Origin of the sequence: Antarctobacter sp., assembly GCF_965277915.1 — a bacterium.
Lineage (GTDB): Bacteria > Pseudomonadota > Alphaproteobacteria > Rhodobacterales > Rhodobacteraceae > Antarctobacter.
This window is the reverse complement of record NZ_OZ255849.1, coordinates 4816218-4857500: the sequence shown is the minus strand read 5'-3', so window position 1 is coordinate 4857500 and position 41283 is coordinate 4816218. Positions and strand designations below refer to the sequence as shown.

The following is a 41283-nucleotide window of genomic DNA, read 5'->3' as shown; positions in this document are numbered from 1 at the left end:
TGATGTCCTCGAAGGCATTGGGCTCCAGCGCGTCCTGCGCCAGGGCCGCGGACGGCATGCCCCCCAGCAGTGCGCCACCACCCGCTGCCGCGCCGGCGCCAAGACCCAGCCCCGCCAGCACGCGACGACGGTTCATGAAGATCGGTTCCGGCGTGACGTCGGAACGGCTAAGCTTGTTTGTCCAGCGGTTGGCCATGTGTCCTCCAAGGGTGCTCTGTTGAACTGAAGATAGGCGATGCACGCTTTTGCCCAAACAAACGATCTCTCACGTTGGCGTCACGCGGATGTAACACGCCAAGCACTGGTGACAGGCGTCAGGCCTCCAGCTCCCCACCAATCCGGCAGATCTCCTCGACCAGAAGATCGAGGTCGGCGCGCCGTGTGCGGTGATTGCAGATCGCCACCCGCAGGCAATGACGCCCGGCGACGGTGGTATCGGAAAGGGCGGCGATGCCCGTCTCCTGCATCCGCAACATGATCTCCGTGTTCAGCTCGCGAAGGCTCGCATCAGCAAGTCCCGGCGCCTTGTACCGGAAACAGACGATGTTGATCGTCACCGGCGCCATCAGTTCGAGGTGCGGCACCTCTTCTATCCGGGCGGCGAGATAGGCCGCCTGCGCGATGTTCTGATCGATCAGGCGGCCGAACTTCTCGACCCCATGCTCCTTGAGCGTCAGCCAGACCTTTAGGGCGCGAAAGCCGCGCGAGGTCTGAAGATTGTAGTCATGCAGGTATTCCGTCGCCGCGATACCTCGGGGCTTTTCCTCCAGGTATTCGGGGTGCACGGCAAAGGTCTGGCGATGACGGTCGGCATCCCGGATCAGCGCACAGCCCGCCTCGAAGGGCACATGCAGCCATTTATGCGGGTCAAGCGCCAACGAGTCCGCCGTCTCCAGCCCGCGCACCAAGTCCCGGTTGCCAGGCGCAATCGCGATCAGCGCCCCGATGCAGCCGTCGACATGGAACCACAGCCCTTCGTCGTCACACAGCGCGCGGATGGCCGGCAGGTCGTCGATGGCGCCCGTGTTGACCGACCCGGCGGTGGCGATGACGCAGGCCGGGCGATACCCCTTGGCGCGGTCCTCGGCGATCAGTTCGCGCAGCGCCCCCATGTCCATCCGCAGGTTGCGATCCGACGGCACCCGCCGCAGCGCCCGATTGCCCAGGCCCAGCAGTTCCACCGCCTTCTGGTGACAACTGTGCAACTGGTCGGACCCGTAAAAGCGCAGCGGCTGGGCAATTGCCGCGATTCCCTCTTCTCGGACATCCACACCCGCCATCGCATTGCGCGCCGCCGTCAGCCCGATGATATTGGCCATCGATCCGCCGCTGACCAGCGTGCCGCTGGCGGTCTCGGGAAAACCCATCATCTGTTTCAGCCAGTCCACGACCTGCAGGTCCATCAGGGCGGCGGCATTGTTGCCGCCGCCAAGGTTGGAGCCGTCGATCGCAGAGAGGAACTCTGCCAGCGCGCCGCTGAAACTGCCCGATCCCATGTACCACATCCAGAACCGCGGATGGATGTTGCCCATCGGGTAAGGCAACAGGTTCTCCTGCACTTCCCCGTAAATGTCGGCCAGCGGTTGCGGGTCGACCGGCAGGGGCGCGGCATAACTCTGGCGCACCTCCTCCGGCATCTCGGCCCAGAGAGGCCGGTCGCGCACGTCGCGGACATGGGCAAGTGCGTCATCCACGATCCGATGCGCCACGTCCCACAGAACATTCCAATCCGCGGGATCAAGCCCCTCTTCGGCCTGTTCGAAATGCTGGTCGTCCATGTCTCCCCCCCAAGGATGAAAAGGCTTAGGTCAAAAAATCACGCTGGAACCGTCCGCAGCATATCACAGACAGCCCTATCGCGGGCAGACGGGAGGAGAGCCGCCCGCGCTTGCGATCACGGCGCCCTTGCGTCCACCTGCATCCGGCGAATGGCCTCTTCGAACATGCGGTTCCCGGCGGCGCCATCGTCGCCCAGCCGGACCGAGGGGTAGATCTCGTTCATCTGCACGGACGAGCCGTCATCCTTGACCACCCGCACATGCCGACGCCGCATCTGGCGCGGCTCGCCCACGCCGACGGAATGGGCGATGGTCTCGATCTCCTTGATGACCGCCTTGGCATAGGCCGCGACGCGCTTGTCCTTCTCGGAGACCACCAGCCCCTTTTGCAAAGAGGGGATGTGAGTAGTGATCCCAGTCGGGCAGGTGTTCTTGTTGCACTTCAGCGCCTGGATACAGCCCAGCGAGAACATGAACCCCCGCGCCGAGGTCACGAAATCCGCGCCCAGGCAGATGGCCCAGGCCACGTCGCCGGGATTGACCAGCTTGCCGCTGGCCACGATCCGGATGCGGTCGTGCAGCCCGGCCAGGTCGCGCAGATCCACCATGCGGATCAGCGCCTCGCGCAGGGGCAGGCCCACGAGGTCGATCAACGGCAGCGGCGCCGCGCCGGTGCCGCCCTCGCCCCCGTCGACGGTGATGAAATCGGGCGCGTGTTCCTCGCCGCGTTCCTTGATTTTCTTGAAGAAGGCAAACCACGGGTCGGCCGACCCCATGCAGGTCTTGAATCCGACCGGCTTGCCCGTGACCTCGCGGATGTGGGCGATCAGGTCCAGCAGCCCGTCGAAATCATCCACCTCGCGGTGACGGTTGGGCGATATCGCGTCCTTGCCCATAGGCACGCCGCGAATGGCGGCGACTTCTTCGTCGATCTTGGCCGCCGGCAGGATGCCACCCTTGCCCGGCTTGGCGCCCTGGCTCAGCTTGATCTCGAACATCCTGACGTTCGGATTGGCGGCAACTTCCTTCAGCTTGGCATCGCTCAGGTTGCCGTCCTGGTCGCGCACGCCGAACTTGGCGGTGCCGATCTGGTAGACGATGTCGCAACCGCCCTCCAGGTGATAGGGCGACATCCCCCCTTCGCCGGTGTTCAGCCAGACCCCGGCCTGCTTGGCCCCCCGGCTGAGCGCCTGCACCGCCGGTTTCGAGATCGCGCCGTAGGACATGCCCGAGATATTGTAGATCGAGGGCGCCAGGTAGGGTTCCCGGCAATAGGGCCCGATCATCATCGGCTCGGTCGAGGCATATTGATCGTCCAGCGGCGGAAAGACCGCGTTCATGAAGATCGGTGTCCCCGGCACGTTCAGATTCCGGGTCGAGCCAAAGGCGACGGTGTTCCCCTTGCTGGAACTGGCATTGTAGATCCAGTTGCGTTGCGCGCGGTTGAATGGCATCTCCTCGCGGTCCATCGCGAAGAAATACTGGCGAAAGAATTCTCCCAGCTCGGTGAACAGGGCGCGGAACCGCCCGATCACCGGGTAGTTGCGACGGATCGCGTCCCCGGTCTGCGTCTTGTCGATGACATACATCACGATGACAAGCGCCACGCCCACGCCGATCATGAAGACGAAGAAAAGCGCCAGATATTGCAGCGCGGCCATCGCGTATTCCATATTCTACCCCCTGAATGTGTTGATCTGTCTCAAGGTCATGCTGTTTTTCAATCGATACTCTGCCACCATCACAGACGAATGGCAGCCCGTCTGCGTAATTCGTGAAAGGGAGAGAGCATGAGACACTTCATCAGCGCCGCCGCGCTCGCACTCGTGGCGAGCGGAGCGATGGCACAGGGCATCATCAGCTACGACACCGACCAGAGTTTCGACGATGTCGTCTTTGGTCTGGAAAACGCGATCCTCGACGAAGGCTTGGTGATCGACGCGGTCAGTCACACCGGCGCCATGCTGGAGCGGACCAAGGCGGACGTGGGATCGGACGTCACCATCTTTACCAACGCGGACATCTTCAGCTTTTGCTCGGCCAAGATCAGCCGCGAGGTGATGGAGGCGGACCCGATGAACGTGGTCTTCTGCCCTTACGACATCTTCGTCATCGTCCGACCGGAGACCCCGGACACCACGACAATCGGTTTCCGCGAATTTCCCGAAGGCGAAATGAAAAAGGTCGAGGCCCTGCTCGACGGCATCGCCCGGTCGGCCATCGGTCTGGACTGAGCGCCCCCCGATCCGACCCGTACATCCATCAGGATACAGGCAGTGGGAAACGGACCGTCGCGCTGGCGCCGTTTCCTGCATTTTCGGCCGGATCACCGGAAAAATCGCCGCCCCAATTCACAAAGATGTAATTGGAAACGCGCCGTGCCTCTGGCTTAGGTGCCGACCCGCGGTCGTCAAGCCGCGCGCACAGAAATTCCGCCTCATCCAGTACGCCATTCCTCCCGTAGACCTTTTCGATGTGACGGACACATCGCAACTGCGAAACCAATGGAGGATTTCCATGATCCGTAGAACGTTCCTTGCCGCCACGACCGCTCTCGCCTTTGCCGCTCCGGCCTTTGCCGGCGGCCATTCGATGGACATCGTCGATACCGCCAAAGAGGCAGGCAGCTTTGAAACCCTGCTGGCGGCAGCCACTGCGGCGGGCCTTGTCGACACGCTCAAGGGTGACGGCCCCCTGACCGTGTTCGCCCCGACCGACGCAGCCTTTGCCGCCCTGCCCGAAGGCACGGTCGAGGATCTGCTGAAGCCCGAAAACAAGGATCAGCTGACCGCGATCCTCACCTACCACGTTGTGGCGGGCAAGGTCATGTCGACCGATCTCAGCGATGACATGATGGCGAAAACCGTCGAAGGATCGGAAATCACAATCGACCTCGACGATGGCGTGATGGTCAACGATGCCAGTGTCGTGACCGCCGACATCGAGGCCTCGAACGGCGTTATCCACGTCATCGACAAGGTGATCATGCCGGGCATGTAAGGCCCGCTCGACACGGATCTAACAGGCCCGCGCCCTCGCGCGGGCCTGTTTTTTTGCCAGCTTCGTTTCAGACACATCTTCCAAAGCCACGCTTGAATGCCCCGGGCATCGCCCTCTGCGGCACAACTCCAATCGCTGCCGGGCAGAGGTCCGCGCGCCAAATCACTCTGGCGGGCGTTGCGACACGGTCTTTAGATCGGCCCACATACGCGGATACACTTGCGCCAAATACACCTTGGGTAGAAATGATTTGATCAAGCTCACCTTATAAGGCAGGCTTTCGGTTTGCCACCCTTCCGATCAGACCAATCCATTGACCAGGATCACTTATGCCCATGTTTGCAGAACCCACCGTGCGCGCGTCCATCAGCACGATGGTTGCCTCCGTCGAAAACGGTGTGGACCGAGAAACCTATACCATCCAGAAACTGAAGGCCGGGTTCGACGCCCTGGGCGATCCTGGGCTAACTGTCGTCGATGCCGAAGGGGCCTATGTCGACGCTTCGGACGTTCCGCTCAGCTATGAGCATCCGGTGCTGTCGCAATCCGATGACACGATGCTTAAACTGCGCGTTCGCTGCGCCATAGACGAGTTGAATGCCGAGTCGCCCATGCTCCCCGGCGAAACCCTGGTTCACGAACGCTTTGCCTTTCTGTCCGAACCCTGGGAGGTGTTTCCGCCGGGAACGGTGTTCGTCGACCGGCAAACCTCGATGGCCCGCCTGCTATACATCTTTCGCAACGTCGTCGTGGACGCGCAAACCGGCGCCTTGCGCTTTGACAGCGCGGCGGCGGCAGAGCCGGTCGATGATCAACTGGGCCTGATCGAGCCCCCCGTGATGGTTCTGGCCGCGGCCTCTCTGCCGCACAGCATCGCCGTGGACGTGGCCAAGAAACTGGCCGACCAGATGGCCAAGGACGCGCTCAAGGCGATCAGCGGCAACCTGACCCAGATGGCAGGCGGCGTCATCGCAGGGGCGATTGCCGGCGCGATCATCGACACCATTCTCGGGGCGCTGTTCCCGGACGACAAGAAATCGACCCTCGACGCCTATTTCGAGGGCATGCAAAAACTGATGCAACAAGAGCTGAAGCAGCAGACCATCGACGAAATCGCGGGCACCTTCGTTGCCCTGCGCAACGAGTTGAACAACGTCTACGCGCCGGCCCGCCTGCAATCGGACCTTCGGGTCCAGCAGGACCGCAAGAACCTCTTCGATTACCATCTGCACGACTACTCCAACACCTTCTTCATCGGTACGAACGGAATGCTGGGGACGCTGATGGATGAAAAATATCAATTGGCCTGTTTCCCGGTCTTCCTGCTTGGAGCGGGGATGCACCTGTCGATCCTGCAGGAGATCGCCAATGTCGATCCCACCAACAGGGATGAGAATTTCAATCCGCTGAAGTCGAGCTATGGCGTCCCCAAGACAGGCTCGGTCGCGAAATATGCCAAGCAATACGCGGACCACGCCGATGCCGTCTGGGAAAAGATCCGCGAAAAGCGGAAGAGCCGCGTGGTCTATGGCGCAGAGCATCACGTCGTATTCCGCCATCACTACTTTATCGGGTATTACGCCGATGAGGCGGTCGACCCCGACAAGCATCTGAACCGGATCAAGTACGAATACACCAACGACAAGGATGGCAAGTACATCCCCGTGCCCGGCAGCAGCAAGGCGGACGTGATGAAAGCGATGGCGGCCTACCAGGAACAGGTGCTGGCGGAACTGGAAAAAAGCCTGCCCGACCGCAAGAAGGTCGTCGACGGGTGGCGCAAGCTCATCGACAACCCGCTCAACATGGAAACGTCCTGACGGCGCGCCCTTCCGATTTCGGTACCAGGCGCCGCGAGGGCTGGTGAACCGGGCTGTGTCACCAGCCCCACGAAACGATGGCCGGGCCGTTCACGCGCGGACACGAAAAAGGCGGGGGAGACCCCGCCTTTCCGCATCCGTGCCGCAAAGGGTCAGTGGACGACGGCATCGTCCGGCTTGGGCCGGTTCGTGGCGCCGACCCGGTCGCCGATGATCAGGCCATCGGCCCCGGCAGAGACGACCACCACGTCACCGTCCGCCACGTCGCCCGCCAGCAGCATCTCGGCCAGCGGATCCTGCAGCGCCCGCTGGATCACCCGCTTGAGCGGGCGCGCACCGAACACCGGATCATAGCCTTCGTCCGCCAGCCATGTCCGCGCGTCATCGTCCAGTTCCAGCCGGATCTTGCGCGCCGCCAGCCGTTTCAGCAGGCGGGACAGCTGGATGTCCACGATCCCCGACATGTCCTCGCGCTTGAGGCGGTCAAAGATGATGGTCTCATCGAGGCGGTTCAGGAACTCGGGCCGGAAATGGGCGCGCACAGCGTCCATCACGTCGCGCCGGGCCTGGCTGGAATCCGCGCCTTCGGGCAACTGCGATAGCGCCTGGCTGCCCAGGTTCGAGGTCAGCACGATCAACGTCTGCTTGAAGTCCACGGTCCGGCCCTGGCCATCGGTCAGCACACCATCGTCCAGCACCTGAAGCAGCACGTTGAACACGTCCGGATGCGCCTTTTCGACCTCGTCGAACAGCACCACCTGGTAGGGCCGCCGCCGCACGGCTTCGGTCAGGACACCGCCTTCGTCGTAGCCGACATAGCCCGGAGGCGCACCGATCAGGCGGGCCACGGCATGTTTCTCCATGAACTCGGACATGTCGATGCGGACCATCGCGCTGTCGTCGTCAAAGAGGAAATCCGCCACCGCCTTGGTCAGCTCGGTCTTGCCAACGCCGGTCGGGCCAAGGAACAGGAAGGACCCCAGCGGCCGGTTCTCGTCGTTCAGACCCGCGCGCGCCCGACGGACGGCATTGGCCACCGCCGTAACCGCCTGCGACTGGCCGACAACCCGCTTGTGCAGCTCGCCCTCCATCCGAAGCAGCTTTTCGCGGTCACCCTCCAGCATTTTCGAGGTAGGAATACCCGTCCAGCGTTCGACAACACTGGCGATATGTTCGGGCAGGACCGCTTCCTCGACCATGACATCGTCTTCGGCGCCTTCCGCCTCGTTCAGCTTGCGCTCGATCTCGGGGATGCGCCCGTACTGCAGTTCACCGGCGCGGGCAAAGTTGCCGTCGCGCTTTGCGGTCTCCAGTTCCACGCGCAGGTGGTCCAGCTCCTCCTTGAGGTTGCGGGCCGAGGCCAGCTTGTCACGCTCCGCCTGCCAGCGCGAGGTCATCTCGGCCGATTGCTGTTGCAGTTCGGACAAGTCCTTTTCCAGCTTGGCCAGCCGGTCCTTGGAAGCCTGGTCGTCTTCCAGCCGCAGCGCCTCGACCTCGATCTGCTTTTGCAGGATGTCACGGTCCAGAGCGTCCAGCTCCTCGGGTTTGCTATCCACCTCCATCCGCAGGCGGCTGGCGGCCTCGTCCATCAGGTCGATGGCCTTGTCCGGCAGGAAACGGTCGGTGATATAGCGATGCGACAGCGTCGCCGAGGTCACAAGCGCCGAGTCCGAGATCCGCACGCCGTGGTGCAACTCGTACTTTTCCTTGATGCCGCGCAGGATCGACACCGTGTCCTCGACCGTCGGTTCCTCGACCATGACCGGCTGGAACCGCCGCGCAAGGGCCGCGTCCTTCTCGACGTGCTTGCGGTACTCGTCCAGCGTGGTGGCACCGACACAGTGCAGTTCACCCCGCGCCAGCGCCGGTTTCAGCAGGTTCGAGGCATCCATCGCCCCGTCCGCCTTGCCCGCACCGACCAGCGTGTGCATCTCGTCGATGAACAGCACGATTTCACCCGCTGCCGACGTCACTTCGGACAGGATGCTCTTCAACCGCTCCTCGAACTCGCCGCGATACTTCGCCCCGGCAATCAGCGCCCCCATGTCCAGCGCCAGCAGGCGCTTGTTCTTAAGGCTTTCCGGAACGTCACCGTTCACGATCCGCAGGGCCAGGCCCTCGGCGATCGCGGTCTTGCCGACGCCCGGTTCACCGATCAGGACCGGGTTGTTCTTGGTCCGGCGGGACAGCACCTGCATCGTGCGCCGGATCTCGTCGTCGCGGCCGATGATCGGGTCAATCTTGCCTTCACGGGCGCGCTCGGTCAGGTCCAGCGTGTATTTCTTCAATGCCTCATAGCTGTCCTCGGCGTTCGCGGTATCCGCCGTGCGCCCCTTGCGCACGTCGTTGATCGCCTCGTTCAGCTTTTGCGGCGTGACCTTGCCGGCCTCCAGCGCCTCTTTCGCGGGGCTGCGGACCATCGCCAGCGCGGTCAGCATCCGCTCGACAGGCACGTAGCTGTCACCGGCCTTGCTCGCCAGTTTCTCGGCCTCGTCCAGCACCTTGCCGGTGGCCGAATCCAGGTAGACCTGCCCGGCATCGCCCGAAACCTTGGGAATCTTGGCCAGCTTGGTGTCCAGCACCTGCACCACGCGTGCGGGCTCACCGCCAGAGGCGGCGATCAAGTTCGACGCCATCCCCTCTTCGTCGTCCAGCAGGGCCTTGAGCAGGTGTTCCGGGGCCAGCTTCTGGTGGCTTTCCCGCATCGCAACTGTCTGCGCGGCCTGAATGAATCCGCGCGCACGTTCCGTGAACTTCTCCAAGTTCATATCTGTCTCCTTCCATCAAGCGCCCCTTGAATTGCGTCGCGCCTGGCCATGCAGCACGCGGGCGTTTCGGGGCCTCGCTTCCAAGATGGTCGCGGCTCACGATCTGTTCAAGTGAGCGACGTTGCAAAAAAGCAACGCGCGCCACCTTGACCTTGTGTGCAAGGGCTTTCATGTGATCCCGAACCCCAGAGCAGGAGCCCGCCCCATGTCCGATGACCGCCTGATCGTCGCCCTTGATGTCCCGAACGTGATCGAAGGGCTCGACCTTGTCGACCGCCTCGGCGATGCGGTCTCTTTCTACAAGATCGGGCTGGGGATGCTCACCGGCGGCGGGATGGCGCTGGCCAACGAGCTGAAGGGGGAGCACGGCAAGCGCATCTTCCTCGACCTCAAGCTGTTCGACATCGGCGCCACGATCGAGGCCGCGGTGCGTGGCGTGGCCCAGTTCGACCTGGACTTCCTGACCGTCCACGGCGACCCGAACGTGGTGCGCGCCGCCAAGGAGGGGGCGGCAGGGTCGAACACGAAGATCCTGGCCGTCACGATCCTGACCTCGCTCGACCGCAGTGACCTGGACGCTGCCATGATCGCCGAGGGGTCGATCCCCGATCTGGTGCAGACCCGCGCCGGCCGCGCGTTCGAGGCCGGGGCCGACGGCATCATCTGCTCTCCGAACGAGGCGGCGCTGGTCCGCGCCCTGCCCCAGTCCGAGGGCCGTCTGATCGTGACGCCGGGTGTGCGGCCCGCAGGCGCGGATGTCGGCGATCAGAAACGCATCGCAACTCCGGCGCAGGCCATCCACGACGGCGCCGACCATATCGTTGTCGGCCGCCCGATCCACCGCGCGCCCGATCCCCGCGCCGCGGCTCAGGCGATCCTGTCGGAAATGGCGTCACCGCAGGCACAACGCGCGAACTGATACTGCGCGCGGCATCGCGGAGCGCCGGCAAGACACGGCAACAGGTTGACGCGGGACTTGTGCCGGGAACGCGCAGCGCGCGCACCACGTGACAACGCATGGGCAGAAAAGGCGTTCCCGCGCCTTTCGGACACCGGCAAACCGGCGCGCAAACCCCGACAAACCGGCGAAAATCCGCGAAAAATACCCTGCACCGGGGGTATTCCTGACCTGTCGGCCAGATGAAACCCGGCGATCCTCTCCCTACCTCTTTCCAAAGGCCGGAAAAACCGGGCCAGACAAAAGGTCATGAGGTTAGGAGACCGAAATGAGCACGTGGACCCCCCGCATCGACCAGGTGCGTTACAACGCCGCCGAACAATGCTTCGAGGCCCTGGTCACCGTCGTCACCCCGCAAGGCCTTCTGCGCGTCGCCAGCCAATACGCGGCGCCCGTCACCACCGATTTCGAAGAGGCCGCGCGTGGCCTCTGGATGCGCGCGCGCCTGTCGCTGGGCACGCCCGAACGGCTGCACCTGCGCCTGCCGGCCGTCGAGATGCCAACCGCCGCCTGATCTGCCCCCATCCCTCGGGTTCGGCTCTTTACACGCCTGTATGAGCCGCACCGCCGCGCCCCTTGTCCCTCGGGTGCGGCGGCGTCCTGCCGGGGCCCGCGTCAGTTTGCGGGTCCCGGCCTTTTTTCCAGGTATACCCTCAGGATATCGCGGAAGTGCGGAATCACCTCGTCGGAGTCGATGAAATCCGCCGGCGGCATCACCAGCCATTCCTCGCCCTCGTCGCCAAAGACCACGTCATCGACGATACCCTTGGGCAGATGCGCCGCGAAGAACCAGTTCACCTTGCCCGCGTCGTCGCGCAGATGCGCCTTGTGCAGATCGGTTTCCGCCAGCGTCAGCCCCAGTTCCTCCTGCGTTTCGCGCAGGACGCAGGCCTCGGGGGTTTCCGCCCCGTCGCGTTCGCCGCCGGGAAAATCCAGGTAGCCGGGCCAGGGAATTGACGGCTTTCGATCACGCCGCAAAACGATCAGCTCCGCCCCTGCAAAGAGCATCAGCTTGGCGCCCGCGAACTGTTGTCTCGGATCACTCATGGCGCCCCTTTCTGCCGCGCATTATACTGGGGCCATGCCCAGTCTGTGCCGCGATTGCCTGACCCAGTTCGAAACCGGCCCCCGCTGCCCGGCCTGCGGGCGGCCGCGGGTGATCTCGCATTCCGAACTATGGGATCTCTCCATTGCCCACATGGACTGTGATGCCTTTTATGCAAGCGTAGAAAAGCGCGACAACCCGGAACTGGCCGACAAACCGGTTATTATCGGCGGAGGGCGCCGAGGAGTCGTCTCGACCGCCTGTTATGTCGCCAGAATCCGGGGCGTGCGCTCGGCCATGCCTATGTTCAAGGCGCTGGACCTCTGCCCCGATGCGGTTGTCGTCAAGCCGCGCATGTCCGTCTACGCCGAGGTGTCGAAACAGATTCGCGCCATGATGGAAGAACTGACCCCGGCAATCGAACCGCTGTCGCTGGACGAGGCGTTTCTTGACCTCACCGGCACCGCGCGCCTGCACGGCGCCCCGCCCGCCGTCATGCTGGCACGGCTGGTGGGCCGGATGAAATCCGAACTGGGCGTGACCGGCTCCATCGGCCTCTCCCACAACAAGTTCCTGGCCAAGATCGCCAGCGACCTCGACAAGCCGCGCGGGTTCGCGGTGATCGGCAAGGGCGAGACGCAGGAATTCCTGCGCCGCAAGCCGATCCGCCTGATCTGGGGCGTCGGACAGGCCACGCAGGGCGCGCTGGAAAAGGCCGGGATCCGCACCTTCGAGGACCTGCTGCGCTGGGAACAGCGCGACCTGACGGCGCGCTTCGGATCGATGGGCGAGAGGCTCTGGCACCTGGCGAGGGGCGAGGACAAGCGCCGCGTGACGCGCAACGCACCGGTGAAATCCATCTCGAACGAGACCACCTTCAACGAGGATACCGCCGATGCGGATATCCTCGACGGGCATCTCTGGCGGATGGCGGAAAAGGTCTCTGACCGGGCCAAGGCCAAGGGCGTGGCGGGCCGGGTGGTGACGCTGAAACTGCGCCGCTCGGATTTCCGGATCGTGACGCGCCGCACCGCCCTGCCCGGCGCCACGCAAATCGCCGACCGGATCTATCGCACCGCGCGCGGGCTGTTCGACCAGATGCCGCCCGGACAGCCCTACCGGCTGATAGGGGCAGGCATTTCCGACCTGGTGCCAGAGGCGCAGGCCGACGTGTCCGGCGATCTCCTGGACCCGCAGGCCGAAACCCGCGCCAAGGCCGAACGTGCCACGGATGCGATCCGCGCCCGGTTCGGCGACGGGGCCATCCTAAAGGGGCGCGCGCTCAGATAGCGCGCGCCCCGGCAACGCCTGGCCTCACGCCCCGCGCCGCAACAGGTCGTCTTCCTCACCGGTGGCATCATAGCCAAAGGCCTCCAGTCCCGCTTCCAGGTTGTCGGCCAGGTGCGGCGTGCCGATCAGGTAGTCCGCCGTCGGCGTCGTCGCCTCGGCCTGCGCGGTGCCATAGGCCTCGTCCCAGTCCTCGGCGTCGAATGCGCCCCGGCCGATCCACATGACCGCAACCAGCGCAGCCTGTTCCTCTTCGTCCATCCGGTCGATCAAACCGCGCAACTCGCCCTCGGCGCGGCTCAGCTCGCGCGCCATGACGATGACCGCGGCCACCTTCCTTGGGCTGATGTTCTGCATTTCGCGTCTCCTTCTGCGTCTTCGACAAGAGATGACGCGAAAAGAGGAGTCAAACCTTGATCTTACGCAAACAGCCGATAGTACAGCCAGTCCGGCAGGAAACGGCTGCCCCGGAACAGCCAGGAAAACCCGCGCGGAAAGGCCCGCTGAAAGCCGCTTCCCGACATGTGACGGAAACAGATTTCCGCCGCCTTCTCCGGGTCCATGATGAAGGGCATGGCAAAATCGTTCTTGTCGGTCAGCCGGGTGCGGATATAGCCCGGCACAAGCAGCTGCACCTGCACCCCGGTCTTGCGCAGGTCGGCATAGAGCGATTGCGCCAGAACCAAGACCCCCGCCTTGGACGAGACATAGGCCGCCGCCCCCGGCAACCCGCGATAGCCCGACAGCGACCCGGTCAGCACGAAATGCCCCCGGTCGCGCGCCACGAATCGCGGCACCACCACGCCCGCCAGGCGCATTGCCCCGGTGAAATTCACATCCGCCATCGTGTTGGCCCTTGCCGCGTCCCAGTCCTGCGCCCCGAAGGGCCAGTAGGCGCCCGCCACCTGGATCACCCCGTCGATCTCTCCGATCCGCTCTGCAACAGCCTCCAGCGCCTCGGCATCGGTCACGTCGACCGGTTCCACCTGCGCCCGTGACGGCAACTCATCCGCCAGCGCCTGCAGGCTGTCCGTGCTGCGCGCGCTCAGGATCAGCTCCACTCCGGCCTTGCTGAGCCGCCGCGCCAGGGCCGCGCCCAGCCCTTCACTGGCGCCCACCAGCCAATACCGCTTGCCCTTCCAGTCTCTCACGCGACCTCCTTTGGCCGCATGGTGGCGACCAGCTCGGCGACGGTGAAGCCGAACTTGCAAAACTGTGACCGGTTCACGATGGTCCCATTCGGCGCCAGGTACATCCAGTCGACCGTGTCCAGAACGTGGCCGCCCGCGTCCTCGGGCAGCCGGATCCGATAGCGCAACCGCACCGATGGGCCGCTCTGCTGGCCTTCGCCTTCTCCGACAAGGTCCGGCGCGGTGGCACGGATGCGCCCGTCGTTGCCAAGCCTCAGCTTCCATTGCCGGTGTTGCTCGGCGCCGGATTCATACCGGAAATGTTCGTCCATGACGCCCTCGTTTCCGTCCCAGCGGGCCTCGAATTCTCCGACGAAACGAGAGGTGACGCGGCCCGTCGGCCCATAGATGACGCCTTCGCAAATCAGCGGGCCGTTCAAATGGGTGCGCACGTCGAACGGCGCGCCGCGGTCATTCGCATAGTCCGCCGGTTTCTGTGCCAGAAAGCCGAACATCCGCTGCCGTAGCAGGGCAAGCGCCAGGACAATCGCGGCGCCCAGAAGGGTGTAAAGCAGTGCAGTCATCACGATGCCTTTCTGATGGCCTCGGGCGCGGGGCCGCCGCTCACCCCGCGCGCGGGCGGCTCGGGGTGGGTGCGATAGCGCGCGCCCTTCCACCACAGTTTCAGGGCCTGCCAGTGGATCAGCGCCAGAACCCGGCGCGCCCCGAACGGCCGCCGCAGGGCCGACCGCAGGATGGCGCGGTCCGTCAGCGGTGCACGCGGCCCGCAAAGCGTGGCGATCACCCCGCCCTTGTCATGGCTGAAGTCGATCCAGACACCGACGCGATCCGCGCGGATGTCGAAACGAAAGGTGTAGCCCCCGGCGATGGGCTGGAACGGCGAGACATGGAAGAGTTTCTGCGCCTTGATCCGGTCATGGGGCGTGATCGGCGCACCGTCGGCATGGGCGCAAAGATAGGAATGCCGGTCGCCAAAGGTATTCGTGACCTCGGCAATCACCGCGCACAAGGCGTCCCGGTCGTAGGCCAGCCAGAAGGAAACCGGGTTGAACACATGGCCCAGCAGCCGCGGCTGCGCCAGCAACATCAGCGGCCCGTCAAAGGTGATCCCATGCGCATCCAGCACCTCGCGCGCCCAGGCCGCGCCGCGCCCCTTTCCCGGTGCGCCGCCGTGATCCCGGTCCTGCACCGTGGTCAGATTGCCCCGGTTGCGCGAAAACAGGCGCGGGCCTTGCACCTCGGTCTCCGCATCCAGCAGGACATAGTCCACCGAATAGCGGAACGCATTGGCCACATCGCCCTTGCGCCCGTGGTAGGAATGGCCCCGGATCAGGTCGACGGTGCTCATGCCACCTCCTTGACCGGTCCCCGGGCGAGGATGGCGTCTGCCACGTCCGCTGCGCTGGCCAGTCCGTCCTCGTGAAAGCCGTTCTTCATCCAGGCCCCGCAGAACCATGTCCCGCTTTCGCCGTTCATCGCCGCGATCTCGCGCTGAGCCTGCAACGCACCAAGGTCATAGACCGGGTGCCGCAAGGTGACCTCGTCATGAATCAGCTCCTCCCGGATCGCACGGGTGGAATTCAGCGTCACGAACAGCGGATCGTCCTGCGGGATGGGTTGCAGACAGTTCATCCAATAGGTCAGGTCGATGCAGTTCATCTCTTTCCGGGGCGCCTCGGTATAGTTCCAGGACGACCAGCAGGCCCGGCGGCGCGGCATCAGGGAGGCATCGGAATGCAGCACCACCCGGTTCGGTTGATAGGCGATCCTTTCCAGCGCCGCCCGTTCCGCCGGACGCGCATCCGACAAAAGCCGCAGCGTGTCGTCCGAATGGGTGGCAAAAACCACCTCGTCAAAGCTCTCCCATTCGCCGCCCTCAAGCCGGACCTCGACCCCGGCGGCAGTCCGCCGGACACCGCCTACGCGCGCGCCCAGCCGCAGGTCCACCCCCTGGCGCATCAGCGCGGCGCCCAGCCGCCGGACATATTCCACCGATCCGCCCTGCACCGTGTACCACTGGTGCTGGCCGGTGTGGCTCAACAAGGCGTGGTTCTCGAAGAACCGGATCAGCGCATAGGCCGGGAAATCCAGGATCTTGTCGGTGGGCGTCGACCAGATCGCCCCGGACAGGGGCAACAGATAGTAGTCGCGGAACCAGTCGCCTGTCCCCATGTTCTCCAGGAAATCGCCAAGCGAGACGGCAGGATCCCGCGCCGCGTCCAGCGCCCGCGAGTTGAACTTCATGATGTCCCGGATCATCGCCAGGAACCGTGGGTTCAGCGCGTTCCGCTTCTGGGCAAAGACGGCCCGCAGGTCGCGCAACCCGTATTCCATTACCCCGCCACGCAGGCTGGCCGAAAAGCTCATGTCCGACTTTGCCACCGGCACATCCAACCGATCGAACAGCGAGGTCAGCAGCGGGTAATTGGCATAGTTGAACACGATGAACCCGGTATCGACAGGCTGCGTCCCGTCCTTGCCGGCCAGCTGGGTCCGCGCATGACCACCCAGGCGCGGCTCTGCCTCGATCAGGGTGACACGGTGCTGTTCGCCCAGCATGTGCGCGGCCCCCATGCCCGAGATCCCGCCACCGATCACGGCGATCCTGCGTGCGGCGCTGCTGCTGGCTTCAAATGGCATGGTCTGTCCTGATCCTTGGCTTGCTGGTCTTTCCAACCTCTTACGGCCCGAGACGCCACGCGGATGAAAAAAGCCCGGAAAACTTTTTTTTCGCATCCGGTGATCCGATCCCGTCCCCCCTGCGTAATCCGATTATGTTTGGCGCGACTGAACCTCTCGACACCCGCGACGCTACGCCCATTGCGGCCCCGGCGATCAATGGGCATGTCAGGGGGGATGACCGTGACAAGGCCAAACCCGTGAGCGCAGGAACCGCAGACGACAGTGGCCCGGATTGGGCCGCGGTGCTGATCCGTATCCGAGACCACCGCGACGAGGCATCCTTCGTCGCGCTGTTCCGGCACTTCGCTCCCCGGGTAAAGGCCTTTCTGATGCGCTCGGGCGCCGATGCCGCGCAGGCAGAGGAATGCGTCCAGGACGTCATGGCCACCGTCTGGCAGAAGGCGGCACAATTCGATCCGGCGCGCGCCTCGGCCGCGACATGGATCTTTACCATCGCGCGGAACCGTCGGATCGACGCCCTGCGCAAACAGAAACGACCCGAGCCCGAGGATCTGCCCTGGGGCCCCGAGGCAGAGCCGGACCAGGAAGACCGGCTGGGCCTGCAACAGGAAACGGAACACCTGGGAGAGGCGCTCGCCTCTCTTCCCGCGAAACAGCGGGAGCTGATCGAAAAGGCCTATTTCGGCGATCTCACCCACAGCGAGATCGCCGAGGCCACCGGGCTGCCGCTCGGCACGATCAAATCCCGCATCAGATTGGCGCTTCAGCGCCTCAGACACGCCATGGACAGGAAGTGATGCTTCGATGACGACGATCCGACACCACCTGACCGACGACCTCATCATGGGCTATTCCGCGGGCACGCTGCCCGAGGCCGTCAATCTCATCATCGCCACCCATGTTTCGCTCTGCGACGATTGCCGCGCGGCGGTCGAGGCGCATGACGCCCTCGGCGGCGCCGTTCTGGACACGACAGAGGCAGAGACGCTGGACGACGGCTGCCTCGACGCCACGCTGGCGATGATCCGGGCAATGGACGCCCCCGCGCCGCGTGACATCAAGGTGCCGCAGGACCCGGTCGCCCCGGCGCCGCTGCTGGATTACATCGGCGGTTCGCTGGACGCGGTGAAATGGCGTCCCGTCGGCATGGGTGTCAAACAGGCGATCCTGAAAACCTCGCCGGATGCCACGGCACGGCTGCTCTACATTCCCGCGGGCACGGCCATGCCCGATCATGGCCACCGCGGGTTGGAACTGACGCTGGTCCTGCAAGGTGCCTTCCAGGACGATGAGGGTTATTTCGCCCGTGGCGACATCGAGATCGCCGACGCGGACCTGCAGCATACGCCGGTCGCGGACATCTCGCAGGATTGCATCTGCCTTGCCGTCACCGACGCGCCGCTGCGGCTCAAGGGCCTCGCGCGGCTGGCACAACCCTTCCTGAACATCTGAGGCTGGCTTCCGCGCCGCCGCCCGCCTAGGCTCGGCCCCGGAAAAGGGGGCCGGGTCATGACGCATATCACCGCCGAAGTGGATCTGGACGCCGAAGGTCGGCAGGCGGGTTACCTGCGCGTGCCGCATTCCACCCATGACAGCGCCTATGGCTGGATCGGCGTACCGATCGTCTGCCTCTCCAATGGCCCCGGCCCGACACTGCTTCTGACCGGCGGCACTCACGGCGACGAATACGAAGGCCAACTCGCCATCACCCGGCTCGCACGAGAGCTTGACCCGGCCCGCATCCGGGGCCGGCTGATCCTGCTCCCGGCCCTGAACGCGCCCGCCGCCGAGGCCGGACGCCGCTGTTCCCCCGTTGACGATGGCAACCTCAACCGCAGCTTCCCCGGAAATCCCTCCGGCACCCCGACCGACATGATCGCCCACTACGTCGAAGAGGTCCTGATCCCCCGGTCGGATGTCCTGATCGACCTGCATTCGGGCGGCACCTCGCTGCTCTATCCGCCGACGGTGCTGCGTGGCCCCGGAGCGGATGACCGCGAGGCCGCGCTGCTGGCCCGCCTGCAAACCGGCTTCGACCTGCCCTACGCCTGGGTCTTCGCCTCCAGCCCCGGCCGCCACTCGACCGGGCGCACCGCGATGGCAGGTGCGAACCGCAAGGGCGTGATCTCGATGATGGCGGAACTCGGCGGTGGCGGCACCCTGGACCCACAGGTCCTGGCCATGACAGAACGCGGGCTGCAGCGCATCCTGCATGCGCTGGACATGCTGCCCGACTACAGTCCCGACGCCCCCCGGGGCACCAGAGAGGTTCAGGCTCGCGGCTCGGTCTATGCCTATGACGCGGGCCTCTTCGAACCTTTCAAGCAGATCGCCGATCCGGTCGCCGCGGGCGAACCCATCGGACAGATCCATGACCCCCTGAAACCCTTGGCCGCACCGGTCGAGGTCGCATCGCCTTTCGCCGGTTTCCTGCTCGCCAAACGCGTTCCGGGCCGGGTCAGTCGCGGCGACGCGGTTGCCCAGATCGCCAGCGATGCCTGATGCCGCGCGGCGCTCGGCCCGCCCCAAGGGTCGGCGGGCGGGCGTCTTTGCGGCGTAGCCGCAAACAGTCCCGTCCCGGCGACCGCACACGAAAAAGGGCGGCTCGCGCCGCCCCTTCCCAACAGCCCTCTCAGGCGTTCATTTCTTGCGCTTCTTCGGCGGCATCAGGTCGGTGATCGTGCCCTCGAACATCTCGGCGGCAAAGTTCACCGTCTCCGACAATGTCGGGTGCGGGTGGATCGTGTGGCCAAGGTCCACCGCGTCCGCGCCCATCTCGATGGCCAGCGCCGCCTCCGAGATCAGGTCGCCCGCGTTGGTGCCCACGATGCAGGCGCCGATCACCCGGTCGTCCTCGGGATCGAACAACAGCTTGGTCACGCCCTCGCTGCGCCCGTTGGACAGCGACTTGCCCGAGGCCGCCCAGGGGAACACGCCCTTCTCGTACTTGACGCCCTTCGCCTTGGCTTCGGTTTCGGTCAGCCCGCACCAGGCCACTTCGGGATCGGTATAGGCCACGCTCGGGATCAGCTTGGCATCGAAATGCCGCTTTTCCCCGGCACAGACCTCGGCGGCCACCTTGCCCTCGTGCACCGCCTTGTGCGCCAGCATCGGCTGGCCCACCACGTCACCGATGGCAAAGATATGGTTCACGCCGGTCCGCTGCTGGCTGTCCACGGCGATGAAACCACGGTCATCCACCGCGACACCGGCCTTCTCGGCGTCGATCAGCTTGCCGTTCGGCTTGCGCCCCACGGCCACCAGCACCTTGTCGAAGGTATCGGAAAAGCTCTCGCCCTTGTCGTCCTCGAAGGTCACCTTCAGCCCGGCATCCGACGCCTCGACCGCCGTCACCTTGGTCTTGAGGAAGATGTTTTCATACCGGCCCTTGATGCGGGTCATCAGCGGCTTGACGATGTCCTTGTCGGCGCCCGGAATGATCTGGTCCATCAGTTCGACGACCGTGATCTTGGACCCCAGCGCATCATAGACACAGGCCATCTCCAGCCCGATGATGCCGCCGCCCAGCACCAGCATCCGTTCGGGAATGTCCTTCAGCTCCAGCGCACCGGTGCTGTCGATCACACGCGGATCGTCATGCGGGATGAAAGGCAGATCCACGGGTTCCGACCCGGCGGCGATGATGCACTGGTCAAAGGAGACGGTCTTGACCCCGTCGTCGCCCTGCACCTCGATCATGTTCGGCCCGGTGAACTTGCCATAGCCGCGCACGACCTGCACCTTGCGCCCCTTCGACAGGCCGTCCAGCCCACCGGTCAGCTGGCCGACGACCCCGTCCTTGAAGCCGCGCAGCGCATCCAGGTCGATCTCCGGCTTGGAGAATTTGATCCCGTGAGACCCCATCTCCTCGGCCTCGGTGATGACCTTGGCGACGTGCAACAGCGCCTTGGACGGAATGCAGCCGACGTTCAGGCAGACACCGCCCAGCGTCGGGTTGCGCTCGATCATGACCACCTTCTTGCCCAGGTCGGCGGCACGGAAGGCCGCCGAATAGCCGCCGGGGCCGGAACCCAGCACGACAACCTCGGCATGCACATCGCCGGGGCCGCTGGCGCTGCCGGTGGCGGCCACGGATTTCGGCGCCTCGGCGGCGGGTGCCTCGTCCTTCGGCGCCTCTTCCTTGGCATCCGCCCCTTCCAGCACAAGGATCACCGAGCCTTCGCCGACCTTGTCGCCTTCGGACACCTTGATCTCCACGACCTTGCCCGCGGCGGGCGAGGGCACTTCCATCGTGGCCTTGTCGCTTTCCAGTTCGATCAGCGGGTCTTCCTCGCTGACGGTGTCGCCCACGCTGACCAGGATCGCAACGACGGGCACCTCGGAGAAATCACCGATATCGGGTACTTTGACTTCCATCGTTTTCACCTCACCACATCAACTTGCGCATGTCGCCCAAGAGCGTCTTGAGCGTCACGACAAAGCGTGCGGCCAAGGCACCGTCGACGGCACGGTGATCATAGGACAGCGACAGCGGCTGCATCAGGCGCGGCACGAATTCCTCGCCGTTCCAGACCGGCTGCATCTTGGACCGGGTCAGGCCCAGGATCGCCACCTCGGGCGCGTTCACGATGGGCGTGAACGAGGTCCCGCCGATCCCGCCCAGCGACGAGATGGTGAAGGTGGCGCCCTGCATGTCCTTGGACTTCAGGTTGCCCTCGCGCGCGGCCTTGGACAGTTCCATCAGTTCCTTGGAAATATCGACCAGCCCCTTGCGGTCGGCGTCCTTGATCACCGGCACCATCAGCCCGTTCGGCGTGTCCGCCGCGAAACCGATGTTGTAGAAGTCCTTCTTGATCAGCTTGTCGCCGTCCGGATGGATGGACGAGTTGAACTCCCAGTGCTTTTTCAGCGCCGAAACGCTGGCCTTGATGACAAAGGACAGCAGGGTCACGCGATAGCCGTCTTCCTTGGCCATCGTGTCCATTTCCTTGCGGTACTTGTCCAGATCGGTGATGTCCGCCTCGTCGTTGTGGGTGACATGCGGGATGTTCAGCCAGGACCGGTGCAGCGCGGGGCCGGAGATCTTCTTGATCCGGCTCATCTCCACCTCTTCCACGGGCCCGAACTTGGAGAAGTCCACCGCCGGGATCGGCGGGATGCCCATGCCGCCGGACACGGCGCCGCCACCGGCTGCCGCCGGGACCGTCTGTGCCTTCAGCGCCTTTTCCACGTCCTCGCGCAGGATGCGGCCCTTGCGGCCCGATCCGTTCACCTTGTTCAGGTCCACCTCGACCCGGCGGGCATAGGCCCGGACCGACGGCGAGGCATGCACCTTGGAGAACCCGGCATCCGTCTTCGGCGCGGGCGCAGGCGCCGCCGCCGGGGCAGAGGCCGCCTTGGGCTCCTCGGCTTTCGGGGCCTCGGCCTTGGGCTCTTCCTTGGCCGCCGGGGCGCCTTCGCCCTCGACGATCAGGATCACCGCGCCCTCGGACACCTTGTCCCCCTCCGAAACCTTGATCTCCTTCACCACGCCCGCGGCAGAGGACGGCACTTCCATCGTTGCCTTGTCGGACTCCAGTTCGACGATCGGGTCTTCTTCGGCAATCGTGTCGCCCACGCTCACCAGGACGGTCACCACCGGCACATCGCTGAAATCGCCGATATCCGGCACTTTTACTTCTACGGTCATATTTCCTGTCTCCTCGTGCGCCGTATCAGACCAGACGCGGGTTCGGCTTGCCGCCGTCGATGTCGTATTTCTTCAGCGCTGCCTCCAGATCCTTGTCCGAAACAGCCCCCTCGCGCCAAAGGTCCACCATTGCCGCCGCGGCGATGTGGTTGGCATCCACCTCAAAGAAGCGCCGCAGGTTCACGCGGCTGTCCGAGCGGCCGAAACCGTCCGTGCCCAGCACCGTGTAGCGCCCCGGCACACAGGCCCGGATCTGCTCGGCGTAGTTCTTCATGTAGTCGGTGGCGGCGATGGTCGGCCCGGTGATGTTCGCCAGCGTCTGCGCCGCAAAGGACGTCTTCTGCTCGGCAAAGGGATTCAGCCGGTTGTGCCGCGCCACGTCCTGGCAATCGCGCGCCAGTTCGTTGAACGAGGTGGCCGACCAGATGTCACTGGTCACTCCGAAATCTTCCTGCAGCATGTCGGCGGCCTTGATCGCCTGCACCAGGATCGTGCCCGAGCCCATCAGGTTGACGTGCTTCTTGGCCGGGTTGGCCGTCTTGCGGAAGCGGTACAGCCCCTTGATGATGCCCTCTTCGGCGCCCATTGGCATGTCGGGGTGCTTGTAGTTCTCGTTCATCAGGGTGAGGTAGAAGAACACGTCCTCCTGATCGACGAACATCCGCTGCAACCCGTGCTGCACGATCACCGCGACCTCGTAGCTGAAGGTCGGGTCATAGCTGATGCAGTTCGGGATCGTGCCGGCCAGGATATGGCTGTGGCCATCCTCGTGCTGCAGACCCTCGCCGTTCAGCGTGGTCCGCCCGGCGGTGCCGCCCAGCATGAAGCCACGCGCGCGGCTGTCGCCTGCCGCCCAGGCCAGGTCGCCGATCCGCTGGAACCCGAACATCGAGTAGTAGATGTAAAACGGGATCATCGGCACGCCGTGGTTGCTGTACGCGGTCGCAGCCGCGATCCAGTCCGCCATGGCGCCGGCCTCGTTGATGCCTTCCTGCAGCACCTGACCGTTTTCCGATTCCTTGTAATAGGACATCTGTTCACGGTCTTCGGGCGTGTATTGCTGGCCCTTCGGGTTGTAGATGCCCACCGACCGGAACAGGCCTTCCATGCCGAAGGTCCGGCTTTCGTCCGGAACGATCGGCACCACCTGCTTGCCCACCTGCTTGTCACGCAGCAGCGTGGTCAGGATGCGGACAAAGGCCATGGTGGTGGAAATCTCGCGATCGCCGGTCGATTCCAGCTGGCCCTTGAACTTGTCCAGTCCCGGGATTTCCAGCTTGGGCGCCTCGGTGGACCGCTTGGGGAAAGCCCCGCCCAGTTCCTTGCGCCGCTCGGCCAGGTAGGCCTTCTGCGCGTTGTTCAGGCTGACAAAGGGGATGTCCTTTTCCAGCTCTTCATCCGTGACCGGGATCTTGAACCGGTCGCGCATGGCCTTGAGCTGGTCCAGCTGCATCTTCTTCTGCTGGTGAGTGGTGTTCTGCCCCTCACCGGCGGTGCCCATGCCGTAACCCTTGACGGTCTTGACCAACAGGACGGTGGGCTGGCCCTCGGCCTCGGTGGCGCGCTTGAAGGCGTTGTAGACCTTTTTCGGATCGTGACCGCCGCGGCGCAGGGCCCAGATCTGGTCGTCGGTCCAGTCCTTCACCAGTTCCGCGGTCTCCGGGTACTTGCCGAAGAAATGCTCGCGGATATAGGCGCCGTCCTTCGATTTGAAGGTCTGGTAGTCGCCGTCGATGGTTTCATCCATCAGCTGGCGCAGCTTGCCGCTGGTGTCCTGTTCCAGCAACTCGTCCCAGCCCCGGCCCCAGAGCAGCTTGATCACGTCCCAGCCAGAGCCGCGGAAGTTGCCCTCCAGTTCCTGCACGATTTTCGAGTTGCCGCGCACCGGCCCGTCAAGCCGCTGCAGGTTGCAATTGATGACAAAGATCAGGTTGTCCAGCCCCTCGCGCGCCGCCAGGTGGATGGCACCGATGCTTTCCGGCTCGTCCATCTCGCCATCGCCGAGGAAGGCCCAGACCTTGCGGTCCTGCTTTTCGATCAGCCCGCGGTTCTCGAGGTACTTCATGAACCGCGCCTGGTAGATCGCCATCAGCGGGCCAAGGCCCATGCTGACGGTCGGGAACTGCCAGTAGTCCGGCATCAGCCAGGGGTGCGGGTAGGACGACAGGCCGCCGCCGTTCACCTCGGACCGGAAGTTCTTCAGCTCTTCCTCGCTGATGCGTCCCTCCATGAAGGAGCGCGCGTAGATACCCGGGATGACGTGCCCCTGAAAGAACACCAGGTCGCCGCCGTGGATCGCGGACTTCGAGCGCCAGAAGTGGTTCAACCCGATATCATAGAGCGCCGCGGACGAGGCGAAGGAGGCGATATGGCCGCCGTATTCGCTGCTTTCCTTGTTGCGCTTGACCACCGTCGCCATGGCGTTCCAGCGGTTGATGGTGCGGATGCGCCATTCCATCTCGGTGTCGCCCGGCACATCGACCTCGTCATCCGGCGAGATGGTGTTCTGATAGGGGGTGGTGGCCGAAAAGGGCAGCTTGGCACCCGCGGCCCGGGCGCTTTGCACCGCCTTGTCGAGCAGGAAATGCGCGCGGTCGGCCCCGTCGCGCTCGATCACGTCTTCGATCGCGTCCTGCCATTCCTGGCTCTCGACGGGATCGACGTCCTGGGGGGTATCTTTCATATGCCCTCTTCCCTTTGTTGCGCCCGGCGCGGCGCGATTGGTTTAATCCTAAACAATCGGATCTGATACTGGGGTGCAACCGGCTTTCGCCCCGCCTCTCCCAAACCTCCCGACGGTTGGGCAGGGTGTATCAGTCCGATTGCCCTTGCGGCAGACGCGCAGCCGCATAACATCCATGCACCCAGTGCATGGCACCTTGTTTAACGCTAAACAAATTCTCTCGCGCATCCGACACCTCCTCCCACCCCGGCATCGGGGCGGTGCCACGCGGACGGGATGGCGGCGCGGCGTCTCCGTCCGCGTCCGAAATCCGGTTCAACCCCGTGATTCTTCTTGAGTATAACGCGTTGAACCGCATTCGGTTCAACCGCTCTGACAACATTCAACGGATGAGATGCAAGAGCTACGGCAGCGAGACAATTGCCACCGCGCCCTCGAGGGAAGAAAACAAGCCGCAATTCAAGCCAAATCAGCTACCATTAGCTGATCGCCAATCCATAGCTTTCGTCTCCGATTACCCTTTCATGTGTGAGCCGTTTTCGACTGACACCTGCGACTCAGGCGCAGAAATCGGACGCGGTTCGACTTCAACTCGCCCCACATCAGGAAGGCTTTCAGCGGCAGAAACCACACTCAACGCTTCGAACTTGCGTGCGGAAGGAAGCACGCGTCCCTCTAAAGAGCCGACCGACTTGTTGTAAGATTCGACTGAGGAGCGCAAACTGCGACCGACCTTGTCCAGATGGTTTGCGAACGTTCCTAGCCGGTCATAGATCTCACGCGCGACACGTTGCACCTCAGCGGCATTTTCCGCCATTTTCTCTTGTTGCCAACCGTAGGCGATCGCCTTGATCAGTGCCATCAACGTCGTCGGCGTGGCTATCAGAACCCGTCTCTCAAACCCAAATTCCAGCAGGTTGGGATCAGCCTCGCAGGCAGCAGATACAAATGTCTCTCCAGGAATGAACATGACAACGAAATCTGGCGTGCTATCCAGCTGATCCTGGTATGCTTTGGACGACAATTGCTTGATATGTTCGCGGACCTGCTTGGAATGGCGCGTAATGTGCAAGTCGCGCTGTTCTGGTGTCTCTGCCTCGAGCGCGTCGAGATAGGCGTCCAAAGGCGTCTTGGCGTCAACGATTATGCTCTTGCCGCCGGGAATGCGTACCTGCGCATCGGGGCGGCGCAACCCTTGGTCCGTTTCCATGCTAGTCTCTGTCTGGAAATCCACCTCTTCGGTCATACCCGCCATCTCAAAGACTTGCCGAAGCTGCATTTCTCCCCAACGCCCACGGGTCTTAGGTGCCCTTAGTGCCTGCACCAATTTGCGGGTTTCACTGTTCAGCGTCTGCTGGCCATGGGTCAATTGCTCTACCTGCGTGCGGATTGCGCCATAGGCCTCGGTACGAGCCTTCTCGATGTCACCCATGCGCTCATCGAATTTCAGAAGCCGATCCTGCAAAGGTTTGACCAAATTCCCAATCGCTTCTTGTCGCGTTGCAAGCTCCTTTTCGGCATGTTCTTGATGCTTCTGGAAGCGCTCCGAGACAAGTCGCAGAAAACTACCCGAATTCTGCTCCAATGCCGTGTTAGCAAGGTTGGAGAATTTCTCTTCCAGCTCTTTTCGCACGCTACGTAGTTCCGTCAGTTTCTCCTCGTGTGCGGCCTTCATGCTATCGATCCGGGTCGTCAGTTCTGCGCATTGCTTCGCTAGGTCCTGCCGCTGCCGCTGTTCTTGGTTGAGATCCTCTTCGACCTTAGCCAGCCGCTCCGAACGCACCCGCTCGCCGGCCAATTCGTGGCTGAGGTGCTCTGCACGCGCCCGTTCCGAGGTCAACTCTCCCTTTGTCGCATCCAGTTGATCTTGCAAGATCAGACCGCGCTGCACCAATCGGGATTTCGTGATGAACTGCACCAAAACGATCAACGTCACCACAGCAATAGCTGTCATGAGCCAAGGCAACGCTGAGACCGCGATCTGAGGGTCGTTGAAAAAGTCTGACATGCGAAACCTTCCGGTATTTTATCCCGCTAGCATAATTCAATTGCAGCGCTGACAGTCAACTCCGCCCGAACAGCCGCTCGATATCCGACAGTTTCAACTCGACGTAGGTGGGCCGCCCGTGGTTACACTGGCCGGAATGCGGCGTCGCCTCCATCTCGCGCAACAGCGCGTTCATCTCCTCGGCCCGCATCACCCGGCCCGACCGGACAGAGCCATGACAGGCCATGCGCGACAGGATCGCCTCGATCCGTTCCTGCAGCAACCCGCTGTCGCCGGTGTCCGAAAGCTCGTCAAGGATATCGCGCACCAGCGCCTCGGCGTTGACCTCGCCAAGGATCGCGGGCGTTTCGCGCACGGCAATCGCCCCGGCGCCAAAGGGTTCGATCCGCAGGCCCATGCGTTCCAGATCATCCGCCCGCGCCAGCAGCCGCGCGGCATCGTCCGGCGACAGGTCCACCACCTCGGGGATCAGCAGACCCTGCGCGGGCACACCCTTTTCCGCCATCTGGTGTTTCAGCTTTTCATAGACCAGCCGCTCATGCGCCGCGTGCTGGTCGACGATCACCACGCCGTCCTCGGTCTGGGCGATGATGTAATTCTCATGCACCTGCCCCCGCGCGGCCCCCAGCGGCAGCGAAACCCGTTCAGAGGTCCGGTCCGGAGCGGCGCCATCAGGCGCAACGCCGTCCCGGATCTGGTCCGGGGCCTCTTGTTCGGTCGGCGCGGGCTCTACCACGCGGCCCGAATACCCGCCGTTGAAATCCGCGAACCCCGGTGCCTGCGCGGCATAGCTCGACTGCCGCGCCCCCAAGGAGGGCCGGTCCATCTGGTAGACGCGCGGCTGGCTGGGCTGCTCGGGGCGCATCGCGCCCAGCGTCGCCCCCGCCACCGTGGTCGAGGCCCGGTGCCCCGCCTCTGCCAGCGCGTGTCGCAGGCCCGAGACGATCAGCCCGCGCACCACGCCCGGTTCGCGGAACCGCACCTCGGATTTCGCGGGATGCACGTTCACGTCCACCCGGTGCGGATCACAATCCACGAACAGCGCCACCGCCGGGTGCCGATCTCGCGACAGGAAGTCCTGGTAGGCGCCGCGCAGCGCGCCGATCAGCATCTTGTCCCGCACCGGGCGCCCGTTGACGAACAGGAACTGCGCCACGGCGGATCCACGCGAATAGGTGGGCAGCGCCGCATAGCCGGTGAGCCGCACCTCTTCGCGTTCGGCGTCGATGGGCAGGGCATTCTCGATGAACTCCTGCCCCATGATCCGCCCCAGCCGCCCGCGCAGCGCGTCGAACAGGTCGCCGGTCTCGGGATCGACGCGGAACGTCACCCGCTCCTGCCCACCGCTCACGTCGCGCAGGGTGAAGCCCACCGAGGGTTCCGCCATCGCCAGCCGTTTCACCGTGTCCGAAATCGCCATGACCTCGGCCCGGTCCGAGCGCAGGAACTTCAGCCGCGCGGGCGTGGCAAAAAAGAGATCGCGCAGGGACACGACCGTCCCGGCATTCAACGCACAGGGTTTCACGGCCCCTGCCACGCCCCCGGCCACAGTGATCTCGGCGCCCTCGGCGCCTTGCGCGCGGCTCTGCACCGTCAGGCGCCCCACCGCCGCCAGCGATGGCAGCGCCTCGCCCCGAAAGCCGAAGGAATGGATGTTGAGCAGGTCGCTGCCGTCGATCTTGGAGGTCGCATGGCGCGACAGCGCCAGCGGCAGGTCCTCGGGGGTCATGCCGCAGCCGTCGTCGCTCACCCGGATCAGCGTCTTGCCGCCGTCCGCGATGTCGACACGCACCCGCCGGGCACCCGCGTCGATGGCGTTCTCGACCAGTTCCTTGACCGCGGATGCAGGCCGTTCGACCACCTCGCCGGCGGCGATGCGGTTGATGGCGGCCTCGTCCAGCTGTCGGATGAGCGGGCGGATATTGCGGTCCTGTGTATTCACCCCACAAGACTTAGCAGGATCCGAGCGATTCTGAAAAGGGGCGTCAGAGACTTCCTCACCCGCCTTCGCGACCCCGGGTTACGACGAAGGTCGGTAATAACAGAAACCCGTTAGCGCTTTTCATTGAAATAAAGTTGCCCTAACAATTCCGACACCCCAACCAAAGGAGGCAGTCGTGCCAGTTCCCCTGATCACTTTCGAAACCATCTGCGCCCTGTACGGCGAGACATTCGCCAGGACCTTCTTCCGCCCCGTCTCGGCGATCAAGAAGGCCGGCTGACAGCTGGTGCCCCGGCGGCGGGCCGGGGCCAGACCGATCCAGGCCACCCCTTGCGCGGCCGGATCACCCGGACGGCGGCACAATTGCCCGCCCTCCCGCAGACCAGTCCCCACAGTCTCCCCGGTTGCAACGCGCTGATATTCGACTATCTGAATGTCGAGGCAGGGCGCAGCACGCCTGACCGCCCGCGCGCCAAACAGCAGCCGCCGAGGAGACAGGAAATGAAAACCGAAACCGTGGGGGACGCCACCTTCGAGACGTGGACCGTCGAAGAGGTCGCCAAGGGGATTGCCGACAGGTCGATCGTGGTGATCGACGTGCGCACCCCGCAGGAATACATGTTCGAACACATCGAAGGCGCGCTGCTGATGCCGATGGCCTTCTTCAAGCCCGACGCCCTGCCCGGCCAGTCGGACAAGCGGATCGTCTTTCACTGCGGCTCCGGCGTGCGGTCGGAACGCGTCTCGCGCGCGGCCCTCGACGCCGGGATAAAGACCATTGCCCACATGGACGGCGGGTTTGCCGCCTGGAAGGCCGCGAAACAACCCTACGTCGGCACCAACATGGCCACCGGCGCCCCGCAGCGCGTCACCGCCTGATCCCCCCGCCGTGACCTGCGTCAGGACGCCGGCCACGCAGCGCCCCCGACTGCTGCCACACAAGCTACGGAGGATGCCATGATCAAGGTAAAGACCACCGGCCACCCCGGTCTCTACGAGGTGCATGTCTCCGGCGTCGTCAGCGACAAGGACTATGAACAGATCCTTGTCCCCGCGCTGGAGACCGCCATCGAGGACCACGAGAGGATTCGCGTCCTCGTAATCTTTGGCCCGGATTTCGAGGATTTCACCCTTGGCGCCCTGTTCGACGACGCGCGCATGGGATTGCGCCACTGGCGCGGCTTCGACCGGCTGGCGGTGGTGACGGACAGGCCCTGGATTCGCCGCGCCGTCACCGGCCTGTCGGTGCTGATGCCCTGCCCGGTCCGCGTCTTTCCGCCCGACGAATCCGAGGAGGCCCGGCGCTGGATGTCCGAATCCCTGGGCGCCATTCACCAGACCGATCTCGGCGATGGCGTCTTGCACGTCCAGTTGCGCGGCCAGCTCGACAGTTCGATCTATGACGCGGAATCCGACGATCTGGATGCCTTCATCCGCGCCAACGACCGCTTTCGCCTGCTGATCGACACGCGCGACTTTGACGGCTGGCAGGGGCTGGGCGCGCTGTTTGAACACCTCAAGGTGGTGCGCGACCATTACCGCCTGATCGACCGCGCGGCGATTGTCGGGAACGCCGCCTGGCAAAGACTGGGCGAACGGGCGCTGCGCACGCTCAGCGGCGCAGACACCCGGTTCTTCACCGCCGACGAATTCGAGACGGCCAAGGTCTGGATCAAGCGCTGAGCGAAAGCAGCCCGTACCGCTCGGGCAGGCCGGGGCTCACCCCGCCTGCGCGATGTCCATGTGCCCTTCGGCCTTCAGCTGTTCCAGCGCCTCGTCTAGGCTCTTGCGCGCCCGCTCCACCAGCGTGTCGATCTCATCCTTCGAAATCACCAGCGGCGGAGAGATCACCATGCGGTCATAGACATGCCGCATGATCAGGTTGTTGGCGAAACAGCGCTCGCGGCAGATCAGCCCGGCGGTCCCCGGCTCGGCAAAGGGTGCGCGCGTGGCCTTGTCCGGGGTCAGGGCAAGGCTGCCCATCATGCCGACGATCTTGACTTCGCCCACCAGCGGGTGATCCCCAAGGCTTTCAAAGCGTTCCTTCAGATAAGGGCCGGTCTCGTCCCGCACGCGGTCGACGATCCCCTCTTCTTCGAGGATGCGCAGGTTTTCCAGCGCCACGGCACAGGCGACCGGGTGGCCGGAATAGGTGTAGCCGTGGTTGAACTCGGTGTTCTCGATCACCTTGGCAACCTCGTCGGTGACGATCGAGGCCCCGATCGGCTGATAGCCCGAGGACAGGCCCTTGGCGACGGTCATGATGTCCGGCTGGATGTCGTAGGTCTGGCTGCCGAACCAGTTGCCGGTGCGGCCAAAGCCGCAGATCACCTCGTCCACGATCAGCAGGATGCCGTATTTCCGGGCGATGCGCTGGATCTCGGGCCAGTAGGTCTCGGGCGGGACGATGACGCCGCCGGCCCCCTGGATCGGCTCGGCGATGAAGGCGGCGACCTTCTCGGGGCCGATTTCAAGGATCGCGGTTTCCAGCGCCTGCGCGCGCTCAAGGCCGAATGCCTCGGGCGTGGCATAGCCGCCTTCGCTCCACCAGTTGGGCTGGTCGATATGGTGGATATCGGCGATCGGCATTCCGCCCTGCGCGTGCATGCCCTTCATGCCGCCGAGGCTGCCCGATCCCACCGACGACCCGTGGTAGGCATTCCAGCGAGAGATCACCACCTGGCGTTCAGGCTGGCCCTTCTCCTGCCAGTAGGTCCGCACCAGCCGCAGGTTCGTGTCGTTCGCTTCCGACCCCGAAGAGGCAAAAAAGACGTGGTTCAGGTCGCCCGGCGCCAGTTCGGCCAGCTTCGCCGCCAGGTTCAGCGCCGGCACATGCGAGGTCTGGAAGAAGGTGTTGTAAAAGGGCAGTTCCAGCATCTGGCGCTGCGCCGCATCGGCCAGTTCGCTGCGGCCATAGCCGATGTTCACGCACCACAGGCCCGCCATCCCGTCCAGGATGCGGTTGCCGTCGCTGTCGGTCAGCCAGCAGCCCTCGGCCCGGGTCACGATCCGCGCGCCCTTTTCGGCCAGCCCGGCACCGTGGGTGAAGGGATGCAGGTGATGCGCGGCGTCCAGCGCCTGCAGGTCTGCGGTGGGCGAATTGGGGGTAAGCAGGGTCATGCGCGGCCTCCGGAATTGGGTTGGGGCGCAGAATATGATCAAATTTCCGGAAGTCAATCGAATCACGCCGCGCAAGCCCCGTCTTGCGCGGCCAGCGACAAGGGTGCCTTTGCGCGGCAAAGGTCACCAACCACGCCCCTCCATGCCGCGCGCGACCCCCCGGCCAGGCAAGGTTAACGATCCCCTACCGGTTTGTACAAAATGCTGAAAACGGCGTACGTTTTGTACAAAACGTACAGACTGACCAGTTCAGTTTCCGCGCCCGCACAACGCCTTGCCAGACCACGGGCGGGCCGGTCCGCGCCCCGCGCAGCCGCCTCCGAACGGCGGGCCCGCTCAAAGGCTCTGCAGGATCATTTCCATCCCCTGCGCCACGTCCTGCTCGATCGCCCGAGCCGCCGCGGCGCCGTCCCGCGCCTCCAGCGCACGCACCAGGTCCTTGTGGCAATCCGGCAGGTGGCGCGTGCCCATCTGGCCGCAGACCACCCGCAGCGAGGGCCCGAACCGCAGCCAGAGCGACTCTGTCAGCGCCTTCATCACCGGCGCCTCGGCGGTATCGTTCAACACGGAATGAAAGGCATGATTCTCGCGCAGGTAGCCTTCGATGTCGCCCCGCAGGATCGCCCGGTCCAGCCGCGCATCGATCTCCACCAGCCGCGCCACGTCCTCCGGCGCCGCCCGCTCCGCCGCCCGCACCGCCAGCCGCGGCTCCAGCGCCAGACGCGCCTCGGTCAGTTCCTCTACCGCCGCCGCCCCCAACACCGGCACCTCGATCCGCCGGTTCCCCAGCGCCTGCAACGCCCCCTCGGCCGTCAACCGCCGGATCGCCTCGCGCACCGGCGTCATCCCCGCCCCAAGCCGCTCCACAAGCCCCTGGATCGTCACCGGCTCTCCCGGCGCCAACACTCCGAACAGCACCGCGTCCCGCAGACTGCGGTACACCTGTTCATGCGCCGGCATCCCCGCCTGCGTTCGCGCCTCTGCCGCATTTTCCGCCATCGCCGTCCCCCCGGGGCATACCGTTTCCGCCATCCCTTGCGCAGGACAGCAGGCCGTGGAAACATCGCCGAAGTTGCACCACAGCGCAACTTATGATCAAAATTTGGGGACGGGGCGCGTAAGACCCCCGCCACCAACCGGGAGAATAACATGACCAAGACACTTGTGACGATGATGGCGTCCCTTGCGCTGGCGGCCGGCATGGCTTCCGCCGAGGAGGTGCGCGTCTACAACTGGTCTGACTACATCGACGAGAGCCTGCTGGAGAAATTCGAGCAGGAAACCGGCTATGAGCTGGTCTACGACGTCTTCGACAGCAACGAGGTTCTGGAAACAAAGATGCTCGCCGGCGGCTCGGGCTACGACGTGGTGGTGCCCACCGGCACCTTCCTGCAGCGCCAGATCATGGCCGGCGCTTTCCAGAAACTGGACAAGTCCAAGCTGCCCAACATCGACAACATGTGGGACGTGATCTCGGACCGGACGGCCAAGTACGACCCCGGAAATGAATACGCCATCAACTACATGTGGGGCACCACCGGTCTTGGCGTGAACGAACCCAAGGTCAAGGAAATCCTGGGCGAGGACGCGCCCGTCACCTCCTGGGACCTGATCTTCAAGCCCGAGAACGCGGAAAAGCTGGCGGAATGCGGCATCCACATGCTGGATGCCCCGGCAGAGATGATCCCGGCTGCGCTGAACTACCTCGGCGAGGATCCCGACAGCCATGACCCGGACGTGATCGCCCGCGCCGAAGAGGTGCTGATGCCGATCCGCCCCTACATCCAGAAGTTCCACAGCTCGGAATACATCAACGCGCTGGCCAACGGTGACATCTGCGTGGCCGTGGGCTGGTCGGGTGACGTGCTGCAGGCGCGCGACCGCGCAGCCGAAGCCGACAATGGCGTCACGGTCAGCTATTACGCCCCGGACGAAGGCGCGCAGATGTGGTTCGACCAGATGGCCATCCCGGTCGACGCGCCGAACCCCGAGGGCGCCCATGCCTTCCTGAACTTCATCATGGATGCGCAGAACATGGCGGCGGCGTCGAACTACGTCTACTACGCCAACGGCAACAAGGCCGCGCAGGAATACCTGGCCGAGGACGTGATCGGCGACCCGGCGATCTACCCGGATGCCGCGGCGCTGGACAACACCTTTACCACCACGCCCTATCCGCCGCGCGTGCAACGTACCGTGACGCGCCTGTGGACCAAGATCAAATCGGGCACCTGAGCCCAAATCCGGACCGCGTCCCAAGGGCGCGGTCCGCCTTCTGCGTGGTGACTAATCATGGCCGACTCCGTCTTTGCCCCCTGGAATGATCCAGAGGCGAAACCTCTCATCCAGTTCAAGGGCGTGACCAAGCGTTTCGGCGATTTCACCGCCATCGACGACCTCACCCAGAACATCTACGAACGCGAATTCTTTGCCCTGCTCGGGCCGTCGGGCTGCGGCAAGACAACCCTGATGCGCATGCTGGCCGGGTTCGAGGAACCAACCGAGGGCCAGATCCTGCTGAACGGCGTCGATATCGGCCATGTTCCCCCGAACAAGCGCGCCGTGAACATGATGTTCCAGAGCTACGCCCTGTTCCCGCATCTGTCGGTCTACGACAACATCGCGTTCGGCCTGCGCCGCGAGAAAAAGCCCAAGGACGAAATCCACGCACGGGTAAAGGAAATGCTGCGCCTGACGCGGCTCGACCGCTTTGCCCAACGCAAGCCGCACCAGATTTCCGGCGGCCAGCGTCAACGCGTGGCGCTCGCCCGCAGCCTCGCCAAGGCCCCAAAGCTCCTGCTGCTGGACGAACCGCTGGGCGCGCTCGACAAGAAACTGCGCGAGGAAACGCAGTTCGAGCTGATGGATATCCAGGAAAAGACCGGCACCACCTTCATCATCGTCACCCATGACCAGGAAGAGGCGATGACCGTGGCCAGCCGGGTCGCGGTGATGGACGAAGGCCGCATCGTACAGGTGGCGACACCCGACGTGATCTACGAGGCGCCGAATTCGGTCTATGTCGCGGATTTCATCGGTGACGTGAACCTGATCCGCGGCACGGCGCGGGCACGACCCGCGGACAGCCCGCCCGAAGCAGCCGTCGAGCCCACACCGGAAACGAAACCGGACACCCCCAAGGCGACGGCCAGCGCCTCTACCCCTACCGCCGAACGCACGGGACCGCAGCCCAACACGCTTGGCCGTGCCCTGCATGACAAGCTGCTCAGCCCGATCTTTGGCAAGTGGATCGAGGATGAACCTCGCCGCCTGCCGCCGCCCAGTGCCGCCGAGGCGCCCAGGGCCGCAGCCCCACAGACACCGGCCGCCCCACCCCGGCCGCGGGACATTCCACCCGGTGGGCTGGAAATCGACTGGTCCACAGGCCAGGCGGCGATCATCGCCGCAAACGGCGATCCCGTGCTGGACGGCGAAAAGGTCGTCCTTGCGCTGCGTCCGGAAAAGCTGGGCATCGCCAAGACCCGTCCCGACGCGCCCAACACGCTGAAAGGCAAGGTCATCGACATCGCCTACCTCGGCAATATCTCGACCTACCATGTCGAGATCGAGGGCGGCGTGATGGTCAAGGCGCAGGCCGCCAACACTCGCCGCATTGCGCGACGCGACATCACCTGGGAAGACGAGGTCTGGCTGAGCTTCACCGCCACCGCCGGCGTTGTCCTGAAGGACGAATGATGCGCCGCGCCGTCCTGATCGCCGTTCCCTACCTCTGGCTGCTGGCCCTTTTTCTGGTACCCTTCATCATCGTCCTGAAGATCTCTCTTTCGGACATCGCGCTGGCCCGGCCGCCCTACGCACCGCAGTTGGACCTGAACGAAGGCTGGGCGGGAATACGGGCCTTCTTTGCCGGGCTGGATCTGGAAAACTTCACCTTCCTGACCACCGACGATCTCTACTGGAAGGCCTATCTCAGCTCTGTCCGCATCGCCGCCGTCGCCACGCTCTGCACCCTTCTGGTGGGCTATCCGATCGCCTACGGCATGGCCCGCGCGCCGCAGGAATGGCGCCCGACGCTGCTGATGCTGGTGATCCTGCCGTTCTGGACCAGTTTCCTGATCCGGGTCTATTCCTGGATCGGCATCCTCTCGACCGAGGGCGTACTCAACCAGTTCCTGATGGGGATCGGCCTGATCGGCGAACCGCTGACGATCCTCAACACAAACACCGCCGTCTACATCGGTATCGTCTACACTTACCTGCCCTTCATGATCCTGCCGATCTACTCGGCACTGGAGAAGATGGACGAAAGCCTGCTGGAGGCGGCAGAGGACCTGGGCTCGTCCCGGCTCGCCGCCTTCTGGCTGGTGACGATCCCGCTGTCGCGCAACGGTATCGTGGCAGGCTGTTTCCTGGTCTTCATCCCCTCGATCGGCGAATTCGTCATTCCCTCGCTTCTGGGCGGGTCGGATACCCTGATGATCGGCAAGGTCCTGTGGGAAGAGTTCTTCTCCAACCGCGACTGGCCGGTGGCAAGCGCCGTGGCGGTGGTCCTGCTGCTGATACTGATCATCCCGATCGTGCTGTTCCAGCGGTCCGAGGAAAAGGCGCGGGAGGCGGGACGATGAGACGTTTCAGCTGGTTCAACGCCACTTCCCTGACCCTCGGCTTTGCCTTTCTCTACCTGCCGATGATCCTGCTTGTGGTCTATTCCTTCAACGAAAGCCGGCTGGTGACGGTCTGGGCGGGCTTCTCGACCAAGTGGTACGGCGAACTGCTGCAGAACGAGGAATTCCTCGATGCCGCCTGGGTCACGCTCAAGGTTGCCTTCTTTTCCTCGACCATCGCCACGGTGCTGGGCACGATGGCGGCCTACGTGATGATCCGCGCAGGCCGCTTCCCGGGCCGGACGCTGTTTTCAGGCATGATCTACGCGCCGCTTGTCATGCCGGAGGTCATCACCGGTCTGTCCCTCTTGCTGCTGTTCATCGGCATCGGGCTGGATCGGGGCGTGCTGACCGTGGTGCTGGCACATACGACATTTTCCATGTGCTACGTCTCGGTCGTGGTCTCGTCGCGGCTCAGCACCTTTGACCAGGCGCTGGAAGAGGCGGCGCTGGATCTTGGCGCCTCGCCCTTCGAAAGCTTTACCCTGATCACACTGCCGATCATCGCGCCTGCCGTGATTTCCGGCTGGCTGCTGGCCTTCACCCTGTCGCTGGACGACCTTGTGATCGCCAGCTTTACCACAGGGCCGGGCGCAACGACCCTGCCGATCAAGGTCTTCTCCGCCGTCCGTCTGGGGGTTTCGCCGGAAATCAACGCGCTTTCCACCCTGCTCATCGGCATCGTGACCGTGGGGGTCATCACTGCCTCGCTGGTGTCGAAACGTGCCGCGGTCCAGCGCCGGCGCGAGGAGCAGGCCGCGCAACGTACCGCGTGAGCCGTCTGTATGAACCGGCGGCCTACGGGCCACAGGGGGCCTGTTTCTGGGCCGGTACGGTCACGGCCGGTGACTGGCCGCGGCTGGACGGCGACCTGACCGTCGATGTCGCGGTGATCGGCGGCGGATTTACCGGTCTGAACGCCGCCCTGCATCTGGCCACGCGCGGCACGTCACTCGCCGTGCTGGAGGCCGAACATCCCGGCTGGGGCGCCTCGGGACGCAATGGCGGGTTCTGTTGCCTTGGCGGCAGCAAGGCCCCCGCCGCGCTGCTGAACCGGCGGTTCGGACAAGGCGCCGCTCAGGGCTGGGCCGAGGCCGAGAAGGCCGCCGTGGCCCATGTCGAAGGACTGATCGACCGTCACCGCTGGCAGGTCGACCGGCATTCACAGGGCGAAACCCTGCTGGCGCACAAGCCCCGCGCCTACAAGGCGCTTTGCTCAGAGGCCGATGAAACCGCCGCACTCTATGGGGTAACGCCTGAACTGCATCCGCCGGACGATCTCGCCGCGCGGGGCCTTGGCGGACCGTGGCATGGCGGCATGACCCTGCCCATCGGCTTTGCCCTGAACCCGCGCAAGTACCATGCGGCGCTGGCCGGGGCGGCAGTAGCGAAGGGCGCGCGCCTCTTCGCCTACGGTCCCGTCACCGGGATGGAACGGGACGGCAACAGCTGGCGCCTGACAACCGCTCGCGGCACGGTCACGGCCGGCAAGGTGATCCTCGCCACCAATGGTTACAGCCACGAGACCCTGCCACCCTGGCTGCGCGCACGGACCCTGCCGCTGCAATCCAACGTGATCGTCACCCGCCCCCTGAGCGCGGCGGAACAGGAGGCGGCGGGCTGGTGGTCGGACCAGATGGCCTATGACACGCGGCTTCTGCTGCACTACTTCCGCAAGTTGCCGGACGGACGGTTCCTCTTCGGGATGCGTGGTGGCCTGCGCGCGACGCCAGGCGCCGAGGCGCGGCTGTCACGCCGCATCCGTTCGGATTTCGCGCGGATCTTCCCGGCCTGGAAGAACGTGGAGATCACGCATGAATGGTCCGGCCTCGTCTGCCTGATGCGCAACCTCGTGCCCTTTGTCGGGCCGGTGCCGGACCACCCCGGCCTGTTCGCCGCGCTGGGTTTTCACGGCAACGGTGTCGCGATGGGTTCCTATGCCGGACGGCTGGCGGCGGATCATGTGTTGGGCAATCGCCCCGAAGCCCCGGACTGGCTCGCCACCCCGCCGCCGCGCTTTCCGCTTGGTCGGAGACGCCGGTTGCTCATGGCTCCGGCCTACCTGATGGCAGAGGCGTTCGACCTGTAGGCACTTGTCGAGGCCACGCCCGGGCTGCGCCTCCCCCCGGGCCGGGGCTCCGCCCGTTCGGCGCTCACACTCTCCACTGGAGAGTTTGTCCGGCTATGCCCGGACCGCGCCTCACCCCTGCGGGGTCATATTGGGGCGGGCCTTGCCGCGCTGGATGCCCAACTGGCGCTCGCGCCAGATAATGATGCCGCCCGCCGCGATCACGATGGCCGAGCCGACAAGCACCATCGCTGTCGGCACCTCGTCGAAAAAGGCATAGCCAAACAGGATCGCGAAAAGGATCGATGCATAGTCAAAGGGCGCCACGACCGCCGCCCCGGCAAAGCGATAGGCCGAGGTGATGAAGATCTGCGCCACGCCGCCGATCAGCCCCGCCCCCACCAGCATCGCCAGCACATGCACGTCCGGCATCACCCAGCCGAAGGGCAGCGTCAGCAGGGAGAACCCCGTCGCCGTCAGCGAAAAATAGAAGACGATGGCAGAGGTCTCCTCGACCGCGACCATGCGCCGAATCTGGATCTGCGCCAGCGCCCGCATCACCGCCGAGGCCAGCACCAGCGCCACCCCCAGCATGGCCGCATTGTCGACCGCATCCAGCGTCAGCCGGGGCCAGAGCACGATGCACACCCCGACCAGCCCCAGGACCACCGCCGACAGGCGGAACAGGCGCAGCCGCTCTCCCAGCAGCAACGCGGCCAGCAGCACCGTCAGCATCGGCGCGGCAAAGCCCAGCGCCGTCACTTCTGGCAGGGGCAGCAATCCCAAGGCCGCAAAGCCGCAACCCATCGCCGTCACGCCGATCAGCCCGCGCCAAACGTGCAGCACCGGGTTCTTCGCCTTCAGCCCGGTCTTGAGATCGCCCCGCATGGCCAGCCAGGCCACGATCACCGGCATGGCGAAGAATGATCGAAAGAACACCGCCTCGCCGGTTGGCACATGGGCAGAACTCGCCTTGATGAGCGAGGCCATAATGGTGAACAGAACAACAGAAGTCAGTTTCAGCGCGATGCCACGCAGCGGGGACATGGGGGCTCCTTCGGGGATGGCGCAACACTGGACCTGCGCGCGGCGAAGGTCAATCACCCCCTTGGCCCCCTATGTCAGGTCAATCGGCATCGCGGCAATGTTTGCGAAAGGCCCGTTTCAAGAGATCCAGTTCGGCGCGCAGCAATGAAACTTCGGCGCGGATGTCCTCTGCCAGCGCCTCACCCGCGATCAGGGTAAAACTGTCCAGCACGGTCTCGTCGCGCGCGTCGCGGATCAGGACGGTGCTGACCCCGTCGCCCAGGGCCTCGACCGGGACGGGCACCTCGACGACCCAGCGGCCCGGTTCGGTGGCGTCGGTCAGGGTGACGCCGTGGACCGGGCGATCCCCGAAGCTGGCCACGATCTCGGGCACCTGTGCAGAGCCCTGTTGCCGCACCAACAACCCCTCCCACAAGCCATCGCGAAACCCTGTCTTGGTCAGTGTGAACACGCTCATGGCTTGGCCCTTCCGGCAGTCACAACACCGCCCTGCGACGACGGCTGAAGGTCAGGTCGCGCAGCGTGACCTGGTTCATTCGCGGCCCTTCAAAAATCAGGTCCAACCAGAGCTTCTCGACCCGTTTCTCGTTCAGGCGCGAATAGGCCAGGTCAAACTCCACCTGCACGGACTCGGCGTTCAGCGGCAGTTCGCGGACAACCTGTTCGGTGTTCGGACCGTGCTTGACGTTCAGGCGGGCGAAAATCTCCAGAGGACGCTCCATTTCGACGATGGTTTCGACCCGGACCAGATGCTGTTTCGTCAGCCCCTGCGCCGCCGCCTCCGGCAATTCCACCGCCAGCGACAGGTAGGATCCCGAAAAGCCAAAGACATCCAGTTGCAGCCCATAGGCGGCAAGGTCTGCGACGCGCCGGTTGCGAACCTGGCGCATCGTGATCTCGGACCGTGGGCAATCGTGGAACAGACGCGCCTCATGTCCCAGTGGGGTCTTGCTCTGGACCTCGGCGATGCCCTGCACCGGCAGCGGTCCGCTCCATATCTCGGGGCGCCAGGCCCAGTCAGCATCCCTGGGGCGCGGAAAGGACTGGTTGCCGACCTGCGGCAGCGCAAGCCGCGCATCCGCGACATGCAGAACCTCGTCCAGACGCGCCCGCAGCCGGCGGGCCCGCGTCCGTTGTCGGCGCAATTCGGCCAGATCCATCCCGGCCGCGGCACGCGCCAGCCGTGTCCAGCGCCGAAGCATGGCGCCATGGCCTGCCCGGCCCAACCAGTCCTGCACTGTCGCCCCCGTGTTCTAGTCCGACCCCGACCTGTCGCGCCAAAGCGCAATGGTCACGGGGACCCGTCCCCGTATCGGAAACTACTCTGGCAAATCCTAACGATTGAATAAACGCCCCAGCAAACCGTTTGCCGGTTTTGGCTGCGCGCCTCCGGCGTCCTGGGGACTGAGACGCGATATACTGTCTTTGACCCTGCCAAGCATGGCCTCACCCCTGCCTCCTGCAAGCGCGCTTCCGCGCGGCGCATAGAGCGCAAGCCCGACCAGTCGCCCGCCCTGCAGGAAGGCCGCCCGCCAATAGCGCGGATCGCTGCCCTCGAACATCGTGTCGCCACCGCTGGAAAGATGGGCGGTGACCCGGCCCCTGCGGGTATTCCCGTCCAACAATTCGGACCCCGCCGCCTGAGCCAGGGCCTGCGGCGTGGGCAGGTCGGTCATGTCGCCACGCGGCC

At 64.5% G+C, this 41283-nt stretch carries 37 protein-coding genes (2 of these 37 running past the window's edge); 16 read left to right on the top strand and 21 right to left on the bottom strand.

Annotated elements, in window-relative coordinates; genetic code table 11:
- The 3 genes from msrP to ACQY5B_RS24570 all read right to left on the bottom strand — a co-directional run.
- Window positions 1-196, bottom strand: the 5' portion of a protein-coding gene (gene msrP / locus ACQY5B_RS24580) for a protein-methionine-sulfoxide reductase catalytic subunit MsrP (protein ID WP_420326919.1). Its footprint begins 734 nt before the window's first position; the window shows 196 of its 930 coding nt (coding positions 1-196); its start codon is at window positions 194-196; the stop codon falls past the left edge of the window.
- 118 nt (window positions 197-314) lie between these two features.
- The gene (locus tag ACQY5B_RS24575; protein ID WP_420326920.1) at window positions 315-1778 is read right to left on the bottom strand and encodes a pyridoxal phosphate-dependent decarboxylase family protein; all 1464 of its coding nucleotides are present in this window, start codon (window positions 1776-1778) and stop codon (window positions 315-317) included.
- Window positions 1779-1894: 116 nt separating this feature from the next.
- A complete protein-coding gene (locus tag ACQY5B_RS24570) occupies window positions 1895-3451 on the bottom strand; it encodes an FMN-binding glutamate synthase family protein (protein ID WP_305970236.1) in 1557 nt (518 codons plus the stop codon).
- A gap of 117 nt (window positions 3452-3568) precedes the next feature.
- Here ACQY5B_RS24570 and ACQY5B_RS24565 point away from each other — a divergent pair, with 117 nt between their 5' ends.
- The 3 genes from ACQY5B_RS24565 (at window position 3569) to ACQY5B_RS24555 (ending at window position 6598) form a co-directional block, all read left to right on the top strand.
- On the top strand, window positions 3569-4012 hold the full coding sequence (locus tag ACQY5B_RS24565; protein ID WP_420326921.1) for a DUF302 domain-containing protein: 444 nt from the start codon (window positions 3569-3571) through the stop codon (window positions 4010-4012).
- 283 nt (window positions 4013-4295) lie between these two features.
- Complete coding sequence (locus ACQY5B_RS24560; protein WP_420326922.1) at window positions 4296-4778, top strand: fasciclin domain-containing protein; 483 nt, start codon at window positions 4296-4298, stop codon at window positions 4776-4778.
- Window positions 4779-5113: 335 nt separating this feature from the next.
- The gene (locus ACQY5B_RS24555; protein WP_420326923.1) at window positions 5114-6598 is read left to right on the top strand and encodes an insecticidal delta-endotoxin domain-containing protein; all 1485 of its coding nucleotides are present in this window, start codon (window positions 5114-5116) and stop codon (window positions 6596-6598) included.
- A gap of 152 nt (window positions 6599-6750) precedes the next feature.
- Here ACQY5B_RS24555 and clpB read toward each other — a convergent pair whose 3' ends face one another.
- Window positions 6751-9366 (bottom strand): ATP-dependent chaperone ClpB, encoded by a 2616-nt coding sequence (clpB, locus tag ACQY5B_RS24550; RefSeq protein WP_305970232.1) that lies wholly within the window; start codon window positions 9364-9366, stop codon window positions 6751-6753.
- Between the two features lie 205 nt (window positions 9367-9571).
- Between clpB and pyrF the strand changes: the two genes are divergently transcribed.
- Both pyrF and ACQY5B_RS24540 read left to right on the top strand, forming a co-directional pair.
- Window positions 9572-10285 (top strand): orotidine-5'-phosphate decarboxylase, encoded by a 714-nt coding sequence (gene pyrF / locus ACQY5B_RS24545; protein ID WP_420326924.1) that lies wholly within the window; start codon window positions 9572-9574, stop codon window positions 10283-10285.
- A 307-nt stretch (window positions 10286-10592) separates the two neighbouring features.
- Complete coding sequence (locus tag ACQY5B_RS24540) at window positions 10593-10838, top strand: hypothetical protein (RefSeq protein ID WP_420326925.1); 246 nt, start codon at window positions 10593-10595, stop codon at window positions 10836-10838.
- Window positions 10839-10939: 101 nt separating this feature from the next.
- Here ACQY5B_RS24540 and ACQY5B_RS24535 read toward each other — a convergent pair whose 3' ends face one another.
- Window positions 10940-11371 carry an NUDIX domain-containing protein gene (locus tag ACQY5B_RS24535; RefSeq protein WP_305970230.1) on the bottom strand — a complete coding sequence of 144 codons (432 nt, stop codon included), beginning with the start codon at window positions 11369-11371 and terminating at the stop codon, window positions 10940-10942.
- A 34-nt stretch (window positions 11372-11405) separates the two neighbouring features.
- On the opposite strand from ACQY5B_RS24535, the gene ACQY5B_RS24530 reads away from it, so the two are divergent.
- Complete coding sequence (locus tag ACQY5B_RS24530; protein WP_420328570.1) at window positions 11406-12659, top strand: DNA polymerase IV; 1254 nt, start codon at window positions 11406-11408, stop codon at window positions 12657-12659.
- A gap of 24 nt (window positions 12660-12683) precedes the next feature.
- Here the strand turns inward: ACQY5B_RS24530 and ACQY5B_RS24525 are convergent, their stop codons facing one another.
- The 5 genes from ACQY5B_RS24525 to ACQY5B_RS24505 all read right to left on the bottom strand — a co-directional run bounded on the left by ACQY5B_RS24525 (window position 12684) and on the right by ACQY5B_RS24505 (window position 16447).
- On the bottom strand, window positions 12684-13013 hold the full coding sequence (locus ACQY5B_RS24525) for a DUF3775 domain-containing protein (protein ID WP_420326926.1): 330 nt from the start codon (window positions 13011-13013) through the stop codon (window positions 12684-12686).
- Window positions 13014-13075: 62 nt separating this feature from the next.
- Window positions 13076-13807: an SDR family NAD(P)-dependent oxidoreductase gene (locus ACQY5B_RS24520; RefSeq protein WP_420326927.1), complete on the bottom strand. Its 732-nt coding sequence runs from the start codon at window positions 13805-13807 to the stop codon at window positions 13076-13078.
- Complete coding sequence (locus ACQY5B_RS24515) at window positions 13804-14370, bottom strand: DUF3833 domain-containing protein (protein ID WP_420326928.1); 567 nt, start codon at window positions 14368-14370, stop codon at window positions 13804-13806. Before ACQY5B_RS24515 ends, ACQY5B_RS24520 begins: the two co-directional genes overlap by 4 nt.
- Window positions 14370-15155, bottom strand: a complete 786-nt coding sequence (locus tag ACQY5B_RS24510; protein ID WP_420326929.1) for a DUF1365 domain-containing protein — start codon at window positions 15153-15155, stop codon at window positions 14370-14372. Before ACQY5B_RS24510 ends, ACQY5B_RS24515 begins: the two co-directional genes overlap by 1 nt.
- Window positions 15152-16447: an NAD(P)/FAD-dependent oxidoreductase gene (locus ACQY5B_RS24505; RefSeq protein WP_420326930.1), complete on the bottom strand. Its 1296-nt coding sequence runs from the start codon at window positions 16445-16447 to the stop codon at window positions 15152-15154. The genes ACQY5B_RS24510 and ACQY5B_RS24505 overlap by 4 nt, the downstream gene beginning before the upstream one ends.
- A 134-nt stretch (window positions 16448-16581) precedes the next feature.
- Here ACQY5B_RS24505 and ACQY5B_RS24500 point away from each other — a divergent pair, with 134 nt between their 5' ends.
- Genes ACQY5B_RS24500 through ACQY5B_RS24490 form a run of 3 tightly spaced genes read left to right on the top strand, consistent with a single transcriptional unit; the run spans window position 16582 to window position 18952 of the window.
- Window positions 16582-17247, top strand: a complete 666-nt coding sequence (locus ACQY5B_RS24500) for a sigma-70 family RNA polymerase sigma factor (RefSeq protein WP_420326931.1) — start codon at window positions 16582-16584, stop codon at window positions 17245-17247.
- A 7-nt stretch (window positions 17248-17254) separates the two neighbouring features.
- A complete protein-coding gene (locus tag ACQY5B_RS24495; protein ID WP_420326932.1) occupies window positions 17255-17902 on the top strand; it encodes a ChrR family anti-sigma-E factor in 648 nt (215 codons plus the stop codon).
- Window positions 17903-17959: 57 nt separating this feature from the next.
- A complete protein-coding gene (locus ACQY5B_RS24490) occupies window positions 17960-18952 on the top strand; it encodes a succinylglutamate desuccinylase/aspartoacylase family protein (RefSeq protein ID WP_420326933.1) in 993 nt (330 codons plus the stop codon).
- Between the two features lie 138 nt (window positions 18953-19090).
- Here ACQY5B_RS24490 and lpdA read toward each other — a convergent pair whose 3' ends face one another.
- The 5 genes from lpdA to mutL all read right to left on the bottom strand — a co-directional run bounded on the left by lpdA (window position 19091) and on the right by mutL (window position 28733).
- Window positions 19091-20827: a dihydrolipoyl dehydrogenase gene (gene lpdA / locus ACQY5B_RS24485; RefSeq protein ID WP_305970220.1), complete on the bottom strand. Its 1737-nt coding sequence runs from the start codon at window positions 20825-20827 to the stop codon at window positions 19091-19093.
- A gap of 10 nt (window positions 20828-20837) precedes the next feature.
- The gene (aceF, locus tag ACQY5B_RS24480) at window positions 20838-22100 is read right to left on the bottom strand and encodes a dihydrolipoyllysine-residue acetyltransferase (protein ID WP_420326934.1); all 1263 of its coding nucleotides are present in this window, start codon (window positions 22098-22100) and stop codon (window positions 20838-20840) included.
- 25 nt (window positions 22101-22125) lie between these two features.
- Window positions 22126-24783, bottom strand: a complete 2658-nt coding sequence (gene aceE / locus ACQY5B_RS24475; RefSeq protein ID WP_420326935.1) for a pyruvate dehydrogenase (acetyl-transferring), homodimeric type — start codon at window positions 24781-24783, stop codon at window positions 22126-22128.
- Window positions 24784-25297: 514 nt separating this feature from the next.
- The gene (locus ACQY5B_RS24470; RefSeq protein WP_420326936.1) at window positions 25298-26791 is read right to left on the bottom strand and encodes a DNA recombination protein RmuC; all 1494 of its coding nucleotides are present in this window, start codon (window positions 26789-26791) and stop codon (window positions 25298-25300) included.
- A gap of 55 nt (window positions 26792-26846) precedes the next feature.
- Window positions 26847-28733 (bottom strand): DNA mismatch repair endonuclease MutL, encoded by a 1887-nt coding sequence (gene mutL / locus ACQY5B_RS24465; protein WP_420326937.1) that lies wholly within the window; start codon window positions 28731-28733, stop codon window positions 26847-26849.
- 501 nt (window positions 28734-29234) lie between these two features.
- Here mutL and ACQY5B_RS24460 point away from each other — a divergent pair.
- Together ACQY5B_RS24460 and ACQY5B_RS24455 are read left to right on the top strand one after the other, a co-directional pair.
- A complete protein-coding gene (locus ACQY5B_RS24460) occupies window positions 29235-29612 on the top strand; it encodes a rhodanese-like domain-containing protein (protein WP_420326938.1) in 378 nt (125 codons plus the stop codon).
- A gap of 78 nt (window positions 29613-29690) precedes the next feature.
- Entirely contained in the window at window positions 29691-30416 is a 726-nt protein-coding gene (locus tag ACQY5B_RS24455; RefSeq protein WP_305970215.1) for a SpoIIAA family protein, read from the top strand.
- Window positions 30417-30452: 36 nt separating this feature from the next.
- Here ACQY5B_RS24455 and ACQY5B_RS24450 read toward each other — a convergent pair whose 3' ends face one another.
- Window positions 30453-31853 (bottom strand): aspartate aminotransferase family protein, encoded by a 1401-nt coding sequence (locus tag ACQY5B_RS24450; RefSeq protein WP_305970214.1) that lies wholly within the window; start codon window positions 31851-31853, stop codon window positions 30453-30455.
- 336 nt (window positions 31854-32189) lie between these two features.
- On the bottom strand, window positions 32190-32852 hold the full coding sequence (locus tag ACQY5B_RS24445; protein ID WP_420326939.1) for a GntR family transcriptional regulator: 663 nt from the start codon (window positions 32850-32852) through the stop codon (window positions 32190-32192).
- A gap of 150 nt (window positions 32853-33002) precedes the next feature.
- Here ACQY5B_RS24445 and ACQY5B_RS24440 point away from each other — a divergent pair, with 150 nt between their 5' ends.
- Genes ACQY5B_RS24440 through ACQY5B_RS24420 form a run of 5 tightly spaced genes read left to right on the top strand, consistent with a single transcriptional unit; the run spans window position 33003 to window position 38567 of the window.
- A complete protein-coding gene (locus tag ACQY5B_RS24440; RefSeq protein ID WP_305970212.1) occupies window positions 33003-34088 on the top strand; it encodes a polyamine ABC transporter substrate-binding protein in 1086 nt (361 codons plus the stop codon).
- 57 nt (window positions 34089-34145) lie between these two features.
- The gene (locus ACQY5B_RS24435) at window positions 34146-35549 is read left to right on the top strand and encodes an ABC transporter ATP-binding protein (protein ID WP_420326940.1); all 1404 of its coding nucleotides are present in this window, start codon (window positions 34146-34148) and stop codon (window positions 35547-35549) included.
- Window positions 35549-36439, top strand: a complete 891-nt coding sequence (locus tag ACQY5B_RS24430) for an ABC transporter permease subunit (protein ID WP_420328571.1) — start codon at window positions 35549-35551, stop codon at window positions 36437-36439. Before ACQY5B_RS24435 ends, ACQY5B_RS24430 begins: the two co-directional genes overlap by 1 nt.
- Window positions 36436-37254, top strand: a complete 819-nt coding sequence (locus ACQY5B_RS24425; protein ID WP_305970210.1) for an ABC transporter permease — start codon at window positions 36436-36438, stop codon at window positions 37252-37254. Before ACQY5B_RS24430 ends, ACQY5B_RS24425 begins: the two co-directional genes overlap by 4 nt.
- Window positions 37251-38567, top strand: a complete 1317-nt coding sequence (locus ACQY5B_RS24420; protein ID WP_420326941.1) for an NAD(P)/FAD-dependent oxidoreductase — start codon at window positions 37251-37253, stop codon at window positions 38565-38567. The genes ACQY5B_RS24425 and ACQY5B_RS24420 overlap by 4 nt, the downstream gene beginning before the upstream one ends.
- A gap of 111 nt (window positions 38568-38678) precedes the next feature.
- Here the strand turns inward: ACQY5B_RS24420 and ACQY5B_RS24415 are convergent, their stop codons facing one another.
- The 4 genes from ACQY5B_RS24415 to ACQY5B_RS24400 form a co-directional block, all read right to left on the bottom strand.
- On the bottom strand, window positions 38679-39593 hold the full coding sequence (locus ACQY5B_RS24415; RefSeq protein ID WP_420326942.1) for a DMT family transporter: 915 nt from the start codon (window positions 39591-39593) through the stop codon (window positions 38679-38681).
- Window positions 39594-39672: 79 nt separating this feature from the next.
- The gene (locus ACQY5B_RS24410; protein WP_420326943.1) at window positions 39673-40050 is read right to left on the bottom strand and encodes a hypothetical protein; all 378 of its coding nucleotides are present in this window, start codon (window positions 40048-40050) and stop codon (window positions 39673-39675) included.
- A 19-nt stretch (window positions 40051-40069) separates the two neighbouring features.
- Window positions 40070-40795: a DUF6478 family protein gene (locus ACQY5B_RS24405; RefSeq protein WP_420328573.1), complete on the bottom strand. Its 726-nt coding sequence runs from the start codon at window positions 40793-40795 to the stop codon at window positions 40070-40072.
- 132 nt (window positions 40796-40927) lie between these two features.
- Window positions 40928-41283, bottom strand: partial view of a dihydroxy-acid dehydratase gene (locus ACQY5B_RS24400; RefSeq protein WP_305970205.1) — the 3' portion only. The gene runs 319 nt beyond the window's last position; 356 of the gene's 675 nt are visible here — the last part of the coding sequence; its start codon lies off the right edge, out of view; the stop codon is at window positions 40928-40930.

Coding starts and splice junctions, on each gene's coding strand:
- ACQY5B_RS24575 (WP_420326920.1), bottom strand. CDS start 1,778: ATGGACGACCAGCATTTCGAACAGGCCGAAGAGGGGCTTGATCCCGCG.
- ACQY5B_RS24570 (WP_305970236.1), bottom strand. CDS start 3,451: ATGGAATACGCGATGGCCGCGCTGCAATATCTGGCGCTTTTCTTCGTC.
- ACQY5B_RS24565 (WP_420326921.1), top strand. CDS start 3,569: ATGAGACACTTCATCAGCGCCGCCGCGCTCGCACTCGTGGCGAGCGGA.
- ACQY5B_RS24560 (WP_420326922.1), top strand. CDS start 4,296: ATGATCCGTAGAACGTTCCTTGCCGCCACGACCGCTCTCGCCTTTGCC.
- ACQY5B_RS24555 (WP_420326923.1), top strand. CDS start 5,114: ATGTTTGCAGAACCCACCGTGCGCGCGTCCATCAGCACGATGGTTGCC.
- clpB (WP_305970232.1), bottom strand. CDS start 9,366: ATGAACTTGGAGAAGTTCACGGAACGTGCGCGCGGATTCATTCAGGCC.
- pyrF (WP_420326924.1), top strand. CDS start 9,572: ATGTCCGATGACCGCCTGATCGTCGCCCTTGATGTCCCGAACGTGATC.
- ACQY5B_RS24540 (WP_420326925.1), top strand. CDS start 10,593: ATGAGCACGTGGACCCCCCGCATCGACCAGGTGCGTTACAACGCCGCC.
- ACQY5B_RS24535 (WP_305970230.1), bottom strand. CDS start 11,371: ATGAGTGATCCGAGACAACAGTTCGCGGGCGCCAAGCTGATGCTCTTT.
- ACQY5B_RS24530 (WP_420328570.1), top strand. CDS start 11,406: ATGCCCAGTCTGTGCCGCGATTGCCTGACCCAGTTCGAAACCGGCCCC.
- ACQY5B_RS24525 (WP_420326926.1), bottom strand. CDS start 13,013: ATGCAGAACATCAGCCCAAGGAAGGTGGCCGCGGTCATCGTCATGGCG.
- ACQY5B_RS24515 (WP_420326928.1), bottom strand. CDS start 14,370: ATGACTGCACTGCTTTACACCCTTCTGGGCGCCGCGATTGTCCTGGCG.
- ACQY5B_RS24510 (WP_420326929.1), bottom strand. CDS start 15,155: ATGAGCACCGTCGACCTGATCCGGGGCCATTCCTACCACGGGCGCAAG.
- ACQY5B_RS24505 (WP_420326930.1), bottom strand. CDS start 16,447: ATGCCATTTGAAGCCAGCAGCAGCGCCGCACGCAGGATCGCCGTGATC.
- ACQY5B_RS24500 (WP_420326931.1), top strand. CDS start 16,582: ATGTTTGGCGCGACTGAACCTCTCGACACCCGCGACGCTACGCCCATT.
- ACQY5B_RS24495 (WP_420326932.1), top strand. CDS start 17,255: ATGACGACGATCCGACACCACCTGACCGACGACCTCATCATGGGCTAT.
- ACQY5B_RS24490 (WP_420326933.1), top strand. CDS start 17,960: ATGACGCATATCACCGCCGAAGTGGATCTGGACGCCGAAGGTCGGCAG.
- lpdA (WP_305970220.1), bottom strand. CDS start 20,827: ATGGAAGTCAAAGTACCCGATATCGGTGATTTCTCCGAGGTGCCCGTC.
- aceF (WP_420326934.1), bottom strand. CDS start 22,100: ATGACCGTAGAAGTAAAAGTGCCGGATATCGGCGATTTCAGCGATGTG.
- aceE (WP_420326935.1), bottom strand. CDS start 24,783: ATGAAAGATACCCCCCAGGACGTCGATCCCGTCGAGAGCCAGGAATGG.
- ACQY5B_RS24470 (WP_420326936.1), bottom strand. CDS start 26,791: ATGTCAGACTTTTTCAACGACCCTCAGATCGCGGTCTCAGCGTTGCCT.
- ACQY5B_RS24460 (WP_420326938.1), top strand. CDS start 29,235: ATGAAAACCGAAACCGTGGGGGACGCCACCTTCGAGACGTGGACCGTC.
- ACQY5B_RS24455 (WP_305970215.1), top strand. CDS start 29,691: ATGATCAAGGTAAAGACCACCGGCCACCCCGGTCTCTACGAGGTGCAT.
- ACQY5B_RS24450 (WP_305970214.1), bottom strand. CDS start 31,853: ATGACCCTGCTTACCCCCAATTCGCCCACCGCAGACCTGCAGGCGCTG.
- ACQY5B_RS24445 (WP_420326939.1), bottom strand. CDS start 32,852: ATGGCGGAAAATGCGGCAGAGGCGCGAACGCAGGCGGGGATGCCGGCG.
- ACQY5B_RS24440 (WP_305970212.1), top strand. CDS start 33,003: ATGACCAAGACACTTGTGACGATGATGGCGTCCCTTGCGCTGGCGGCC.
- ACQY5B_RS24435 (WP_420326940.1), top strand. CDS start 34,146: ATGGCCGACTCCGTCTTTGCCCCCTGGAATGATCCAGAGGCGAAACCT.
- ACQY5B_RS24430 (WP_420328571.1), top strand. CDS start 35,549: ATGCGCCGCGCCGTCCTGATCGCCGTTCCCTACCTCTGGCTGCTGGCC.
- ACQY5B_RS24425 (WP_305970210.1), top strand. CDS start 36,436: ATGAGACGTTTCAGCTGGTTCAACGCCACTTCCCTGACCCTCGGCTTT.
- ACQY5B_RS24415 (WP_420326942.1), bottom strand. CDS start 39,593: ATGTCCCCGCTGCGTGGCATCGCGCTGAAACTGACTTCTGTTGTTCTG.
- ACQY5B_RS24410 (WP_420326943.1), bottom strand. CDS start 40,050: ATGAGCGTGTTCACACTGACCAAGACAGGGTTTCGCGATGGCTTGTGG.
- ACQY5B_RS24405 (WP_420328573.1), bottom strand. CDS start 40,795: ATGCTTCGGCGCTGGACACGGCTGGCGCGTGCCGCGGCCGGGATGGAT.